Annotated in this window: 32 protein-coding genes, 1 pseudogene and 1 riboswitch (1 of these 34 running past the window's edge); of the genes and pseudogenes, 15 read left to right on the top strand and 18 right to left on the bottom strand. The window is 40.8% G+C overall.

Going from position 1 to position 41,070, the window contains the following annotated elements; all coding sequences use genetic code 11:
* Positions 1-117: 117 nt before the first annotated feature.
* Both murI and btuB read right to left on the bottom strand, forming a co-directional pair.
* Positions 118-984 carry a glutamate racemase gene (gene murI, locus HMPREF3129_RS13845; RefSeq protein WP_004246377.1) on the bottom strand — a complete coding sequence of 289 codons (867 nt, stop codon included), beginning with the start codon at positions 982-984 and terminating at the stop codon, positions 118-120.
* Positions 929-2,783, bottom strand: a pseudogene (btuB, locus tag HMPREF3129_RS13840) (TonB-dependent vitamin B12 receptor BtuB). Before btuB ends, murI begins: the two are co-directional and overlap by 56 nt.
* 69 nt (positions 2,784-2,852) lie before the next feature.
* A riboswitch (cobalamin riboswitch) is annotated at positions 2,853-3,055 on the bottom strand.
* A gap of 113 nt (positions 3,056-3,168) precedes the next feature.
* Between btuB and trmA the strand changes: the two are divergent.
* The gene (gene trmA, locus HMPREF3129_RS13835; RefSeq protein WP_004249698.1) at positions 3,169-4,266 is read left to right on the top strand and encodes a tRNA (uridine(54)-C5)-methyltransferase TrmA; all 1,098 of its coding nucleotides are present in this window, start codon (positions 3,169-3,171) and stop codon (positions 4,264-4,266) included.
* Positions 4,267-4,387: 121 nt separating this feature from the next.
* Here trmA and HMPREF3129_RS13830 read toward each other — a convergent pair whose 3' ends face one another.
* Both HMPREF3129_RS13830 and fabR read right to left on the bottom strand, forming a co-directional pair.
* The gene (locus tag HMPREF3129_RS13830; protein ID WP_004249699.1) at positions 4,388-4,789 is read right to left on the bottom strand and encodes a YijD family membrane protein; all 402 of its coding nucleotides are present in this window, start codon (positions 4,787-4,789) and stop codon (positions 4,388-4,390) included.
* Complete coding sequence (fabR, locus tag HMPREF3129_RS13825) at positions 4,789-5,469, bottom strand: HTH-type transcriptional repressor FabR (protein WP_004246383.1); 681 nt, start codon at positions 5,467-5,469, stop codon at positions 4,789-4,791. The genes HMPREF3129_RS13830 and fabR overlap by 1 nt, the downstream gene beginning before the upstream one ends.
* Before the next feature lie 200 nt (positions 5,470-5,669).
* Between fabR and sthA the strand changes: the two genes are divergently transcribed.
* Complete coding sequence (sthA, locus tag HMPREF3129_RS13820; protein WP_004246384.1) at positions 5,670-7,067, top strand: Si-specific NAD(P)(+) transhydrogenase; 1,398 nt, start codon at positions 5,670-5,672, stop codon at positions 7,065-7,067.
* On the opposite strand, the gene oxyR is transcribed toward sthA, so the two are convergent.
* The 5 genes from oxyR to argC form a co-directional block, all read right to left on the bottom strand.
* A complete protein-coding gene (gene oxyR / locus HMPREF3129_RS13815) occupies positions 7,059-7,976 on the bottom strand; it encodes a DNA-binding transcriptional regulator OxyR (RefSeq protein ID WP_004249700.1) in 918 nt (305 codons plus the stop codon). The two genes, sthA and oxyR, sit on opposite strands and share 9 nt — an antisense overlap.
* Before the next feature lie 229 nt (positions 7,977-8,205).
* Positions 8,206-9,588, bottom strand: coding sequence for an argininosuccinate lyase (argH, locus tag HMPREF3129_RS13810; protein ID WP_004246386.1), 1,383 nt, complete (start codon positions 9,586-9,588; stop codon positions 8,206-8,208).
* Between the two features lie 92 nt (positions 9,589-9,680).
* Positions 9,681-10,892 carry an argininosuccinate synthase gene (locus HMPREF3129_RS13805; RefSeq protein ID WP_004246387.1) on the bottom strand — a complete coding sequence of 404 codons (1,212 nt, stop codon included), beginning with the start codon at positions 10,890-10,892 and terminating at the stop codon, positions 9,681-9,683.
* 64 nt (positions 10,893-10,956) lie between these two features.
* Positions 10,957-11,730, bottom strand: coding sequence for an acetylglutamate kinase (argB, locus tag HMPREF3129_RS13800; RefSeq protein WP_004246388.1), 774 nt, complete (start codon positions 11,728-11,730; stop codon positions 10,957-10,959).
* 20 nt (positions 11,731-11,750) lie between these two features.
* Positions 11,751-12,755, bottom strand: a complete 1,005-nt coding sequence (argC, locus tag HMPREF3129_RS13795) for an N-acetyl-gamma-glutamyl-phosphate reductase (RefSeq protein ID WP_012368682.1) — start codon at positions 12,753-12,755, stop codon at positions 11,751-11,753.
* A 100-nt stretch (positions 12,756-12,855) separates the two neighbouring features.
* Between argC and argE the strand changes: the two genes are divergently transcribed.
* On the top strand, positions 12,856-14,019 hold the full coding sequence (argE, locus tag HMPREF3129_RS13790) for an acetylornithine deacetylase (protein WP_004249893.1): 1,164 nt from the start codon (positions 12,856-12,858) through the stop codon (positions 14,017-14,019).
* A gap of 91 nt (positions 14,020-14,110) precedes the next feature.
* Here the strand turns inward: argE and poxB are convergent, their stop codons facing one another.
* Entirely contained in the window at positions 14,111-15,835 is a 1,725-nt protein-coding gene (gene poxB, locus HMPREF3129_RS13785) for a ubiquinone-dependent pyruvate dehydrogenase (RefSeq protein ID WP_036919548.1), read from the bottom strand.
* Between the two features lie 564 nt (positions 15,836-16,399).
* Between poxB and HMPREF3129_RS13780 the strand changes: the two genes are divergently transcribed.
* Genes HMPREF3129_RS13780 through HMPREF3129_RS13770 form a run of 3 tightly spaced genes read left to right on the top strand, consistent with a single transcriptional unit; the run spans position 16,400 to position 18,848 of the window.
* Positions 16,400-17,221 carry a DUF3100 domain-containing protein gene (locus HMPREF3129_RS13780; RefSeq protein WP_004246392.1) on the top strand — a complete coding sequence of 274 codons (822 nt, stop codon included), beginning with the start codon at positions 16,400-16,402 and terminating at the stop codon, positions 17,219-17,221.
* Positions 17,218-17,667 (top strand): hypothetical protein, encoded by a 450-nt coding sequence (locus HMPREF3129_RS13775; protein ID WP_004246394.1) that lies wholly within the window; start codon positions 17,218-17,220, stop codon positions 17,665-17,667. Before HMPREF3129_RS13780 ends, HMPREF3129_RS13775 begins: the two co-directional genes overlap by 4 nt.
* A complete protein-coding gene (locus HMPREF3129_RS13770) occupies positions 17,667-18,848 on the top strand; it encodes a M20 metallopeptidase family protein (protein WP_004246396.1) in 1,182 nt (393 codons plus the stop codon). Before HMPREF3129_RS13775 ends, HMPREF3129_RS13770 begins: the two co-directional genes overlap by 1 nt.
* A gap of 75 nt (positions 18,849-18,923) precedes the next feature.
* Here the strand turns inward: HMPREF3129_RS13770 and HMPREF3129_RS13765 are convergent, their stop codons facing one another.
* Positions 18,924-19,937 carry a LysR substrate-binding domain-containing protein gene (locus HMPREF3129_RS13765; RefSeq protein ID WP_004246397.1) on the bottom strand — a complete coding sequence of 338 codons (1,014 nt, stop codon included), beginning with the start codon at positions 19,935-19,937 and terminating at the stop codon, positions 18,924-18,926.
* Positions 19,938-20,706: 769 nt separating this feature from the next.
* Between HMPREF3129_RS13765 and proP the strand changes: the two genes are divergently transcribed.
* From proP to HMPREF3129_RS13750, 3 genes are read left to right on the top strand one after another with little or no spacing between them, the layout of a single operon-like run.
* Entirely contained in the window at positions 20,707-22,209 is a 1,503-nt protein-coding gene (gene proP, locus HMPREF3129_RS13760) for a glycine betaine/L-proline transporter ProP (protein WP_004246398.1), read from the top strand.
* Positions 22,210-22,219: 10 nt separating this feature from the next.
* Positions 22,220-23,650 (top strand): deoxyribodipyrimidine photo-lyase, encoded by a 1,431-nt coding sequence (phrB, locus tag HMPREF3129_RS13755; RefSeq protein WP_060555804.1) that lies wholly within the window; start codon positions 22,220-22,222, stop codon positions 23,648-23,650.
* Positions 23,651-23,689: 39 nt separating this feature from the next.
* Positions 23,690-24,673, top strand: coding sequence for a glycosyltransferase (locus tag HMPREF3129_RS13750; RefSeq protein WP_036919545.1), 984 nt, complete (start codon positions 23,690-23,692; stop codon positions 24,671-24,673).
* A gap of 56 nt (positions 24,674-24,729) precedes the next feature.
* Here the strand turns inward: HMPREF3129_RS13750 and ppc are convergent, their stop codons facing one another.
* The 5 genes from ppc to metB all read right to left on the bottom strand — a co-directional run bounded on the left by ppc (position 24,730) and on the right by metB (position 32,328).
* Entirely contained in the window at positions 24,730-27,366 is a 2,637-nt protein-coding gene (gene ppc / locus HMPREF3129_RS13745) for a phosphoenolpyruvate carboxylase (protein ID WP_004246402.1), read from the bottom strand.
* 472 nt (positions 27,367-27,838) lie between these two features.
* On the bottom strand, positions 27,839-28,000 hold the full coding sequence (locus tag HMPREF3129_RS18555; protein ID WP_004246404.1) for a hypothetical protein: 162 nt from the start codon (positions 27,998-28,000) through the stop codon (positions 27,839-27,841).
* 78 nt (positions 28,001-28,078) lie between these two features.
* Positions 28,079-28,597 (bottom strand): TIGR00645 family protein, encoded by a 519-nt coding sequence (locus HMPREF3129_RS13740; RefSeq protein WP_004246405.1) that lies wholly within the window; start codon positions 28,595-28,597, stop codon positions 28,079-28,081.
* Between the two features lie 122 nt (positions 28,598-28,719).
* Positions 28,720-31,158 carry a bifunctional aspartate kinase/homoserine dehydrogenase II gene (locus HMPREF3129_RS13735; RefSeq protein ID WP_004249705.1) on the bottom strand — a complete coding sequence of 813 codons (2,439 nt, stop codon included), beginning with the start codon at positions 31,156-31,158 and terminating at the stop codon, positions 28,720-28,722.
* Positions 31,159-31,167: 9 nt separating this feature from the next.
* Entirely contained in the window at positions 31,168-32,328 is a 1,161-nt protein-coding gene (metB, locus tag HMPREF3129_RS13730; RefSeq protein WP_004249895.1) for a cystathionine gamma-synthase, read from the bottom strand.
* Positions 32,329-32,613: 285 nt separating this feature from the next.
* On the opposite strand from metB, the gene metJ reads away from it, so the two are divergent.
* Entirely contained in the window at positions 32,614-32,931 is a 318-nt protein-coding gene (gene metJ, locus HMPREF3129_RS13725; protein WP_004246409.1) for a met regulon transcriptional regulator MetJ, read from the top strand.
* Between the two features lie 72 nt (positions 32,932-33,003).
* Here the strand turns inward: metJ and yjjJ are convergent, their stop codons facing one another.
* Entirely contained in the window at positions 33,004-34,308 is a 1,305-nt protein-coding gene (yjjJ, locus tag HMPREF3129_RS13720; RefSeq protein ID WP_004246410.1) for a type II toxin-antitoxin system HipA family toxin YjjJ, read from the bottom strand.
* 390 nt (positions 34,309-34,698) lie between these two features.
* Positions 34,699-34,911, bottom strand: coding sequence for a 50S ribosomal protein L31 (gene rpmE, locus HMPREF3129_RS13715; protein ID WP_004246411.1), 213 nt, complete (start codon positions 34,909-34,911; stop codon positions 34,699-34,701).
* A 203-nt stretch (positions 34,912-35,114) separates the two neighbouring features.
* On the opposite strand from rpmE, the gene priA reads away from it, so the two are divergent.
* The 5 genes from priA to hslU form a co-directional block, all read left to right on the top strand.
* Complete coding sequence (priA, locus tag HMPREF3129_RS13710; RefSeq protein WP_004249709.1) at positions 35,115-37,316, top strand: primosomal protein N'; 2,202 nt, start codon at positions 35,115-35,117, stop codon at positions 37,314-37,316.
* 252 nt (positions 37,317-37,568) lie between these two features.
* Positions 37,569-38,600, top strand: a complete 1,032-nt coding sequence (cytR, locus tag HMPREF3129_RS13705) for a DNA-binding transcriptional regulator CytR (RefSeq protein ID WP_004249710.1) — start codon at positions 37,569-37,571, stop codon at positions 38,598-38,600.
* Between the two features lie 70 nt (positions 38,601-38,670).
* Complete coding sequence (ftsN, locus tag HMPREF3129_RS13700) at positions 38,671-39,465, top strand: cell division protein FtsN (protein WP_036919543.1); 795 nt, start codon at positions 38,671-38,673, stop codon at positions 39,463-39,465.
* A gap of 110 nt (positions 39,466-39,575) precedes the next feature.
* Positions 39,576-40,106 carry an ATP-dependent protease subunit HslV gene (hslV, locus tag HMPREF3129_RS13695; protein ID WP_004246416.1) on the top strand — a complete coding sequence of 177 codons (531 nt, stop codon included), beginning with the start codon at positions 39,576-39,578 and terminating at the stop codon, positions 40,104-40,106.
* Positions 40,107-40,118: 12 nt separating this feature from the next.
* Positions 40,119-41,070 carry the 5' portion of an HslU--HslV peptidase ATPase subunit gene (gene hslU, locus HMPREF3129_RS13690; RefSeq protein ID WP_004246417.1) on the top strand. 389 nt of this gene lie beyond the right edge of the window, so the window shows 952 of its 1,341 coding nt (coding positions 1-952); the start codon lies at positions 40,119-40,121; its stop codon lies off the right edge, out of view.

Genomic DNA, 41,070 nt, shown 5'->3' with positions numbered 1-41,070 from the left:
GGTTCGCTTAGCGCCCTGTGCCGTGACAACGAGGGCGCATTATAGGGAGTTTTGTGAAGCTGGCAACACTTTTTTTTGATTTTTTTACCGACCGTTTAATTTTCCAACAAATTTAACTTAAAGCGCCAATTTTCTGAGCGTTTTAAAGCCAAAATCGGCTAAAACCGGTTTTAATAATTCACTATACTCATCTTCTTTAAGACAGTAAGCAAAACTAATTTCTTTTGAACCTCTGATTTTATCTTGATTTACAACTAACCACGCAGTTCTTCTTGCAATTGCACCACCAGAATCAATAATTCGAGTACCATCAGGCAAAACAGAAAGTAACTCTTCTTCTAATAGAGGAAAATGGGTACACCCTAATACTACCGTATCTGGTGGCTCTTTCATTTTAAGCCAAGGGGCTAAAATTCTACGTAGCTCATCGCATGACACCTTTTCGCCATGCAGTTTTTTTTCAGCCAACTCCACCAGCTCTGCTGAACCTAATAGATGCACTTTACACTCTGTCGCAAAGCGTTCGATAAGTTCATGAGTATAAGGTCGCTTAACCGTTGCTCTTGTGGCTAATAGACCGACCACACCATTACAGGTAAGTTTTGCTGCAGGTTTAATCGCAGGAACAACACCAACAATGGGGATATCAGTAAATTTAGCACGTAAAGCAGGCAGACTTACTGTACTTGCGGTATTACAAGCGATCACAATCGCTGCTAACTCATGCTGTTGCGCGACAGCACTGACGATACGAACGACACGCTCAATAATAAACTCTTGAGGTTTCTCACCATAAGGAAATGCTTCATTATCGAAAACATAGATATAGTGAGCATCCGGCAGTTTTTCACGGATCTCTCGATAAATAGATAAACCGCCAACCCCTGAGTCAAAAACTAAGACAGTGGGATTAGCGGTAGATTGTGCATCAGAAGTCGTAGCTTCCGGTGAGGAAATATTCACGTCCTGGCGTGCGATAGCCATAAGCTGTCTCATAATCTTTATCAAACAGGTTGGCTATTCTACCACGAATTGAGAGATGAGATGTAATAGGATATGACGCAGTTAAATCCCAAAGACTTACCCCACCTAGTTTTATTCTTTTCGTAGGATATTGGTTAAAGTCCGTATCATAGCGCTTTCCTATATATTGATAATTAATTCCAATATCTATATCTGCGATATTCCAATCTACTTGATACTTAAGCTGTTGCTTTGCTCTTCTGCTTAATAGATTATTATCACTATCTCTAGCATCAAGGTACTGCAATGTTAATTGATGATGTAATGATCCAGTATCCATCTCACCAACCCATTCAGCACCTTTTATTTTAGCTTTATTGTAATTTAATGTAAGTGTTATCTCTAAAAGCAATCAGATTATCAATATCATTTTGATATAGAGATAAACGCCAATCAATCCCTTGAGTTAACCCTTCAACGCCCACTTCCCACTGCTTACTTTTCTCTGGTTTTAAGTTGGGATTACCTTTTGTGTTCCATGCAGGATTATCCGCATAAAGTTGCCCCAATGTAGGAGCCTTAAATGCCGTACCATAAGAAGCAATTACTCGATAGTTATCGACGAACTCCCAACTTGCACTGGTTTGCCATGTAGTATGCCAGTTAAATTCATCGTGGTGATCAGAACGAATAGCGCCTTCGACGATAACTGAACTAAGTTGTTTTTGAGATGTGAGATATAGCCCAGTATTATCAATTGTTCTTTGATGAGGTACTGATGCTGAATTCGCTTCAATCGTTTGTCTTTGCCAATCCATTCCAGCGCTGATCATGCCACTTGGAATTAAAAAGGTGTTCCCCCATTGGACATTATATTGTTTAGAATTATCTACAGAAGAGCCCTTACCATCACGGCCATTTGTTGAAATGTAGTTATAGTCTTTAGTTTGGCTATACACCGTAATTAATTGACTAAAATAGGAATCACCACTGAACTTAATACCCGCTTCATAATTACGATTATAAGTTTTACTTTGATCTGTATTACCGGGATAAGATGCAACATAAGTAGTACGATTATCATAACCATACCCTTTCATGTAGCCTTGAAAGTTATCATTAAAAATATGGTCGATACCAAACCAATAGGATTTATTCATAAATCCATGTCTGTCATGAAAAGGGGCGGCAACAGGGACAGAATCATCCGTTGCATGTATTCCCTTAGTATAAGTATATCCACCTGCCGCAGATAATGTGGTTCTCTCACCTACCTTTTGTTGTATTGAACCATTGTAATTTTGATATCCATGGCTTCCTATTCCTGCATTTAACGTTAAACCATCATTTTGGCGTTTCGTTATAAAATTAATGACCCCACCAATCGCATCGGAGCCATAAACAGCCGAACGAGGGCCTCTTATATATTCAATACGTTGTACTAAAGAAAGAGGCAGTTGACTCATATCGTAAGAGCCAGAAATCCCTGCTTGGTTAGTACGTACACCATCAATTAATATTAATACATGTCTTGAGTCAGTTCCTCGCACAAAGACTGAACTCATCTGCCCTATACCACCACTTTGTGCTACATCAATCCCTGGCATTCTACGCAATACATCAAGCACACTATTGCTCTGCCAGCGATCGATCTGTTCACGATCAACAATAGTCACTGGCGCTAAAATAGAGGAGGTAGGTTGTTGAAAACGATTAGCAGTCACACTCAATGTATTATCAGCCTGTGCAAATAGGTTGAAACTGCTCGTCATAACACTTAAAGCAACACTTGAAAGAAAAAATACTTTTTTATTATTCATGAAATCTGCATCCAACAGAAATAAGTAGCAGGATGCCGCCAAAATTAAGTAAAACGCGTACTTAATTTTACATGCGACAAATGTTCGGCAGGTCTTCGGACTCTAGGTTAAATACTCTGAGCATTTAAGATAATGACTTCCCACAGCACTGATTTTGGTGCATTGCAGTGTCTTTTATTATCCTTGATCCTATTACCGCTGCGCGTCAGTTCTGGCTTTGCACCAGATTCCCTTTTCACTCCATATCGGAGACCGAATCGCTATGCTACGATGCCAACTTCACTGAGTCCAGAAATTGAACATGAAGAATACTGGACATCTTCATGAGGATCTCTACAATTTCGCTCGCTTAACTTTATTACTGCCAAAAACAAGGCGAGATACCATGCAAAATTCATTACCAACGCAAACATACCAGTCTCAACTGAATGAAAAGACCGAACGCCTACAAAAGATGATGGCACCTTTTAATGCGCCTAATGTGGAAGTTTTTTCATCACCAGAACAACATTATCGTATGCGTGCAGAATTTCGCATCTGGCATGAGCAGGACGCTCTGTATCATATTATGTTTGATCAAGAGACTAAGCAGCGTATCCGCGTTGACCAATTTCCAGTGGCGAGCCAACTGATTAATCAGATGATGGTAGCTTTATTGGCAGAAATAAAAGATAAACCAACACTGCGCCATAAATTATTTCAAATTGATTATCTTTCAACCTTAAGCAATAAAATCATTGTATCGTTGTTATATCACAAAAAAATTGATGAGACTTGGCAACAAGAAGCGACAGCATTACGCCAAACATTGATTGCTCAGGGGTTTGATGTGCAATTAATTGGCCGAGCATATAAAACTAAAATTATGCTCGATAATGATTTTGTCGATGAAGTATTACCTGTTGCGGGTCAACAGATGATCTACCGTCAAGTGGAAAATAGCTTTACCCAACCTAATGCACAGGTCAATATTAAGATGTTGGAATGGGCACTATCAGTCACTGAAAACTCAACCGGTGATCTGTTAGAGCTTTATTGCGGTAACGGCAATTTCTCTCTCGCCCTTGCGCGTAATTTTAAGCGAGTGCTAGCCACTGAGATAGCGAAGCCCTCAGTGCATGCAGCGCAATATAATATCGCGATGAACCATATTGATAATGTTAAAATTATTCGTATGTCAGCGGAAGATTTTACTCAAGCAATGAATGGCGTAAGGGAATTTAAACGCTTAGAAGGGATTAATCTACAAGATTACCAATGTGAAACTATTTTTGTTGACCCACCACGCAGTGGTTTGGATGAGAAAACTGTTGAGTTGGTTAAGAATTACTCGCGCATTTTATATATCTCTTGTAATCCGCAGACTCTGTGCCAGAATTTAGAAACGCTGATCAAAACTCACAAAATCAGTAAGTTAGCACTTTTTGACCAATTCCCTTACACCCATCATATGGAATGTGGTGTGTTATTAGAGAAAAGATAACTTTTAGTTTTAGAAGTTATAGCAGAAATTACCACCAAAACCCCAATAAAAATAAAACACCAGTAAGTGCACTTACTGGTGTCAAAATCTCGCTGTGTTTACAACCAAAAGCTGATAACAATTAATATTGCTCTGCTTGCGATGCTTTCTCAGCGTCTTCTTCCTGTTCACGTAGACGTTTACGCTGTTTAATTTGACGATAAATCCATAGAGCAATAATCACAATACATACAGAAGAGAAGAAGTTAGAGCCCATTTCAGGGTTAGAGGTTTTTAAATAAGCATTGTAACCAAATAGCCCTAATAAAAAGAATGAGAAAATTAACTTAGGCATACCATCAGTCATTGGTTGATTTAAATAACGTTGGTATAAGCAGTAAACAGCTAGAACTAAACTAATCAGTGGAAAAATAGACCAAGGTCCAGTAAGTGGGTTAAATAAAGTTGAGTAACTACCATGTAAAGCAACACCGATAACTACGGAAAGTAATAGTGTGCTTTTTTCACAGCGATTTTGTTCCATCATTTATCTCCTTTCTGATGCATTTTTTTCTTTATTTCGGGGTTATTTTGTAGAGGTGTTTCTAAATCACGTCGATACCAATAGTAAGCGCCTTTGGCAATCATCCGTAGTTGTATTACTAATCTTTCTTCTAATTGTTGGCGTTTTTCAATATCAATATCTAATGCTTCTGCCCCTGCACTAAATACGATAGTCACCATCGCTTCAGCCTGCATTTCAGTAAAATAACGTGGCATATTACTTTCTTGCTCAAGGTAGTCTGCCAGTTCTGCAATAAAATGTTGGATCTCTCGTGCGACAGCGGCACGAAATTCAGCAGATGTGCCAGAGCGTTCACGTAACAATAATCGAAAAGCATTCGGATTATTACCAATAAATTCCATAAAGGTAGAAACCGATGTACGGATCACACTTCCACCTTTAGCGATACGCTGTCGTGCTTGTCGCATCAATTGACGTAGCATCAGTCCACTTTCATCGACCATAGTTAACCCCAACTCATCAACATCTTTAAAATGACGATAAAATGAGGTAGGTGCAATACCCGCTTCTCGCGCCACTTCTCGTAAGCTTAGGCTAGTAAAACTACGTTCTGCACTGAGTTGGCTAAAAGCTGCTTCAATCAAAGAACGGCGGGTTTTTTCTTTTTGTTTCGCTCTGATGCCAATATTATTACTCACAGCAATCCTGATAATCCAAATGTGGTTTATAACCAATATATCAAATTTTTACAGAAAATAAGTACGTACCGTTATCCATAACGACACATTCAGATAAAAAACTAAATAAAGTGTGACTAATGCCCCTAATGTCAATTGGGCTATTATTCATTCTAATGTTAATATGTCGTTGTCGTTTTGTATAAAACAGGTCTCTTCCTATGCAACATTCTCATTTCGATGCAATTGTAATCGGTTCAGGTCCTGGTGGTGAAGGCGCGGCCATGGGGCTGGTTAAACAAGGAAAACGCGTCGCCGTCATTGAACGTTATGATCAAGTCGGTGGTGGCTGTACTCACTGGGGAACTATCCCTTCAAAAGCTCTACGCCACGCGGTCAGTCGTATTATCGAGTTTAATCAAAACCCGCTCTATAGCGACCAATCTCGCCTGATCAACTCCTCTTTTTCTCAAATACTACGCCAAGCCAGCACGGTAATCAGTCAACAGACTAAAATGCGTCAAGGCTTCTACGAGCGTAATCATTGTACGATGTATTCAGGCGAAGCTGCTTTTATTGATGATCATAGAATTAGCGTACGTTATCCTGATGGTACTTGTGATATTCTCAGTGCAGATAATTTTATTATTGCCACAGGCTCTCGCCCTTATTGCCCACCGGATGTTGATTTCTCACACTCTCGTATTTATAACAGCGATACCATACTCGACCTTGAGCATGAACCTCGCCATGTCATTATTTATGGTGCTGGGGTCATTGGTTGTGAATACGCTTCTATTTTTAGAGGTCTAAGAGTAAAAGTTGATTTAATTAATACTCGTGATCATCTACTGTCATTCCTTGATCAAGAAATGTCAGATGCACTCTCTTACCATTTTTGGAATAACGGTATTGTTATTCGACACAATGAAGAGTACGACACCATCGAAGGCGTTGATGATGGCGTTATTGTTCATCTAAAATCCGGTAAGAAAGTCAAAGCCGATTGTCTGCTTTATGCTAATGGTAGAACGGGTAATACCGATACACTTGGTTTGGAAAATGTTGGGATCAAAACCGATAGCCGTGGACAAGTGGCAGTTAATGCGCATTATCAAACCAGTTGTGAACATATCTATGCAGTGGGTGATGTGATTGGCTATCCAAGCTTAGCCTCTGCGGCTTATGATCAAGGGCGCATTGCGGCACTTGCGCTTACCACTGGCACCTCGGAAACGCATTTAATTGAAGATATTCCAACGGGTATCTATACCATTCCAGAAATCAGCTCTGTGGGTAAAACGGAACAGCAACTCACCGCAATGAAGATCCCCTATGAGGTCGGTCGTTCACAATTTAAGCATCTTGCTAGAGCCCAAATTGCGGGTATGAATGTCGGTAGCTTAAAAATTCTTTTTCACCGTGAAACCAAGCAAATTTTAGGTATTCACTGCTTTGGCGAGCGCGCTGCTGAAATAATTCATATCGGCCAAGCAATTATGGAGCAAAAAGGAGAAGGCAATACTATCGAATACTTCGTTAATACCACCTTCAACTATCCAACCATGGCGGAAGCCTATCGCGTTGCTGCTTTAAATGGTTTAAATCGCTTATTTTGATGCTGCTTTCTTAGCCTCATAAAATGCGGTCATATGATCACGGATTGTCTCTGCTAATTGTTCATAACGATTACGCAAAGGCGATCCGGGGCGATAAGCCAAAATAATAGAACGTGATGGATTAGGTGAAGTACAATCTAAATAGCAAACGCCATCGCGTTTTTGTGCTTGAGGTACCGCTAAATCAGGTAAAAGTGTAATACCACTTCCTGCAGCGACCATATTACGCAATGTTTCTAAACTAGTTGCTCTAAAATGGGTATCTTCTTTAGCCCCTGCTTGGAAACAAAAACCTAAAGCTTGATCACGTAAGCAATGCCCATCTTCTAACATTAATAAACGTTGGCCTGCTAAGTCCCCCATCGGCACTGATTTGCGATCATGCCATGGATGCTCATCATAAATAGCTAATTTCATCGGCTCTTCAAACAAAGGCACTTCTATAAAAGGGGCACTCTCTTTTACCATGGCTAAAATAGCACAGTCGAGTTTACCGCTATCTAGCTGAGCTAATAAGCTATTGGTTTGTGCTTCGTGAAGATACATCTCTAACTTAGGGTAGTTTCTATGTAATTCGGGAATAATATGCGGTAATAAATAAGGTCCAACAGTAGGAATAAGCCCAATATGTAACGGCCCTGCCATACTCTCACCTTGTAGTGATGCCATTTCTTGTAGCACTTTCACTTCACGTAATACCGTTTTCGCTTGCTCTACTAGCAATAATCCCTGCTGGGTAAACAGTACTTTGCGACTGGTTCTTTCAAGTAACATAACGCCTAATTCGTCCTCAAGTTTACGAATTTGGCCACTTAATGTTGGCTGGCTCACATGGCAAGAATCTGCCGCACGGCGAAAATGTTTATGCTCAGCTAGAGCCACCAGATATTCCAAATCACGGATATTCATTGCAGATCCCATACTTATTACTGATAGTTAATAGCTATAGATAATATAACAACTGATAAATTTTTCTATCAATCGTGCGTTATTGTAACGCGATTTTTTCATCTTTTATCAATAAATAGTGATATATCAATTGATTAAACTATTATTATCGGTAAGCGTCCATAAAAAAGCAGGGCATGAGCCACCCCGCTTTTTTTGAATAATCTGTCAGTTATACAATGGGATAAAACTACTCATCCATATTAAGCTGTTTTTTGGCCTCAGTAATGGCATAAGAAACCTGCTGTTGAGATACTCCACCTTTTGCTAATCGTTTATCTAAACAAGATTGCAATGAAAGGATCTCGTAAACTTCAACGGTAATTTTGCTACTAAACTTCTGTAATTCAGATAGCGCCAACTCTTCAAGTGCTTTACCTTGCTCAATTGCACTAACAACAACTTCACCGACAATATGGTGAGCTTGGCGAAATGGCACCCCTTTTGCGACTAAATAATCAGCAAGCTCTGTCGCATTAGCATAACCTTGTTTTGCGGCCTCTTCACAACGAGGACGGCGAACCTGCAACCCATCAAGCACTAATGTTGCCATATGCAAACAATCAGACCAAGTATCAACGGCATCAAACAGCCCTTCTTTGTCTTCTTGCATATCTTTATTATAAGCAAGAGGCAACCCTTTTAGAGTCATCATCATTGCGGTTAATGCCCCTTGTACACGCCCGCACTTACCACGAATAAGTTCTAATGCATCAGGATTTTTCTTCTGTGGCATTAATGAAGAGCCAGAAGTGACTTTATCTGAAAGCTCAATAAAACCTGCTTCCCCACTATTAAAGAAAATCAAATCTTCAGCAAAACGAGAAAGATGCACCATACCAATAGCAGCCGCAGATAATAGCTCTAACACATGATCTCTATCTGATACGCTATCTAAACTATTGTTTGTTGCACTGGCAAAACCCAACCATTGAGCTAATTGTTCACGATCAATATCATAAGCGGTACCCGCCAAAGCGCCACTACCCAGTGGACTTACATCTAAACGCGTTAATGCATCCGCTAAACGACTCTCATCTCTTGCTAACATCTCTTTATAAGCTAAACACCAATGCGCAAAAGTGACGGGTTGAGCACGTTGTAAATGAGTATAACCGGGCATCACAGCATGTTGATTTTGTTCAGCGGTTACCACCAACGCCTTTTGTAATTCAATAATAGCCTGACGTAAGTGGGCGACTTCTTCTTTACACCACAATTTTAAATCTGTCGCGACCTGATCATTACGGCTACGTCCAGTGTGCAACTTCTTACCTAAATCACCCACTTTGGCAATCAGTTTGCTCTCTACCCAACTATGAATATCTTCCGCATCACTTTGTAAAATAGAATGAGGATTAGCTGTTACTTCCTCAGACAGTTCATAAAGTGCCTGTTCAAGTTGAGCTTGTTCATCCTGCGATAAGACACCTACTGTGACTAACGCTTTAGACCAAGCTACTGAACCAAAGATATCTTGTTGTGCGAGTCGATAGTCAAACCGCAGTGAATCATTGAATTGTTTAAACCGTTGATCAGCTTGCTGACTAAAACGTCCACCCCAAAGTGCCATAATCACATCCTATTTTGTCTTTGTTAAAAGTCATGCTTGATAAAAATGTAGAGAGTGATGCCTTTTGTCACATCACTCTTATTGGTCTCACCTTATTTCTTTTTACTTAATGCCCGAATACGTGATGGCAAAGAATATAGGCGGATAAACCCTTCTGCATGGCTGTGATCATAGACTTCATCTTCACCAAAGGTGGCGAACTCTTCCGAGTAGAGGCTGTTGTCAGATTTTTTCTGAATAGCATTTACATGGCCTTTATAAAGCTCTAACACCACTTCGCCATTTACCTCTGTTGCCAGCGAGTCAGCGGCAGCTTGTAATGAAGCCCGAATTGGCGTAAACCAACGACCGTCATAAACAACATAAGACATTTCTAAACCCAACTGTTGACGCCATTTAAAAGCATCTCTATCCAAAACCAGTTGCTCAACACCACGCAGTGCCGCCATCATAATGGTGCCTCCCGGGGTTTCATAGCAACCGCGAGATTTCATACCGACCAGACGATTTTCCACAATATCAATACGACCAATACCGTGTTTTACGCCTAGCGTATTTAATGTAGCTAAACACTCATAAGGGGATTGAGCTTTGCCATTGATAGCAACCACTTCACCTGCTTTTACCGTTACAGAAACCTGTTCAGGTGTATCAGGGGCTTTTTTCGGATCTACCGTCCATGCCCAGCAATCTTCATTAGAAGCATTCCATGGACTTTCTAACACTCCGCCTTCTGTTGAGATATGCCATGCGTTTTCATCACGACTATAAATTTTCTCAAGTGTCGCCGTGGTTGGAATATGACGAACTTTTAGATAATCCAGTAGAGCTTCACGGGAGCGCAAGTCCCACTCTCTCCAAGGTGCAACCACTTTAAGTTGCGGTGCCAGTGCGGTATAAGTACTTTCAAAACGAACTTGGTCATTACCTTTACCTGTTGCGCCATGCGCCAAGGCATCAGCCCCGAGTTTTAATGCCAATTCAACTTGTGCTTTCGCAATCACAGGACGTGCCATTGAAGTGCCTAACAAATAGCTCCCTTCATATAATGCCCCTGTTTTTAATACTGGATATACATAGTCTTTAATAAACTCTTCTCGTAAATCAACCACATAGCATTCACTGGCCCCTGACGCCAATGCTTTTTGCTCTACGCCTTCCAGATCTTCACGGCTTTGTCCCACATCAGCAACAAACGCAACCACCTCGCAATTGTCATAATGCTCTTTTAACCAAGGGATGATAGCCGATGTGTCTAGACCACCTGAATATGCCAGTACAATTTTTTTAATACCTTTCGTCATAGTGATAACCTTTATTCTCAATTGTGTTTATTTCGCCAATATACAAAGCGTTATGTGGTTGTGTTTAAGCTAAAATACGTGTCCCGATCGCCATACCATTAAATAAATCAGTCAGTTTTTCCGCGTGACGCCAACTGGCTATTTCAACAGGACGTCTAAGCGTTTTTGCCGCTTCTAACGCAGCATTAACTTTAACAATCATGCCGTCGGTGATAATGCCTTGGTCGATTAATGCTTGCGCTTTTGTGGCAGATATTTCTGTGAGTTTTTGTCCTTTGCCATCCAAAATGCCACTTACATCTGAGAGCAACACCAAATCTGCGCCTAAGGTTTCAGCAATCGCTGTTGCCGCTTGGTCGGCATTAACATTCATCAGTTCACCTTGGATACTCACACCTATAGAACTAATAATCGGGAGATACCCTGCATTCAGTAATAGATTTAATAACTCAGGAGAACCAGGTTCAGCATTTCCTACATGACCTAGTTCATCACTAATTTTTGTTACTTTGGCTAATTGGCCATCGCCCAAACAAAGTCCGACACCATTTAAACCAAAGCGTGTGGCCCATGACAGCAATGTTTTATTGGCACTTCCTGCCAACGCGCCAGTAATAATGTCAATTTGATCGGCGGGGGTAACTCGTAGGCCTTGTTTTTTAACAACGGGCAATTGCAGCTTTTTCATCAGAGAATCAACCAAACAGCCACCACCATGAACAATCACTAATGGACGGCTATGACTAGTGCGATATTCTTGTAGTGCTGTAAAAAAACGTGTTAACGCTTTTTCGTTATCTAGCAGTACACCGCCTAGTTTGATAATTAATGGTTCCATAAAACGTCCCTACTCATTATTTAGATAAGTGTTTCGGTTGGTGCAAAACCGAACCGAATGTTCATACATTGCACCGCTTGTGCTGCGGCCCCTTTTAATAAGTTATCTTCCGCACCGACAATAATTAAATGCTCACCTTGTTGTGCTAACCCGATATCACAAAAGGCGGTACCGACAACGGCTTTTAATGCAGGTAGACCTTTGTCATACACACGTACCAACGGTTGGCCTTGATACGCTGTTTCAAATGCCTGCCTTACCTCATTTTCTGTGACACCTTGTTTTAACTTACAGGTGATAGTGGCTAAGATCCCCCTAGCAAAATTACCAAGATGAGGAGTAAAAATGACATCAATGCCAAGGTGAGTAGCAATTTCCGGTTGGTGACGATGCGTAAAAACACCGTAAGGTTGTAAACTCACTTCACAAAAGCTGTTTGTTAAAGACGCTTTTCTGCCTGCGCCACTTACACCGCTGGTGGCATTGATAACAGGCCAGTGAGTGCTGTCTAATAATCCCGCTTCAACTAATGGCTTTAACGACAGCTGAGAAACGGTGGGATAACAACCCGGCACAGCAATAAGTTGAGCCTGACTAATCTGATCAGCGTTCCATTCGGCAAGACCATAAACCGCCTGTGATAACCAATCAGTATTCTTATGCTCGAATCCATAGTATTGTTGGTAGAAATGCTTATTTTGTACTCGGTAGGCGCCAGATAAATCGAACACCACACACCCCTGAGCGAGAAAAATAGGGGCAATGTCATGACTGACTTCATGTGCGGTGGCTAAAAAAACGATATCGATATTTTCAGCGGCATTAGCAACATCGACCATAGGCTCAAGTGGCAAATCAACTAAGCCACGATATTGTGGGTAAAGCTCAGAAAAGCACTTCCCTGCATCTACACTTTGAGCGGATACCATCAGTCTGCTCAAATTCACATGGGGATGCTGCTGAAGATAGGCTGCTAATTCAGCACCGGTGTAACCACTTGCTCCTACAATCAGAGTATTTAACATGTCATTCTTACCTTGTACTATGAACACAAACCGATTAATGTATTTTTATTCAAAAAAAGTGCATGAATATTGATACTATTATGAAGAAAGGCTGTCAACAGTGAATATTAAATTACCTACATTTATTGAGCTTTATCGACAATTAATTGCAACGCCCTCAATTAGTGCAACAGATGCTAAGACAGACCAAAGTAACGAGGCATTGATTAATCTATTGGCTAATTGGTTGGAAACACTCGGTTTTTCAATTGAAATACAACCAGTACCTGAAACCAGAGGGAAATTTAACCTACTTGCTACCCTTGGCAGTGGAACCGGCGGGTTATTACTCTGTGGGCATACGGATACAGTGCCATTTGATGAAGGGCGTTGGACTCAAGATCCCTTTACCCTAACGGAAAAAGAAGGCAAGTTATATGGTTTAGGTACGGCAGATATGAAAGGCTTTTTTGCCTTTATTATTGATGCATTGCGAGATATAGATACCTCTCAACTCACACATCCTCTGTATATTCTTGCTACAGCAGATGAAGAAACGTCGATGGCTGGTGCACGTTATTTTGCCGCTAATACCGCTATTCGTCCTGATTTTGCTATTATTGGCGAACCCACCTCATTACAACCAATACGTGCTCACAAAGGGCATTTATCTAATGCTATCCGTATTACTGGGCAATCCGGTCACTCTAGTGATCCGGAAAAAGGTGTCAACGCTATTGAGTTAATGCATGAATCTATCACCCATCTCAGTACACTGCGCGATAGATTAAAAACCCGTTATAACAATCCGGCGTTTGTTATTCCCTATCCCACCATGAACTTTGGTTATATTAACGGTGGTGATGCTGCTAATAGAATTTGTGCTTGCTGTGAATTACATATGGATATTCGCCCATTACCGGGATTAACGCTGCAAGATCTTGATGATCTGCTACACGAAACATTAGCCCCGGTAAAAGCGCGCTGGCCGGGACGTTTAAGTGTCGAAGCATTGCACGAGCCTATTCCCGGCTACGAGTGTCCGACCGATCATAAAATGGTTGCCGTGATTGAAAAACTACTGGGTGAGAAAGCGCAGACTGTTAATTACTGTACCGAAGCACCTTTTATTCAAGCGCTATGCCCTACGCTAGTGCTTGGTCCTGGCTCCATTGAACAAGCCCACCAGCCTGATGAGTTTATTGATATGGCTTTTATTGAGCCAACTCGTGAATTAATGGGGCAATTAATTGAAAACTTTTGTTTAGCAGAGAAAGCGAAATAATAAAAAATCCTATCGACTTATGTTGACATGCAAGTTGCAGGTAGGTGATTAGCCCCTGCAACTCGCAATATAACGATTATGCGTTTAATGATTAGCGCAACCAGTTGGTTTTCGCTAATTGCACTATTTCATCGCCACGACCATTAATAATCGCTTTCATCATATACAAGCTAAAACCTTTGGCCTGCTCAAATTTAATTTCCGGAGGCATGGAAAGCTCTTGTTTTGCGGTTACCACATCCACAATAACAGGGCCATCATGTTCAAAGGCTGTTTTTAATGCTTCATCAAGATCTTCGCCTTTCTCAACGCGAATACCTTTAATTCCCGCCGCATTGGCAATAGCGGCAAAATCAGGATTATGTAAATCGGTGCCGTCAGTCAAATAGCCCCCCGCTTTCATTTCCATCGCCACAAAACCTAATACGCTGTTATTAAAAATCACCACTTTCACCGGTAAGTTCATTTGAGCCAATGAGATGAAATCACCCATTAACATGGTAAAACCACCGTCACCGCACATCGCCACAACTTGACGTTTTCTGTCCAGTGCTTGAATACCAATAGCTTGCGCCATCGCATTCGCCATTGAGCCATGGTTAAACGAACCAATTAAACGACGTTTACCATTCATTTTCACGTAACGTGCCGCCCAAACTGTTGGCGTGCCAACATCACAGGTAAATACCGCATCATCGTTGGCTAATTCACTTAATCGACGTGCTAAATACTGAGGGTGGATCAAATCACGCTCACTAGGTTGAGCCAATGCATCTAAATCTTTGCGCGCTTTAGCATAATGTTTTAACGAGGCATCAAGATGTGCGGTATCTGTTTTCTCTTTTAATCGCGGTTGTAATGCATTAAGGGTTGCTTTGACATCCCCAACAAAAGCCATATCCACATGGCAATGTGAGCCAATGCTACTTGGATTAAGGTCAATTTGAATAATATTAGCTTTGGCAGGATAGAAAGCGCGATAAGGAAATTGAGTACCTAACAGCACTAAAGTATCGGCATTCTCCATTGCGTGATAACCCGATGAAAAACCGATAAGACCCGTCATTCCCACGCTACATGGATTATTCCACTCAAGATACTCTTTACCACGTAGTGCATGCACAACAGGGGCTTTTAAGGTTTGTGCTAGTTTCACCACTTCATCATGTGCTTGAGCACAACCGGCACCACACATTAAGGTGATATTTTTAGCGTTATTCAGTGCCTCAGACAGTTTTTCGATTTCAAAACGATTCGGCATAATCAGTGGTGATTGTAGTGGATACCAATTTTCATGGGCATCTTCTGGAGCGGGTTTTAACGCTACATCACCGGGTAATACCACCACCGCAACACCCTTTTTCAAAATAGCGGTGCGCATAGCGATAGCCAGAATTTGTGGGATCTGGTCGGGATTAGAGACTAATTCACAATAGTGACTACATTCACGAAATAACTCTTGAGGATGAGTTTCTTGAAAGTAATTACTACCAATTTCAGCAGAGGGAATATGAGCAGCAATCGCTAATACGGGAACATGATTACGATGACAATCAAAAAGTCCATTAATTAAGTGTAAGTTACCTGGTCCGCAGGAGCCGGCACAAACGGCTAATTCACCATTGATAGCCGCTTCTGCTCCGGCGGCAAAAGCCGCGACTTCTTCATGGCGTGTGCCCATCCATTCAATGGTACCCATTTTGCGCAAGCTATCACTTAATCCATTCAATGAATCGCCCGTCACCCCCCAAATACGTTTCACACCTGCATTATGGAGCACTTTAGCAATATAGGTTGCAACTGTTTGCTTACTCATGTGACGCATTTCCTTTTTATTTTAGTGGGTAATCTCTCTACATGCTGCCCCAGATATAACAACCGACTCTTTTACCACATCATATAGAGAATACCGTGTTATTAAATCAAATATTAAGAATAACATCTCTTGATTGATTGTCACGGTAGATAGGTCAATTAATAAAGGAAATTAACTATAAAAAATAATACTATTGATAAATGCACTTATCGCTTTTATGACTCATTTCGCATTAAATAAGAATCCATCTCATTTATATTGTATTAAAATCATCAAGTGCTAGACAAAATAAACTTATAGGATTATTTTAATAATTAAACTAATTTTTAATTACTCTTTTTCTGCTATCATTTTATTTAACAATATAGCTGACACATTTCAGCCTTACTCTCTGTCTTTCCTCAATAATTTCAGTTAACTCAAATTGTTAATAAATTTATTACTATTATTTTATTTCATGTCCCATGAAAAAGAGGTATGAAGTAAACATGACATTGGTCACGCTACCTTTTGCTTTTTGTCCTCTAGAATAAAGCCTGTTTATTTTTCTACGGAGATTAACGGATGGACAAAAGTAGAAGTCCGATAAAGGTTTTCTTTATTAGTATTCTGGCAGTCCTTTTCTTAATTTTTATTTCACAATATGTGATTGGTAAAAAAGAAATTAAGATTGGTATTGCAGTCATTCCTATTCTACCAATGTTATTTGCAGTTATTATTGGTATGTTTATGTCGGCTGGATTTACCCGCAAAAAAATTAAAGTTTGGGGTAAATTATTTACAGAAAAAGAAGAAGGCTTCTGCGGTAAAATGGTAGGTTTCAGCCTACTTATTTTAGGTACGCAATATGCTGGCATGATCGTCCCAAATATAAAAATGATTTTAAGTGTCGGTATTCCTTTATTTGTTCAAGAGCTAGGAAACTTATTACCAGTATTAATTGCCGTACCATTAGCCATTAAATTTGGTTTTGGTCGCCGTGCAATTGGTGCATGTTCATCTATTAGTCGAGAACCTTCTATCGCCGTTATTCAAGGTAGATTTGGGACTGGCTCACAAGAATATATTGGTGTATTAGCTATTTACTTATGTGGTTCTGTTATCGGGACTTTATGGTTTAGCGTATTAGGTAGTCTTGCACCATTAACAGGCTTACACCCACTTGCTCTAGCAGCAGGCTCCGGCGTAGGTTCAGGTTCAATGTTAAGTGCTGCATCAGGGGCATTAATTAACGGTTTAGACGAAGCTTTAGCACAACAAGTATTAAGTGTTGCGGCTGCATCTAACTTATTATCTTCTGCACTTGGCGCACTCTCATTAACCTATTTAGGTTTACCTCTTTCAGAAAAAATTTATAAAGTTTTCACCAGAGGCAAAACTGCATGAAAAATATAATTATAGATATGAAATTAGTATTCGTTGCTATTTTACTGGCAATGTTTACTCAAACGTTAACATCAGGGATTGCTATTTATGCAATGTGGGATAGCTTTATTGCTATGTCTGTAGTGGTTTTTATTTCACTCGTTGCTAAACAATATTTACCTTCATCTCTACCAACATTTGCTTATGCAACTATTATCGGGATACTTATTTGTTTACCTGAAACACCTGTAAGAGAGTTTTTTATTAGTTCTATTGGTAAAGTCTCTTTCTTATCTTGTTGTGTACCTTTATTAGCATTTGCTGGTTTATCCGTTGGTGGCCAATTAGAAGAACTGAAGAAAATGTCATGGAAAGTGATCCTTATTTTCATGATTGTTTCTACCTGCTGTTTCTTCGGCGCATCAATCGTCGCACAAATTGGATTTACTATCCAGGGAGTTATCTAATGAATAATATTTATAATGTCAGCGAAAAACTCTTTCAATTAAATGACTTTAGTAAAAAAACACGACAAGATCTGCACAAAATTCCTGAGTTATCAGGTGAAGAATATAAAACATCAAAGTATTGCCGTGAATTGATGGAAAGCTTTGGCTATCAAATTAAAACCTTTGATGGCTATACTGGATTTACTGCCGATTTAATTGTTAATGCTGATTTTCCACTGATTGCCATCCGTGCAGATATGGATGGATTAGAAATGCCAGACTTAACGAACAACGAACACAGCTCTATCCATCAAGGTTGTGCACATAATTGTGGTCACGATACTCATATGACCATTGCATTAACGGCCGCTAAATACCTTGCTGAAAACCAAGCAGAAATGAGCGCTAATGTGCGTTTTATTTTCCAAATGGCAGAAGAGGATATGCGTGTTCCTGGTGCTGACAAAATGGTTGAGTTAGGTTGCATGGAAGGCGTTGATGAAACTTACGCACTACATAATGATGCAGCTATCGAAACCGGTTGTGTACGTTTTAATGATGGTGTCATGTCATCTTACGGCTCAGCATGGACATTAGATGTTTATGGTGTTTCTGCGCACGGATCTACACCGCATAAAGGTTTAGATGCTATTCGTGAAGCAACTCGCTTAATTGATTATATGGATTATGTGGTTGCCAAAAAAACTGATCCCTTTAGCCCTGCGGTATTTGGTTGCGGCATGATCAATGGCGGTACTATTCCTAATGCGTTAGCAGATCACGTTCAAGCCCGTGGTACTATCCGCTCTATGGATGAAAATACCGACAAAGTATTAAAAGAAAGCTTTAATGAAATCGTAGCGCGCAGTACAGCGGGTGGATTTAAAACAACATTAACAGCGACAGGCTACCCTGCTGTTATTAACCATCCTACGGCTTATCAGCGTTTACTAGAAGCCACTCGCCAATTTTTACCAGAAGAGAATATCGAATCTAACGGTAAACCAATGACGGGTAGTGAAGACTTTAGCTATATGGTGAATGCCACTAAAGGTAAAGTTGGCGCAATGTTCTTTTTAGGCAGTGGTAATCAAGCTAAAGGTATCAATAACTACCTTCATGCTAATCCTTATTTTGTTGATGATGATTGTTTATTAGTGGGTGCACAAATTTTTGTTAATCTGCTAACTCGCAAATAATTACTTATTCTGCCCTAAGCCCGTTTTTTGCCCCCGCAAAAACGGGCTTTTTAGTCCCTCATCTTAACTGAAGATTTATTCTATTATTTTCTCTTTGCTATTTACCGAAATCAGATCAGGTAACCCCTGATACACTTCTTTGCTATGCCACTGGGTTTCCCACTGCTCTGGCATCTGAATAATATTTCTATCAATATGCGGAGCATAGAGTGAAATAAACTCATGCATATAATCTTTCATATGCGTATGTTTACTTAGACATATATGTGTATAACTGGGCTGTACTAAGTGATCGATATTGATGCACTTTAATGCTTGGCTATCTTCTATTTCATCATAAGCAACCGTGGCAATCACACCAATACCAAGGTGGCGCTTGACATAATATTTAATAATTTCGGTATCTGTCGCCGTCAATGCCACTTGAGGTTTAAGATGGTTTTTATAAAACACTTTATCGAGTTTAGAACCTCGAGTGAAACCAAACACATAGGTAATAAGGGGATATTGGCCAAGTTGTTCAATGGTAACCTGTTGATCATCAGGTAATGATGCAAGAGGGTGATCATAAGGTACTAATAAACTGCGAGTCCAGCGATAGCAAGGCAAAGTAATTAAATCTTCATATAAATGCATCGATTCTGTGGCAATCGCAAAATCGACATCGCCATTTTTTACCATTTCTGCTAACTGAGCAGGAGCACCTTGGTGAAAATGGAGTGAAATATTAGGGTAATAGCGGCGAAAATGATCAATGACGTTGGGTAAGGAGTAACGTATTTGCGTATGTGTTGTGGCAATGTGCAAATCTACTTTTTTATTACGATCTTCTTCTGCCACAATACTTTTAATTTTATCAACCTGCCCAAGAATATCGCTAGCTATTTTATGGACCTCTTTCCCCATAGGACTAAGTGCTAATAAATTATTATTTTTACGGACGAATAAAGAAACACTAAGTTCGTCTTCTAATATCTTAAGTTGCTTACTAATCGTTGGTTGTGAGGTATAGAGTTTCTCTGCCGCATTCGTAATGTTAAAGTCATTTCGCACTACTTCAACAAAGCTTTTCAGTTGATTAATATTCATGAGGAGTACCTGGGTTAATTGGCACAAGCATGCCGTTAATTATTGATTTTATAAAAATAATTATTGTTAATATTTATACTACAATGTCATTACTCAAATTATCTGCTCTTATGCCTAGTGGATATTATGACATCTCCTCTCTTTTTGCTCTCTTAATAAGAATAGTGATATCTACTTAATTATCCACTGGCTTACCTTATCTATTTGCTAGAATAGAAAAGTGACTGCACCAAATCTAGCAATGACTGTTTTTATTTCTGTGTTTTAGCACAACGAATAATAGATGATTTCATCCACATTAAAGCAGATATTAACTATTTATTATGCATAATTTGACTATCAATATATTATTTCTAATCAAAAAATAAAAACCCAACATAACCCATTGTTATATAATAATATTTACTATTAGCTTTTTATCGCCATCTTCATCTAACTTAATTCAAATTTACAACCATTAACATCATGGATTTTACACAAAAGCCATATTCAGCTATGATATAGGTCACATTTTTTACTTAGAGGCTTCGTTTTGTTATATCAAAACAACGACAAAAAATCCCTAATCTTTCATTTAACCTCATCTATACTTAATAAGTGTTCCATAAGCTATTAGTTCACCCTCACTATTTAACTATGTAGAAGTAAACTGTTTTTTAGTGAATTATTACCACTCTCTTTTCTCGCTATAAAATAGTCACTTCATTTCGTTTAATTATTAATTGAATAACAACAATTTACTAATACCTTAATTGAAAGGTCACTTAATATGAAATTGAAGAAAAAAAGAAACAAACCATTAAGAATCAATGATATAACCATTATTGATGATAGCAAACTTAAAAAAGCCATTACTGCGGCAGCGTTAGGTAATGCAATGGAGTGGTTTGATTTTGGTGTATATGGCTTCTTGGCTTATGTATTAGGTCAAGTGTTTTTCCCTGGTGCATCACCTGGCGTACAAATGATCGCAGCACTTGCGACATTCTCAGTCCCATTCCTTGTTAGACCATTAGGTGGGGTTGTATTTGGTATGTTGGGGGATAAGTTTGGACGACAAAAAGTCTTATCTGTCACCATCATAATTATGGCACTAAGTACTTTTGCTATCGGTCTTATTCCTGGGTATGACACCATTGGGATTTGGGCACCCGTCTTACTGTTATTAGCAAAACTAGCCCAAGGCTTCTCAATTGGTGGTGAGTACTCAGGTGCGGCGATTTTCGTTGCCGAATATTCACCAGACCGTAAACGGGGCTTTATGGGAAGCTGGTTAGATTTCGGCTCTATTGCCGGCTTCGTTATGGGGGCGGGTGTTGTTGTCCTTATCTCAACCATTATGGGTGAAGCTGCATTCCATGAGTGGGGATGGCGTATTCCATTCTTCTTGGCATTACCTTTAGGTCTGATTGGCTTATATTTACGTCATGCCTTAGAAGAAACCCCGGCATTCCAACAACATGTTGATGAAATGAACAGCGATGATCGTAAATCTATCGAAAATCCGCCACGTGTTTCATTACGAGAAATCGCTTCCAAGTATTGGAAAAGTTTAACGGTATGTGTGGGCTTAGTGATTGCGACTAACGTCACCTACTACATGTTGCTAACCTATATGCCAAGTTATTTATCCCATAACTTAAATTATTCCGCCGATCATGGGGTCTTGATCATCATCGCGATTATGATAGGGATGCTATTTGTTCAGCCTGTGATTGGATTACTGAGTGATAAAATTGGTCGTAAACCTTTTGTTATCGGGGGTAGCGTTGGACTGTTTATATTGGCATATCCGGCCTTTATGATGATTAACAGTGATGAAATCGGCTTAATTTTCTTAGGATTATTAATTCTTGCGGTTTTATTAAACTGTTTTACTGGGGTGATGGCCTCTATTTTACCGGCTATTTTCCCAACCCATATTCGTTATAGTGCCTTAGCTATTGCATTTAATATTTCGGTATTAATTGCTGGTGCCACACCAACTGCAGCGGCTTGGTTAGTTGAAGCGACTGGCAATTTATATATGCCCGCCTATTATCTAATGGTAGTTGCTGTTGTCGGTTTGATAACGGGTATAAAAATGATTGAAACAGCCAACAAACCATTACGTGGAGCAACACCGGCAGCATCAGATAAATCAGAAGCGAAAGAGATTTTATCTGAGCACTATGACAATATCGAACAACGTGTTGAAGATATCGAAGCGGAAATTGAAGCATTACAGAAAAAACGCCAAGCGCTTATCGATCAACATCCAAAATTAGATTAAGAGAGGTTACATGCACTCAGCGCCTGTTCATTTAGTTTGGTTCCGTCATGATCTAAGAGTGACCGATAATAAAGCGCTCTTTTATGCTTGCCAAAATACACAGGCGCAGGTGCATGCCATTTTTACCGTCACGCCTGCACAGTGGAAAGCCCATCATATGGCTTTATCACAGCAGGCGTTTATTCATGATGCATTGCTTAATCTTTCCCATTCGCTAGCTAAATTAAATATTCCACTGACACTTATCATCAGTGATACATATGCTGATGCGGCACAAAGTATTGTGGATTATTGTCAGCAACATCAGGTCACTGCGCTATTTTTTAATCATCAATATGCGCTTAATGAGCAAAACCGTGATAAAAAAGTAATGGAATTACTCGCCCATAACACCACGGTTTATTGTTACCACGATAACGTTTTTGTGCCACCGGGGAATGTTGTGACCCAACAAGGAGAGATGTACAAAGTCTTTACTCCTTTTAGAACCGCATTTTTACGGCTATTTCTGTCGCAAGATAATGCTTCATTACCTGCCCCCGAAATAAGAGCACACCAAAAAACCGTTTCACCGTTAAGTGCACCACTTTTTGCACTACCAATATCATCAACCAAGATGTTCCCAGCAAGCGAACAAGCAGCGTTACAGCGTTTAAAACAGTTTTGCTATGAAAGGGTGATACATTATGCAAAATGGCGAGATATTCCTGCTATTGATGGAACCAGTCAATTATCCCCTTATCTTGCCATAGGCCTAGTGTCTGTGCGCCAATGTTTTAATCGCCTTTACCAAACAGAGCCTGATTTCTTAGAAAATAACCATTCCAGTGCATTTGTTTGGTTTAATGAGTTAGTTTGGCGCGAGTTTTATCAACATCTAATAGTTGCTAACCCGAGTTTATCCAAACAGATAGCTTTTCAACTATGGACAGAAAATATTCGCTGGCGTAATGACCAAACTGAATTTACCGCTTGGACACAGGGCTTAACAGGCTTTCCTATTATTGATGCCGCGATGCGACAACTGAATCAAACCGGCTGGATGCACAATCGCTTACGTATGCTGACGGCAAGTTTTTTAGTCAAAGATCTATTAATTGATTGGCGCTGGGGGGAAAATTATTTTATGTCACAATTAATTGATGGTGATTTCGCATCAAATAATGGTGGCTGGCAATGGGCAGCATCAACAGGCACTGATGCTGTGCCTTATTTTCGTATTTTTAATCCGACCACCCAAGGACGTAAGTTTGATCCTGATGGTGAGTTTATCCGCCACTGGCTACCAGAGCTTGCTGATGTCCCAGATCGCGATATCCATACTCCTTCTGAATGGGCAATCAAAACAGGTCACTACCTCGATTATCCACAGCCAATTGTTGATCACGCCAAAGCACGAGTAACTGCAATTGCGTCTTATGAAGAGGCCAAAAAAAGGTAAAATAGCGCGATATTATCTCTCAATCCTTGGCGGGCTATTGTGAAAACACCGATTATTTCTGTTATCGTTCCTATGTTTAATGAGGCATCTCGCATTACGCGATTATTAGAGAGCCTACTTTGCCAAACCTTTCACGACTTTGAAGTGATCATTATAAATGATGGCTCAACGGATAATAGTGTTGACATCGCTATGCTCTATTGCCAACAAGATAATCGTTTTCACCTTTATCACCAAACTAACCAAGGGTTATCTAGCGCGAGAAATGCTGGCTTAAAATATGCTCAAGGTGATTGGATAGTCTTTTTTGATAGCGATGATTTTATTAAACCTCAATTACTGGCACATTGGCATCAATTAGCCTGCGAACAACATATCGATGTATTAATAGGCAATGGTGAACGCTATGATGTACATAATCCACAAAAGCATCAAACTACCATCCATCAACGTCAACCTTATCAACAAGTGATCAGCGGCCAAGAGTGGGTGATCCATGCCGTTACGCAACATCAATGGCCACATTTTGTTTGGTTACAATTTATTCGCCACGAAATAATCAAAAAACATCACTTACGCTTTATTGATGGCCTTTATCATGAAGATATTTTGTGGACGACACAACTTGCACTGGTCACTCAACGTATCGGCTTTGATGATCAACCTCTTTATTACTATTGCGCTAATCCTAGCTCTATTACGCGTAAACCTAATCCACAAAAAGAAGCCAAGCGCGCACAAAGTTATTTGCAAATTGTTATACAACTCTTGCAGCTTGCAGATAAACAACATCAACCACTATTAGCCAACGCGTTGCGCCAACAAGCACTACGTGAACTTGGCAGTTTCTTTATTCTTTTTCGTAAACGCTGTGATACAAAAAACCAAGCCATCATTGCACAGCAATTTAGTACTTATCACCTTTTTCCAGCCCTTAATAAAGGCGCCCAAAATTGGCATCAACGTTGGTTTATTTGCCGTGTTTATTGCGTTCTTTATTGGCACCGTTGGAAAAAAAGGTAAAAAAACAGCGCTAAATTTAGCGCTGTTTTACTAATAGAATAACCCAATTGCGACCACTAGCCGGTATTACGCATACCCGCAGCAATACCTGCGATAGTCACCATCAACGCTTGTTCAATACGTGGATCAGACTCGCTATGAGTACGAGAGCGTTGCAATAGCTCTGCCTGTAAGACGTTAAGTGGATCAGTATAAACATTACGCAATGCGATAGATTCAGCAACCCACGGTAAGTCCGCCATTAAATGCTCATCTTTGGAAATCGCTAATACACTCTTAATATCATCAGAGAGTTGTTGACGTAATTTCGCCCCTAATGGCCATAAATTTTCTTCGACTAAACGCTGATCGTAATACTCCGCAAGCCATAGATCCGCTTTTGCATACACCATCTCTAGCATAGCAATACGAGTATTAAAGAAAGGCCAATTCTCACACATATCATCCAATACGGCTTGTTTTCCGTTATCTATCTCATGCTGTAAAGCAGCACCGGCTCCTAACCATGCGGGTAACATTAAACGGTTCTGAGTCCAAGCGAAGATCCACGGAATAGCACGCAATGTTTCAACGCCTCCTGTTGGACGGCGTTTAGCAGGTCGAGAGCCTAATGGTAATTTACCTAATTCACCTTCTGGCGTCGCTGCTCGGAAATAAGGCACAAAATCTTTTTCGCCTCTGACATAGCCACGATACATCTCGCAAGATACATCAGATAAAGCATCCATAACCTCAATCCAAGCTGTTTTTGGCTCTGGAGGAGGTAATAAATTAGCTTCTAAAATCGCACCAGCATAGTGAGCCAGACTACTGATAGTCACTTGCGGTAAGCCAAATTTAAAGCGGATCATCTCCCCTTGCTCTGTCACCCGCAACCCACCTTTTAAACTACCCGGTGGTTGTGATAATAATGCAGCATGTGCCGGCGCACCTCCACGGCCGATAGTACCCCCACGGCCATGAAATAGCGTTAATGTCACGCCAGATTTCTCACATAACTTAATTAAAGCATCCTGTGCTCGATATTGCGCCCACGATGCCGCCATCACACCCGCATCTTTCGCTGAGTCAGAATAACCAATCATTACCATCTGTTTGTTATCAATTAAATCGCGATACCACGGAATATCAAACAGACGGGTCATCACACTTTCTGCGTTATTTAAGTCTTCTAACGTTTCAAATAATGGTGCTACAGGTAAACGAATATCTGCCCCTGCTTCTTTTAGTAATAGTTTAACGGCTAATACATCCGAAGGGACTTTCGCCATGGAAATCACATAAGAAGCAATAGAATCTTTTGGTGACTCAGCAATCACCCGACAGGTTTCAAATACCTCTTTAGTTGCTTCACTCGGTTGCCAATGAGTAGGGATCAATGGACGTTTAGAGTTAAGTTCTGTCAGTAAAAACGTCTGTTTTTGCTCTTCAGACCAACTAGCATAATCACCAAGCTCTAAATATTGCGTTAATTCAGACAACGCTTCGGTATGATTAGTGCTTTCTTGGCGAATATCGAGTCGCACCAGTTGTAATCCAAAACAACGGATACGGCGCAAAGTATCTAATAACTGTCCATTGGCAATAATGCGCATACCACACTGATGCAGTGATTGGTAACAAGCATATAAAGGTTCCCAAAGTGCTGAGTTATCAATCAGTAAGCCTTCAGGAGGTAATGATTGCTGACCTTTGATACGTTGTTCCAAATAATCACGAGTCACTTGTAAGCGAGTGCGTAATTGTTTGGCTATTTCACGATAAGGCTCGGCAACATCGGCACCGCCCGCTAATTCACGTAATTCTGGGGTGCTTTCTGTCATAGACAGCTCAGAAACGAGCACCTGAATATCATTTAAAAATAGATCAGCGGCTTTCCAGCGACTAAGTAATAATGCATGACGGGTAATTTCAGCGGTAACATTTGGGTTACCATCACGATCTCCCCCCATCCATGAAGTAAAGCGAATAGGAGAAGCTTCTACCGGTAAATTGTAGTCAATAGACTCTTCTAACTGTTCATTAAATTCACGTAAGAAAGCAGGCACACCTTCCCATAAGCTATTTTCGACCACCGCAAAGCCCCATTTCGCTTCATCAATAGGGGTTGGGCGAATTTTTCTGATCTCATCGGTATGCCACGATTGCGCAACCAATTGGCGTAAACGGCGCATAATATTGGTACGTTCATAATCGGCAAGATCATCATGATCAAGCTGAGATAAGCAAGTATTGACTTCCACTAGCTTATGAATAAGCGTACGGCGAGCAATTTCCGTTGGATGAGCCGTTAAGACTAATTCAATCGAAATTTGTTCAACGGCTTGTTTGAGTTGCTGATTAGTAAAGTTTTTATCTTTCAGCCGTTCAATTAATTTAGCCAATGCCACAGGATTACTTGCCGCTTCACCATGAGGAGAAATGCTATGGTATTGCTCTGCCACATTAGTCAGGTTTAAGAATTGGTTGAATGCTCTAGCAACAGGTAATAACTCATCATTAGAGAGATTTTGTAAGGTTAATAGTAGCTTTTGTCGCTGAACTTCATTACCTGCTCGTGATGACTTAGATAACTTTCGGATAGATTCCACTTTATCTAAAATTTCTTCACCGAGTGCCTCTTTTATCGTGTCGCCGAGTAGTTTGCCAAGCATGCTGACATTACTACGCATAGCAGAATATTGTTGATTCATAAGACTCCTGACCTTGGCTTTGTGTCGGTAACAACATACTTTTTACTAAGAAAAAGTCATGTCCTTCCAGTTGTGTAATTAATTTTCATTTTTTATGTGACTTTATTGTGATTTTTGTGATAAGCCACACTGCTTTTTACTTATAGCCTACTATTCATATCAGAAAATAAGCGTTTTGGGGGAATTTTCTGAAATTTAATTACGGCTTTAGTGTTATAAGAATGGCTAATATCGACGTTGTTTTTGCTCAATATTAACCATAATAAGGACATTTTTTTGTTTCTTATCGTCTAAGAAGGGTTTTTTACTAGAAAGGGTGAAATAAGTAAAAATTTATCTGGCGAAAAATTTAGATGAATTTTTTTAATATTGATAAATTGTCTGGTATTTTTTCTCCAATTTCACCCTATCGATACCCCTTAAATAGAAAAGGCGCTGACTATGCAGCGCCTTGTGTTAACAAATAGCACATTCACTTTTTCAATGAATCAATCTTTTTTTCTACGTTTTCTTTAAGATCAGATGCACCATGTTTTAAATCGTGGGCAACTTCAGATAATTTTTCTTCTGTCCGATGCTTCACCTCCGTCGCTTTATCTTTTAGCTGATCAACATGTTTTTCAATTTTTGACATTAATCGCTCCTTTGTGACTAGAGATGATTTAAGTATAGCCAAGGTTAAAAATAACGACGTGCTGTAGCTCTCATTTTATCACCCTTGATTGGCTTTATTTGCTCGCTTACTTCGTTTAGAGATCTTCTCTAAATAGCCCATCACAAAAGCGGAAAAAACAAAAGTCAGATGTAGCACCACATACCATAATAACTTGTTATCGGGGATATTTTTTAAGTCCATAAACACCCCTAACAAATGAATAGAAGAGATAGCAACAATAGAAGCAGCAACTTTATTTTTCAGCGATTCTGCATCCATGTTACCTAACCAAGAGAGTTTATCCTTCGCGCCTTCGATTTCCATATTGGTAATAAAATTCTCATAACCTGAGAAAATAACCATTATCAATAACCCCCCCACTAATGCCAAATCAATTAGCGATAATAAACGTAAAACTAAATCAGCTTCAGATAAGGCAAATATATTGGGTAAGATCTCGTACATTGACTGAAAAAACTTAATCGTTAATGCCAGCAATCCAAGAGATAAGCCAATATAGACAGGTGCAAATAACCAACGAGAGCGATACATCCATTTTTCAACAATTCTATTCATATTTCCTCTCTATCTACACAATTAATCATCATCTTTTTCAGTATAGAAGAGAAAAAAATACACAGAAAACTATCAGCAATAAAAAAATCACTGATAGTTTTGATTAAAAAGAAAATAGTCTTTTACAATAGTTGAGAAAGGCGATTGAGATCAGACTGAATAGCCCCCGCAGTCACATCACGTCCAGCACCAGGACCTCTAATGACTAATGGGTTGTCACGATACCAACGGCTTTCAATAGCAAATAGGTTATCCCCCGGTAATAGTGATGCCAGAGGATGATCTTTTCTCACCGCTTCAACCCCAACCTTCGCTTTGCCGTTAGCATCAAACCGCGCAATATAACGCAGTACCATATCCATCTCATTGGCAGCCGCTAAACGTTGTGCCATTTGTTCATTAATCACACTGCTATTTTCAAAGAAGGCTTCTAATGATCCACTTTGCGCTTGAGCAGGAACCAGCGATTCAACACGGACTTGCTCAGGTTCAATATCATAGCCAGCTTCACGGGCTAAAATAATCAATTTGCGCATCACATCTTGTCCTGATAAGTCGATACGCGGATCAGGCTCGGTTAGGCCTTGTTGCCATGCTTGTTCTACCAAATCACTAAAAGGTACGCTGCCATCAAATTGTAAAAATAGCCATGATAATGTGCCGGAGAAAATACCACTGATAGATAAAATCGTATCACCGCTTTCACGTAGATCACGCACCGTATGATTAATAGGTAATCCCGCACCAACTGTCGCATTATATAACCAGTGGCGTCCTGTTTTAGAAAAAGCATCACGAGTTGCGCGATAGCGTAAACTTGATGCCGAGCCAGCGATTTTATTTGCACTAATCACATGAAAACCATAGCTGGCAAAATCTTCATAACAGGCGGCAAGCTCTTCATTAGCGGTAATATCGACCACCACTAAATCATCAAAAGGATGCGATCTCATCCATAAATGAAGCGACTCTTCACTATGCACTGTTGCTTCATCATCAAAAAAGGCCAGTGCGCGACTAGGATCAATACCTTGGTGATCTAGTAGGCTGCGACGGCTATCTACCACCCCCGCCAGAATAAATTCAAAATCACTACGTGCTGATAATGGCTCCTGTTCACGAGCAAACAGCTCTAACCAACGTGAGCCAATATTCCCTTTACCAAACAACACTAAACCAATCTGTTTTTCTGCCCTGAATAATGTTTGATGTAAACCTTGCAATAATGAAGCCGTATAGTTACGTAATACCGCAACTAAACTGATGTTATCTTCCGCGTGCCAAATAAACTCTACCGGTTGATCTTTAAGTTGTTGGTAGAAACGGTGGCAATGGAGTGGATTTTTACATACCCCAGCGCCAACTAAAGCAACAAGAGAAAAGCCCTCTCGCAGATGTAATTTACCCGGTAAGGCTGCATCTTGCAGAACATCTAACGCACTATTAGCGACTTCACTGGTGTAACACAACTGTAGCAACTGACTATCTCTATCAATACCGGTTGCCAGTGGACGAATTTGTACCCGCTGAAGTAATGCATCCACTTCTTTAGCGATTTGTTCAAAATTTTGATGTGCGGCTAATTGAAGCTCGATTAAACAAACATCATCATGGCTAGTGACAATTTTTGCCCCTGTACCTGATGCTAATACCCGTTCAATTCGAGTTGAACCCTGCTCTGGTTGGTAACTGCAACGTAATTGTAAATCGATATTGCTCCCTGAGACGGGTTGTAGTGTGCGTGTATGCAAAACAGGTGCTGCTAATCTTGCCAGCTCGCTCGCCTCATCTAAACGCAATAACGGTAGCAAACAGGCATCTTTCACTTTTCGGGGATCGGCACTATAAACCCCTGCAACATCGCTCCAAATGGTCACTTTACCCACATCCGCTAAGGCACCTACTTGGGTCGCTGAGTAGTCACTACCATTACGGCCTAATAGCACCGTCTCACCCTGTTGATTACGACTAATAAAACCCGTTACCACAAAGCGACATTGAGGATATTTAGCCAACAGTGATTGTAACAAAGGACGCGATAAGGCTTCATTAACTTGAGGCTGTGCGGCGCGCTCTGCACATAAAAATTCTCGCGCATCTAACCACACACTAGGTAAACCCTGCTCCGTTAATAAGCTTGCCATTAATCTCGCTGACCAAATTTCACCATGACCAACGACTTCAGCATAAGTTGCATCCGTTATCGGCTTATCAAGTAAGTAACTTAGTCTTTCTAAATCAGCAATAAAGGCCTGTGAAAGAGCTTGTGCATGCTCTTTTGATAGTAGTCCTTCAATCAAGGATAGCTGATAACGACGTAATTCTTGCTGAGCTTGATGGGCAGAAATACGATCACTTTGACTCAGTTTTAACCAGTTAATCAGCTGATTTGTTGTCGAGCCTGCTGCAGAAACCACCATTAAATCATTAGGTTGGCTATAATTTGTCATGATATTCACGACTCGCTGATAACATTTTATGTCTGCAAGACTGCTACCACCGAATTTATGTAACTGACGGCAAGTTGGTTGCGCCTGTTGTTTAATCGCCACTACGCTCATGATCCATGGTTACCTTTTCGTTGCTGCATTAAACGCATTTTGTAAATCGTTGATGAGATCCAGACTATCCTCAATCCCCACGGAAATGCGCAATAAAGCGTTACTGATCCCAGCGGTTTTTCTCGCTTCTTCAGACATTCCTGCGTGTGTCATGGTCGCCGGATGACAAATTAATGTTTCTACACCACCTAAAGACTCTGCCAGTGTAAAGAGTGTTAAATGAGATAAAAAGGATTTAATTGCCTCAATACCCCCTTTTAACTCAAAACTTAACATCGCACCAAAACCTTGTTGCTGTTTTTTCGCTATCACGTGACCGACATGATGTTCTAGTGCTGGATAATAAATTTTATCCACTAAGGGTTGTGTTTGTAGATAATCCACCAATGCTTGAGTATTTTCTTGTTGTAATCGAATTCGTGGTACTAAGGTTCTGATCCCTCGTAATAACAAATAACTATCAAACGCCCCAGCAGTAACACCAATATTATTTGCCCACCAGCTTAAATCCTCAAGCTGTTTCCTACACTGACTAATCACAACACCCGCGACAAGATCAGAATGCCCATTAAGATACTTAGTGCAAGAATGCACCACTAAATCAGCCCCTAAAGCCAATGGCTTTTGCAATACCGGGCTCATAAAGGTGTTATCCGCCACCACCAACGCCCCAACTTGGTGAGCTAATTGGCTTATTTTCTCAATATCAGTGATGCGCAATAGTGGATTACTGGGTGTTTCAATAAATACTATTTTTGGTGCTAATGCCAACGCCTGTTGTAACGCTTGCTCATCGTTTTGATCAACAAATACCACACGATAAGCACCACGTTGCTGCTGACTATTAAACAGACGATAACTGCCCCCATAACAATCATGGGGCGCCACAATGACATCACCCGGTTTTAAAAAAGTCGTACAAATTAAATGAATTGCTGACATCCCACTGCTAGTAACAACTGCTCCCACCCCACCTTCAAGCTCTGCTAATGCATTTTGCACCATATCGCGCGAGGGATTGCCCCGACGAGAGTAATCATGTTCACGAGGTTGATTAAATGCTAAGAAATTATAGGTGCTAGAAAGATAGATTGGCGGTACAACACAGCCATATTGCTTATCTTCATTAAGCCCATTGTGAATGGCAATGGTTGCGGTTTTCTTCGTCATACAGACACCTTGTTACAGCGCTAAGTGGAAAAGTCGCTTACAGCATATCCAATTAGACACCAAGACGTCAATACATCTAGACATCTAAACTCCTTTACGGATAGACCAACAAATGGAATAATATAAATATTAAGGATATCGCCAGGTAACTATTGCTTTTTCTCACACCTTTAGCCAGTAACAGTCGGTGGTTTTAGAAAAGTCATGATAAACTGGCATGGCTCGTCAGAATAGGGCATCAACCCTAAACTGGCTTCAACTAAATGATATTAATTAAGGTAATCCATGGCTGAATGGAACGGTGAATATATCAGCCCTTACGCTGAGCATGGTAAAAAAAGCGAACAAGTCAAAAAAATTACAGTTTCAATTCCATTGAAAGTGCTAAAAATTTTGACAGATGAGCGCACTCGTCGTCAGGTCAATAACCTAAAACATGCCACCAATAGTGAATTATTGTGTGAAGCATTTTTACACGCATTTACCGGACAGCCTCTCCCCAATGATGAAGACTTACGCAAAGAGCGTAACGATGAAATCCCTGAAGAGGCAAAAGAAATAATGCGCCAGCGGGGTGTTGATCCCGAGACTTGGGAATATTGATCAGAAATTATTTTTGATAGCAAAAATATAACCAGAAGCCCAAAGCCAACACTTTGGGCTTCAATTTATGCATTACTCTAGACGAGAGATACGCGAACTCGCTTCATCCAGATGATTGCGTAACGCGTTAAGGCAGGGAGAAAAATTGTCAGAAAGAGCATGACAATGAGTAAGCAAAGTATAAAACTGCTCTGCAAGTGCTAAACTCTCCCGCCAAATTTCACGGCTGATCCCATCAAGTAATGTCGCCGGTCGCAGTGTGTTGACTATTTCTCCTCCTACTTTAGGCGCAAATCCCATTGGTAGAATATCGTAAGCAGGCGCAAGCGCATATGGTCGGCCATGGAGACTGATAAACGATAAATTGCCATGGTGCATGTCAGTATTTCCAATCAACATACCAAATGCCCAACGTCGCATTGTACTTACCGAGGCATCAGGCTGAACCTGTTTTTGCTCAATTAACGCATCAACTAACACAGGCCATGGCTCTCTTGCTCGCCCGACAAACTGTGCATCTAATGCTTGTAAAGAAAAAAGTCCGACACGACCTAGAGCACCTACACGGTCAAAACGCGGTATTTCAAGAAAACGTTGCCCTTCAAAATCAAAAATTTCTGTTTCAACGCCTAGCACCTTTAAGGCAAGATGCTCAGCTTGCAGGAGATCACGCCAACGCTCGCTGATAGCATTATTGTCAGAAGCCGTAAATTTAACGATGACATGGCCTCTATCGGTATAGGTACAAAATTTGGGTTGTTCGCCACCTGCGGATGAGCCAGGATCTTCCCCTGAACTAACCGCTCGAGCTAATGTTGGGTAAGTTGTTGAACGAGCAACCACAGCAGGTATCGGCATCGCCAAAAAATGTTTTTTTGCCTGTTCCCCTATTAACAAATTTCCCACTGCATCATGACCGTGAGCAATTAAAGCTCTGATAATATCTGTGTCAGACCAACTGTCTGGATTATGTGGTAAACCCAACTCAGCGGAATAAGTCGCAGCATAAGCACGTCCAAGATACCCTTGTGGACGCATATCAAATAACCACCACGGCAATCCTTCGCTATACCGATTGACATTATCAACCTGCTCCATAACAAAACCGGCTGGATAAACTGGTGTCAATTTACCCAACAATTTAATTTTACCTTCTTCATTTATGCGATAAATGGGTACAGAGTTGAAGCCACGCGAACCATCACGTAAAGCATATTGAATAGAACGACCCGAGCCAATTTGAACAATATCATTAGACAACATTTTTAATGCCCTCGACAGGGTTGGCTGACTAATATTCATAATATTAGCTAGTTGCCTTGCTGGCTCAGGTCCATTACGTAGTATTTTTCGTATGACTTCTGCTCGTTGTGTCATGATATTAGCTACTTATAAATAGGTTAATGAATAGATAAATGAATAGGATTATGAATAGATAATTTATCAGCTCTGATCTGTCTTGTCACTATTAAAAGCGCGAACATTGGCGACGATATTACATAAAAAATGCATACAAAAGGGCGCTATCGCTTTGAGGTATATTCGATATGTTATTTTATCATTGGGAGGTCATGCTAGGTGATGAATAGAGATAGGGAAAGCTTACTATCAATAAAAAAATCAAGCGGTTAAAGTATGATACAAAGTGACCATAATTTAGACGATAAAGAATAACAAAAAGCCCAAAGCAAATACTTTGGGCTTTCTTCAATTCCGTTTTCCCTACACGTTTTCAGTGTTACCTGAAAAGTTGTGGTAACAAATATCTTATTTGCTGCCTGGGATTTTGAAACGTTTGTTGAACAGATCAACACGACCACCGGTTGCAACATCACGTTGTTTACCAGTATAGAATGGGTGGCATTTATCACAAACGTCCAGATTCAGGTTGTGGCCTGCTGTGGAGTTGATTTTCATAACGTTACCGCAAGAACAAGTTGCAGTAATTTCTTCGTATTTAGGATGAATATCTTTTTTCATGGAAAACCTCTGCTAAGGCCGTGTCGCTATTCAGCCCTCAGCCGAACACCACACGTCGTGTTGATTGAATTAAATTGTTTGGTATTTTATCTACCAAAGGGGGCGGATCATACAGAATATCCGCCAAACGCGCAATGAAATCTGCACACTTTTTGTGATATTCTTAATACTATCTTTTCGCTAAAACACTCGGAAACCCTGATATGACTATAGTTCAGGTAATATTACCTGTACCACTGTTTTCTTCCTTTGACTACCTGCTTCCAGAAGGTTGTGCCATGCCAACAATAGGTTGTCGCGTGGTCGTTCCCTTTGGCAAACAGCGTCGCTCTATCGGTATTGTTAAAGGTTTTAGTTCACACAGTGAGTTTCCCATTGAAAAACTGAAACCTATTGAAGAAGTACTTGATACAGAGACTCTGTTTCCGGGGATCTTATGGGATATGCTTAATTGGGCAAGTGCTTATTATCATTATCCTTTAGGTGAAGTTCTCTTTCATGCGATGCCAATTCTACTACGACAAGGGAAACCGGCTGAATTTACGCCCTTATGGCAATGGTATGCCACTCAAGAGGGAGAAGCGCTTGATCTTAACAGTCTAAAAAGCGCTAAAAAGCAACAACAAGCTTTGGCGGCACTACGCCGTGCCCCTTTGTATCGCCACCAGTTAGATGAATATGAAATTACAACAGCGACACTAAATAACTTAAAAAAGAAAGCATTAGCGGATTTACGTCCTATTCAACCCGCCCCTATACAGTGGCAAAGCACTTTTGCCGTACAGGGTGAACGATTTAAACTTAATGCTGAACAGGCGGTTGCTGTTGGTGCTATCACGGCACAAGCAGACCAATTTTCGCCTTGGTTATTATTGGGGATCACAGGCTCTGGTAAAACAGAAGTGTATCTCAGTGTACTTGAAACTATTCTCGCTCAAGGTAAACAAGCATTGATCTTAGTCCCTGAAATAGGTTTGACCCCACAAACCATTCGCCGTTTTAAAGCACGTTTTAATGCCCCCGTCGATGTTCTTCACTCCGGACTCAACGATACGGAACGCCTTGCGGTATGGCTACGAGCGAAACGGGGAGATAATGCCATTATTATCGGTACGCGCTCAGCATTGCTCACCCCTTTTCAGCAATTAGGGATTATTATTATTGATGAGGAGCATGATGGCTCTTATAAGCAACAAGATGGCTGGCGTTACCATGCACGAGATTTAGCGGTCTTTCGCGCCAAGCAAGAAAATATTCCTATCGTGATGGGCACTGCCACCCCATCGATTGAAACCAGCTATAACGTTGCACAAAAAAAATATCAACAACTGACGTTAACGCAACGGGCGGGAAATGCTAAACCTGCCACAGAGCATTTAATCGACCTAAAAGGGCAACCGCTCACAACCGGACTCTCTCCAACACTCATTAAAGCCATAAAAGAGCATCTTAATGCCGGTAACCAAGTGATGTTGTTTTTAAATCGCCGTGGCTTTGCGCCTGCGTTACTCTGCCATGAGTGTGGTTGGATTGCCGAATGCCCTCGCTGTGATCACTATTATACCTTACATCAAAAACACGGCATGCTACGTTGCCACCAGTGTGATAGCCAACGTCGTATTCCATCACAATGCCCTCAATGTGGTTCAACTAATTTAATGCCAGTAGGATTGGGCACAGAACAACTTGAACAAGGCATTGGCGAGTTATTTCCTAATACCCCGATCACCCGTATTGATAAAGATACCACCAGTCGTAAAGGAGCATTAGAGCAACAACTAGAAGACATCTATCAAGGTGGATCACGTATTCTAATTGGCACACAGATGTTGGCTAAAGGTCACCACTTCCCAGACGTTACGCTGGTGGCGCTCCTTGATGTTGATGGTGCTTTATTTTCTAGTGACTTTCGTGCTGCTGAACGTTTTGCTCAGCTTTATACTCAAGTATCAGGTCGTGCAGGAAGAGCCGGGAAACAAGGTGCCGTCTATTTACAAACTCACCAACCCGATCACCCGCTATTATTAACGCTGTTAGAAAAAGGCTATGATGCTTTTACTAAAGAGGCGTTACAAGAGCGACAAGCAACCTTTTTACCCCCTTATTCCAGCCATATTATGATCCGCTCTGAAGATCATAATAACCAAAAAGCCCCCCAGTTTTTACGCCAGCTTAAACAGTTCTTCGAGCAACACCCGATGAGGGATAGTCATTTATGGGTGATGGGCCCCATTCCGGCTATTCAGGCAAAACGAGGGGGAAATTTCCGTTGGCAACTATTATTGCAACATCCTTCAAGGGGTTATTTACAAAAGTTAATGTCTGTTACTTATCCTCAGATAGTGGCGCTTCCTGAGAGTAAAAAAGTGAAATGGAATATTGATGTTGATCCAACTGATTGCTAAGCCTACTGATATTTAGCGCGCTTATAATTCAAAACTATTTATCAATTTTGCGAACTACCTCATAAAAACGATTGGTATCACACTTTTTATGCAAACTAGGTAACAGTATCTATTCAAAAAGTGGGTAAAATAACAATTTAGAATATTTCTTGAATTAAAAAACCGTCGCATCTTTGTATTTTGGACAACGACGGTTTTTTTGCAACAAAAAAGCAATCGTTTAACCAAACCATCAGTACGGAGGTATGGGGTTTGCAACAGAATAATAAAGAGAGCGCACAAGCAACAATGAAAGATGTTGCTTTTGCTGCTGGCGTGTCAACAGCCACGGTGTCACGCACATTAATGAATCCAGAAAAAGTATCCTCACAAACCCGTCAAAAAGTTGAGCAAGCTGTTCTTGACGTGGGTTATTACCCACATAATTTGTCAAAAAACCTGAAACGTAACGAGTCAAAAACGATCCTCGTGATCGTCCCTAACATCAGTGATCCCTTTTTTACAGATGTTGTATGTGGCATTGAAGAAACCGCAGCTCAACACGGCTATCTTGTGTTAATTGGTGACTGCAAACACCAACAAAAACATGAAAATGCCTTTATTAATTTAATTATTACTAAGCAGATTGACGGCATGTTACTGCTTGGCTCTCATATCCCTTTTGATGTTTCTAAAGAAGAGCAAAAAAATCTTCCTCCTATGATCATGGCAAATGAATTTGCGCCAGAGCTTGAATTGCCAACCGTTCATATTGATAATTTGACTGCTTCTTTTAGAGCCACCCACTATCTACAACAGATGGGACATAAGCGTATTGCCTGTATTACTGGCCCTGAAGATATGCCACTATGTCGTTATCGCTTACAAGGTTATATTCAAGCTATGCGTAGAACCGGTGTCCCTCTACGCGAAGATTATATTATTAGAGGTGATTTTACCCACGAAAGCGGTGCAGAAAGTCTGAAAAAGTTAATTTCGTTACCTGAACCACCGACAGCGGTATTTTGTCATAGCGATATTATGGCGATTGGTGTGATGTGGCAGGCTAAAAAACTTGGCTTACAATTACCTGACGATCTCTCTGTGATTGGCTTCGATAACCTTGATATTACGCGCTATAGCGAGCCTGCATTAACCACCATGGAACAGCCACGTTACCAAATTGGTCGTCAATCCATGTTGTTACTGCTTGATCAGTTACAAGGTAGACCTGTTGCACCCGGCTCTCGCCTATTAGATTGTGAGTTAATAGTAAGAGAAAGTGTCTGTCGGCTTAAAAGCTAGGCAAAAGACACTATGTTAAGTAACATATCGGTTGTGATACCTATTCATTTAATTATCAGCGAATCGAACTGTGGCACAACGAGACTATGTGGGACGAGGACAGTCATCTGCTCGTCGTAAAAAGACAACGAAAGGCAAAGGTAAAAAGGCGGCCAGTGGGTTGCCTTTAACCACACTTATTGTAGCAATTGCGCTTGTGGCGCTATTTGTTGGCGGCCTCTATTTTATTACCCATAATAAAAAAGAGGTTGTCGAACCAACGTCATCAAGTGCAGGGCAACAACCAACTAACAACTTACCACCTAAACCGCAAGAGCGTTGGCAATATATCAAAGAGCTCGAGAATCGACAGGTGGGGAACCCATTACAGCCACCAGCGACCTCTTCAGGGAGCCAGATTAATCCGAAAGCGACACTTTCACCGGAGCAATTACGTTTTTTACAACAAATTGAAGCGGATAAACGTCAACCGGCGGTAGAGTTACCAGAAGTGCCTTATAACGGTGAAGTACCACGTTCACAGGTTGTCATTACCCCACCGACAACCACCGCACCTTCGGTACAACCCTCGCAACCTTCAGCACCGGTAAAACAGGAGCCTGCACCTGCGATAACAACACCAAAACCTGCGACGACTGAAGCGCGCTTTTTAGTCCAATGCGGTTCATTTAAAACCAATGAACAAGCTGAATCTGTACGCGCAACCTTGGCATTTTCCGGTATCGAAAGCCGTGTGACCAAAGGAAATGACGGTTGGATCCGCGTTTTATCTGGCCCATTTAATAAAGAGCAAGCCAATACGCTAAGCCGTCAAGCTGCAGGCGCAGGTGTATCAGGTTGTATTCTTCGTACTACGGGGGGTTGAAAAATAAAATTTCTCCCCCACCTATAAATCTAATTCACATAATGGGCTGTGTTTTTTCTGATATTAAAGCACAACCCACTTCTTTTTATTGATAAACCAGGGGCTGACTCATGACTACAATCGTAAGTGTTCGCCGTAATGGCCAAGTCGTAATCGGTGGTGATGGACAGGCGACGATGGGTAATACCGTCATGAAAGGCAATGTTCGCAAAGTACGCCGTCTTTATAACGACAAAGTGATTGCGGGATTTGCCGGCGGCACTGCTGATGCTTTCACGCTTTTTGAACTTTTTGAGCGTAAATTAGAGCTCCATCAAGGCCATTTAACTAAAGCCGCTGTTGAACTTGCGAAAGATTGGCGTACAGACAGAATGTTACGCAAACTAGAAGCATTACTGGCTGTGGCAGACGAAACAACATCTTTGATTATCACCGGTAACGGTGATGTTGTGCAGCCAGAAAACGATCTGATTGCTATTGGTTCTGGTGGCCCTTATGCACAAGCAGCGGCGAGAGCGATGTTAGAAAACACCGATCTAAGTGCACGCGAAATTGCGGAAAAAGCACTGAATATTGCCGGTGATATCTGCATCTACACCAACCATAATGTCAACTTTGAAGAAATCTCTTCAAAAGAGTAAGGATTTGAGAGCATGTCCGAAATGACTCCTCGCGAAATTGCCAGCGAACTCGACAGATTTATTATTGGTCAAGATAAGGCCAAACGTGCGGTTGCTATTGCACTGCGTAACCGCTGGCGTCGCATGCAGCTTGATGAAGCGCTGCGTCATGAAGTAACCCCAAAAAATATTTTGATGATTGGACCTACAGGGGTAGGTAAAACTGAAATTGCACGTCGCTTAGCAAAATTAGCCAATGCACCTTTTATCAAAGTCGAAGCCACAAAATTCACTGAAGTGGGTTATGTAGGTAAAGAAGTCGATTCTATTATCCGCGATTTAACTGATTCTGCTGTTAAAATGGTACGTAGCCAAGCGATTGAAAAAAATCGTTACCGTGCTGAAGAAATGGCAGAAGAGCGTATTCTTGATGTACTGATCCCACCAGCAAAAAATAACTGGGGAGTCACAGAATCGGCATCATCCTCAGAGCCTTCAGCAGCGCGCCAAGCGTTCCGTAAGAAACTCCGTGAAGGCCAATTAGACGACAAAGAGATTGAAATTGAATTAGCCGCCACCCCAATGGGTGTTGAAATTATGGCACCTCCAGGCATGGAAGAGATGACTAATCAATTACAATCCATGTTCCAAAATTTAGCGGGACAAAAGCAAAAAGCGCGTAAGATGAAAATCAAAGAAGCGTTTAAACTGATTGTCGAAGAAGAAGCCGCTAAACTGGTTAATCCTGAAGAGTTAAAACAACAAGCCATCGATGCAGTTGAGCAACATGGTATCGTGTTTATTGATGAAGTAGATAAAATCTGTAAACGTGGTGGTCAAAGCTCTGGCCCTGATGTTTCTCGTGAAGGTGTACAACGTGACCTATTACCACTGGTAGAAGGTTGCACCGTATCCACTAAGCACGGTATGGTGAAAACAGATCATATTCTGTTTATTGCCTCAGGCGCATTCCAAGTCTCTAGTC

It is taken from the genome of Proteus sp. HMSC14B05 (assembly GCF_001808035.1).
Classification (GTDB): domain Bacteria; phylum Pseudomonadota; class Gammaproteobacteria; order Enterobacterales; family Enterobacteriaceae; genus Proteus; species Proteus mirabilis.
Note: the sequence above shows the minus strand (reverse complement) of the source record. Positions and strands in the feature narration are given on the sequence as shown.

Coding starts and splice junctions, on each gene's coding strand:
- murI (WP_004246377.1), bottom strand. CDS start 984: ATGGCTATCGCACGCCAGGACGTGAATATTTCCTCACCGGAAGCTACG.
- trmA (WP_004249698.1), top strand. CDS start 3,169: ATGCAAAATTCATTACCAACGCAAACATACCAGTCTCAACTGAATGAA.
- HMPREF3129_RS13830 (WP_004249699.1), bottom strand. CDS start 4,789: ATGGAACAAAATCGCTGTGAAAAAAGCACACTATTACTTTCCGTAGTT.
- sthA (WP_004246384.1), top strand. CDS start 5,670: ATGCAACATTCTCATTTCGATGCAATTGTAATCGGTTCAGGTCCTGGT.
- oxyR (WP_004249700.1), bottom strand. CDS start 7,976: ATGAATATCCGTGATTTGGAATATCTGGTGGCTCTAGCTGAGCATAAA.
- argH (WP_004246386.1), bottom strand. CDS start 9,588: ATGGCACTTTGGGGTGGACGTTTTAGTCAGCAAGCTGATCAACGGTTT.
- HMPREF3129_RS13805 (WP_004246387.1), bottom strand. CDS start 10,892: ATGACGAAAGGTATTAAAAAAATTGTACTGGCATATTCAGGTGGTCTA.
- argB (WP_004246388.1), bottom strand. CDS start 11,730: ATGGAACCATTAATTATCAAACTAGGCGGTGTACTGCTAGATAACGAA.
- argC (WP_012368682.1), bottom strand. CDS start 12,755: ATGTTAAATACTCTGATTGTAGGAGCAAGTGGTTACACCGGTGCTGAA.
- poxB (WP_036919548.1), bottom strand. CDS start 15,835: ATGAGTAAGCAAACAGTTGCAACCTATATTGCTAAAGTGCTCCATAAT.
- HMPREF3129_RS13780 (WP_004246392.1), top strand. CDS start 16,400: ATGGACAAAAGTAGAAGTCCGATAAAGGTTTTCTTTATTAGTATTCTG.
- HMPREF3129_RS13775 (WP_004246394.1), top strand. CDS start 17,218: ATGAAAAATATAATTATAGATATGAAATTAGTATTCGTTGCTATTTTA.
- HMPREF3129_RS13770 (WP_004246396.1), top strand. CDS start 17,667: ATGAATAATATTTATAATGTCAGCGAAAAACTCTTTCAATTAAATGAC.
- HMPREF3129_RS13765 (WP_004246397.1), bottom strand. CDS start 19,937: ATGAATATTAATCAACTGAAAAGCTTTGTTGAAGTAGTGCGAAATGAC.
- proP (WP_004246398.1), top strand. CDS start 20,707: ATGAAATTGAAGAAAAAAAGAAACAAACCATTAAGAATCAATGATATA.
- phrB (WP_060555804.1), top strand. CDS start 22,220: ATGCACTCAGCGCCTGTTCATTTAGTTTGGTTCCGTCATGATCTAAGA.
- ppc (WP_004246402.1), bottom strand. CDS start 27,366: ATGAATCAACAATATTCTGCTATGCGTAGTAATGTCAGCATGCTTGGC.
- HMPREF3129_RS18555 (WP_004246404.1), bottom strand. CDS start 28,000: ATGTCAAAAATTGAAAAACATGTTGATCAGCTAAAAGATAAAGCGACG.
- HMPREF3129_RS13740 (WP_004246405.1), bottom strand. CDS start 28,597: ATGAATAGAATTGTTGAAAAATGGATGTATCGCTCTCGTTGGTTATTT.
- HMPREF3129_RS13735 (WP_004249705.1), bottom strand. CDS start 31,158: ATGAGCGTAGTGGCGATTAAACAACAGGCGCAACCAACTTGCCGTCAG.
- metB (WP_004249895.1), bottom strand. CDS start 32,328: ATGACGAAGAAAACCGCAACCATTGCCATTCACAATGGGCTTAATGAA.
- metJ (WP_004246409.1), top strand. CDS start 32,614: ATGGCTGAATGGAACGGTGAATATATCAGCCCTTACGCTGAGCATGGT.
- yjjJ (WP_004246410.1), bottom strand. CDS start 34,308: ATGACACAACGAGCAGAAGTCATACGAAAAATACTACGTAATGGACCT.
- rpmE (WP_004246411.1), bottom strand. CDS start 34,911: ATGAAAAAAGATATTCATCCTAAATACGAAGAAATTACTGCAACTTGT.
- priA (WP_004249709.1), top strand. CDS start 35,115: ATGACTATAGTTCAGGTAATATTACCTGTACCACTGTTTTCTTCCTTT.
- hslV (WP_004246416.1), top strand. CDS start 39,576: ATGACTACAATCGTAAGTGTTCGCCGTAATGGCCAAGTCGTAATCGGT.